Consider the following 55491-nt stretch of genomic DNA (forward strand, 5'->3'; position numbering starts at 1 on the left):
CGGCACCCGAAGCATTCCGGATGCATTATCTCGGTCAAACGAAAGCAGCGCTGAAGCTCGCTGGGTAGGTTTTGCTCGGACAATGAGATTAATCGACCAATAGTTCGTCAATTGTCATCTGGATAATTGGATTTCGTATTGCCTTTAATCCCTGGCGTTTACGTTGGCTGATGTAGCCCAACAATGCTCCGTACCTAAATTTACTTCGAATAGGCCAACAATCGAAAGTGCCGCACTTCCACGAAGAGCCTCCGACCATCTGGGCCGGTCAAATTAGGCAAGCGAAACTTTGAACGGCAACTTTGCAAAGTCAGCTTTCTGCGTAAAGCCGCCGTTAGCAACGACAGTTGCTGCAATCGCGGCGAATGTCAGCTCAGTGGCCACCTGCTCAATGCCCGCTTCGGTTTGCATGAAGATCGCGGCTGGGAATATTTCTACAAATAGCCGCGTCGCGCCATGTTTTGGGCTCAGAAGCCTCTCTGATTTTTTCCGGGAAATCGCGCCAAATTGTCCGAAAACCGCCGCGCCGCTAAATCAGTTCTTTGTATTCGTACTTTTTACCAAGCGGTTGTCTCGGCACGCAGCTTCGGGCAATACAAAACACACTGGTGGATGTAATGGTAGATACACAAAGCAGATATCAGATCAAAGCCTTGATATTGAATAATTTATCTTAGCTAAATGGTGCCCGGGGGCGGTGTTCTATTCCCGTTACAGGCACTTCTTCAGCCGGTCTCTCCAGCAAAACAAGGGGTATGCGACGGGCTGTGTCGCTGTCAACAGGCACCATATGGTCTACGGAATGGTCTACGGCTGCTGTGAGGGTCCCTCAGCGACTCTCGGAGGATCAATGCGGTTCCCGGGGGCGGAATCGAACCACCGACACGAGGATTTTCAACTCATACCAAGAGTATTGTTTTTATTGAATAAATTCTCAGACTCTGGGGGTAACGAGGATAAATTGTTCTCGTCTCTACCCCCAAAAGTGCCCCCAATTTCAAATGCTTCAGTTATCAACAGGTTACGTGTGTGAAAGTGAGACAACCGCGAGACAAAGTGGTACTCTGGTACCTATATGAAAGAGTATAAGTTTCGTGCCTGGGACAAAGACAACCAGGAAATGTCATCGGTATTCAGAATTGGTGACGACCAAAGAGAGATATACAGCGACCTTCATGTCGTGATGCAGTTTGCGGACATCAAAGACAGCGACGGCACCGAAATCTTTGAAGGCGACATATTGGAGTTCGCCGATAAGTGGGAGTGGTACCGATGCCAGTACGGTATCAAAATGATGTTCGCGCGGGCAAACGACCAAGAGCGATATGAGCAGTTGAAGGCTCAATATGAAGCCGAACCAATGGAGCGTCGCGCCATAGAGCTACCCAATGACTACGAATGGCTCCTGTCGAGCGAGATTCAAACTTATTGGAAGGTCATCGGGAACATCTACGAAAACCCCGAATTGCTCCAAAATCCCGAGACAAAATAGAGACAACGACCAAATGGCCGTTTTGTCTTGTTTGGAAAACTGTTTATTTTCTGAGGTTTAAGTGGTGCCCGGGGGCGGAATCGAACCACCGACACGAGGATTTTCAATCCACTGCTCTACCCCTGAGCTACCCGGGCACGGATACGGCTTTTGCCGTTGGGTGGAGGCGTTCTATGACTTGCTACTGGCAGTGTCCAGAGGCTTTTTTACATTTTTTCAATGTGGGCGCGGCATCTCAGTTTCAGGTGAAGAAACATCCTGTTCAACGTCTTCTTCACGCTGCGAAGGAACCGCGTAAGACCCGTTCAGCCACTTGGCCAAATCAATGTCTGCACAGCGTTTCGAACAAAAAGGACGGAATTGAGACACCGTTGGTTCGTGACAGATCGGACAGCTCATTTCAGCACTTCCGCAAGGGAAATCCGGCCGCGTTTGCGTTGCAACTCATAGTGACCCAACGGGGTCCATCCTGCCAGAATCGTCTCGATCGGATCAGACTTGAATGCAGATCGCAAAGCGGCTTCGAAACCGCGCCGGTCTTTCTTGGGCATTGGAGCGAGGTCGAGCGTGATCTGCCCCCCCAACCCACGGACACGCAATGCACGTGGCAGTGCTTTTGCGCAGGCGAAATTGGCCTTGGTTCCGGCGGCCATCGAGGTGTCTGAACCCGTGTTTACATCTACGGCCACCAGGGCGCGGGTGGGCTGGATATAGATGTGTCCGCCCCCGGCCAATGGTTCTGATATTCCGCCCGCCTGATCCAATGCATCCAAGACACCATGCGCCTCAAAGGCGCCAGGCTCGGTGACGACCTCGGCCGGGTCGGTCCAGTCGCGCCAGGCCAAAACATGCGGCCCATCACCTGCGAGCAGAACCTCAGGCTCGGTACCGGGATCGTTCATCACAGCATCGGCATGAGCCAGCATGACGCCGATATCCTCGGCAATCTCTTGGGCATTCTCGCCCTGACAGCAGGACCGCAGGATCAACCCGTGTTCGCTGCCTGCCATGGCCTCATGTGCGATTTCCAGCAAGCGGTCGCGTTCATCCTCATCCCGGATACTGCGCGATATATTCAGGCCCGGTGCATCCGGAGTGACAATCGCAAAGCGGCTTTTGAACAGCACGCGATCCGTCACCGGCAGCGCCTTTCCGGGTTCGACAAAACCGGTCACCTGGACCAGCTTAAGCTCTCCGGGGGCCAATCCTTTGACCTGTCGCAAAAAGGCCTGGCCGTCCGGCGTGGCCAGAAACATCCCGCCCTGCCCCTTGACCGGGCGATCCGCCCGCGCCCGGTAGATAGTACCGGGTGCCGGGGCTTCGGAAGCAATCAGGAAATCGTCAAGCTTTCCGTCCACCATCAACGCCGCGGCCTCGCGGTTGTTGATGTGGTCTAAAACGATGGTACGCCCCTTCATAGTGCCTCGCGATACAAAGGATAGCCGATGCCCTGCAGCAATCCGGCGGTCTCGGATAATGGTAGGCCCACGATGCCCGTAAACGATCCGGAAATCCATGGGATGAAGGCTCCTGCAGGCCCTTGGATCGCATATGCACCGGCTTTACCCTGCCAGTCACCCGTCGCCAGATAGGCATTGATCTCAACATCCGACAGGCGCTTGACCTTGACCTGAGAAACGACGTCGCGTTGCAATACACGCTCTCCGCGGCGAACAGCGACCGAAGTGATCACCCGGTGCCGCCGCCCGGACAGAGCGTGCAGAAACTCGGCCGCCTGACCTGCATCTTCGGGTTTTCCCAGGATGCGCCGGCCCAGCGCAACCGTGGTGTCCGCACACAGCGTGACATCATCGCTTTCGGCGGGAACTGCTTGCACTTTGGCGCGCGTGATCCGGTGGCAATAAGGCACCGGCAACTCACCCTTCAAAGGCGTTTCGTCAATGTCAGGGGCACGGATGGCGTCGGGCTGTACGCCAAGCTGCGCCAGCAGGTCCAGCCGCCTTGGGCTGCCCGATCCAAGAATAAACGCCATGTGTCGGGCGTTACTTAAAGCGATAGTTGATCCGACCTTTGGTCAGATCGTAGGGGGTCATCTCGACTTGAACTTTGTCGCCAGCCAGAACACGGATGCGGTTCTTGCGCATCTTGCCTGCCGTATGTGCGATGATCTCATGGCCGTTTTCCAGCTCGACCCGAAACGTCGCATTAGGCAGGAGTTCCTTCACGACACCGGGAAATTCGAGCGTATCTTCCTTGGCCATGTTGTCTCCATAATTACGTTGCACCCGCAGAATCTACGGGGATGTGCGCCTAAATGAGCCTATTTGGGGCTTATTTCAAGGGCGTATTCACCTAAAGAGAGGATATTGTGACTGTTTCGACTCGACCGCACTGCTCGTCCCAATGGGCGCGGTTCAACACATGGCCATCCCGGCGCACATTGGCGATCGTAGTCAAGTCGACGTCGGCATAGGTCCAGCCAGGTTGGTTCAGCGCTCCCTCTGCTAACACTCCGGTCGCGGGAAAACCCTTGTCAGGTGGACCAAAAACACCGCCCGCTCCTGTATTCATATCCACCGCATCGGACCATTCGTTTTTTCCCACGAGAGACGCCATGACCGTAACACATTGGTTTTCCAGCGCACGCGACATAGCCCCGATGCGGACACGCCAGTATCCTGCCAACGCCTCGGTGCATGAGGGAACCAGGATTATATCCGCCTCACTTAGGGCTCTGCCCAGCAGGGGGAATTCACTGTCATAGCAGATCAGGATTCCGATTTTTCCAAGTGGGGTATCAAACAATTTCAGTGGTCCGCCCGGCGCGATATCCCAGTCTTCGCGTTCAAAGCGGGTCATGATCTGTTTGTCCTGATGGTCAAACGTCCCGTTCGGAGCGTAGAGCTCAGCCCGGTTTACCGGACAGCCTGACCCGTCAATCACCGGAGCGGATGCACCCAGGATGTAGGTCTCATGCTCTTGAGCCAGACGCGAATGCAGGGCCTGCACGTCCCCCATCCGATCTGAAACAGCACGGATCGAGCGTTCCAGATCACCCGCTACTTCGGCCCCGTCCAAAGTCGACAATTCCATCGCGCCATACTCGGGGAAAACGAGAAGATCTGCCCCCTGCCCTGCGGCATCCGAGACCCAGCGGGCCAGCTTATCTTCATACTGCGCCCAGTTTTCGAGCCAGTCGAGGTTATAGGCGGCGGAGGCAAGTCTCATGGGGCATTCCTTGCAGTCTTAACTCGGCTGAAATCTAAGTGTGCGTTCGTGGACTGTATAGCCCAACTGTGACACATTGAATTTAGGACAGCTAGTTCATTTGTAAGCCCATGGCATACGAACTTCAGCACTGGTAAATGAGAGCAAGAAAATTGAGGATTTTCCAGTGATGCATTTTAGAATCCTTTGCTTGGTTTTAGGAACAACGTGCTTATCTGTGCCCGCGCTTGCGGACTGTTTTGATACGCCAACATGGCACGACGAACCGCTTACTCAGTTGTTTTTGGATGGTTTGGGTGATGGCAAAGAGCAAGACGTTAGACGAGCCAGTTTGACCATGTTGCTTATGTCCAAAGAACCCGCCCGCGAACAGCGGGATGAGTTAAAGTTCTATTTGATGCGGACGGCATTAATGCAATTCGATGGCGACAAAGGGGCGCTCAGGAAGAAACTGCAAGATGGTTCGCTTTATGATGTCATTCAACTGACTGACTTCTCCCGTTCGAACCCGAGGGATCAAAGCAGGATCATCTCCGCTTACTGGTTAAACGGGTGCGTCGAGGAAGCGCTTGAATTACTTGCCTCGACGAACAACTCGCTGACAAGCCAATACTATATGCCAATAGCCACCGGAGATGCCGAGTTACTTCGCAGCCTAGCGCAACGCCTGGAGCCGGGCGGATACCATCAAAAAAGACTAATTACTTTTGCAAAGCTGCTTGAGAGCCCGGACACCAAAGAAGAAACTCTTCAAGAGTTTTTGGATTATCTGGAGTCGGAAAGAACAGGTGCCGAGTCAGAGGATTGGATTGACAGCACTGGAGTAAAGGTTGCTCTGAACGTAATCCGAGGCGAGCAACTGGACCTGGAGCTGTTACCGACTGAACCTGTCTATGACCCGGTCGAACTAGAGCTCAGCGGTATGCGATTCTCAGCCTTTGTCGCATGGATGGGCGCCGCTGGATTTTGCGAAGCGACTTGGAAAACATCTTTTGTCCTTCTAGGCACGCCAGCCAAAAGCATGCCCTTCAATCGCGAGCTTCTTGAAGCGTCTGTGATCAGGTGCGTAGAAAATCATGATGGATGAGGGCCGGTAGACGTTGATTTCGGCTTTCTCCGCACAGCGGGCAAAACCACCTACAAATCCCTGATCCAGAATTGCAAAGGCTTCAATGTCTCGCCTTCTTCACCGATATCCCTCCACGAAAACTGCGCAATAGCGCCGGGCAACGGCTCATACTTCCGCGCGCTCCAAAAAGCATCCAGCGGGCGGTAGGTATCAGGCCGCATCGGGTGATCGGTCGTGCGTTGCACACCGCAAAAGGCGCATTTCGTGAAGCCAAAGCTGCGCGCATGGGCTTCGCGCAAGTCAAAGAACCTATGCCCCACGCCCTGCCCGCGATAGTTGGGCAGCAAGACGGATTCCGCGCAGTAGAAGATCTGGGACAAGTCCAGCCCAGAGCCATCGAAGGCCGCCGCGAAATCGGCGGCATGGTCGGCTAGCGGGGCGCCGGTCGATGCGCCGATCAGACGATCCCCGTCAAAGGCACCAACAACGATGGATCTGTCGCTGTCACGGTAGGATTGCAGGTATTTCCGCTCGTATTCCAGATCGCCGCCATAAAGATACGGCCATGCCCGAAACACCTCGATCCGCAAGCGAGCGACGTCATCCAGAGCCGCCTCAAGCGCCGCCCCGGTCAAGGCGCGAACACCTGTGACCTCAGCCATTCGAGACCTGCTTGGTCCAGTCGGCCAGGTTGTAAAAGGTGGTGACCCGCGTGATCTTGCCATCCTTCAGGTCAAAGAATGACCCGGCTGGTAGGCGGTAGGTCTGCCCGCGTGCTTTGGGCAGGCCTTCATCCGTCTCAAGATAGGTGCCGTTCACGATGAATTCAGCGGCGGCACGGGTACCGCCCTCGGCCGCGAACACAACGATATCGGTGAGGTTCTCGCGATAGCAGCGGTTCATGTGGTCACAAAAAGCTGCGAATTTCTCTTTGCCCACTCGTATCTGCCCTTCGTTCACATGATGGGCTACGTCGTCGGACAAACAGGCCAGCATGCCGGTTACGTCCCCAGCGTTGAAGGCTTTGAAATAGGTTTTGACGGTTTCGTTCATGGTCACTCCGTTGGTTCACCCCAGCGGTCCTTCAGATGCTGAATGATCTGATCGCGGGTCTGTCGGTAGTGATGTAACTTTTCCTCGCGGCTTTCGCCCAGCCCGGTAGGGTCCATTATTGGCCAATAATCGACATCCAGATGAAAAACCCGCGTCAAATCCAGCGCACGGCGCTGGCTGGCCGGCGACAGCGCTACAATCAGATCGAACGAGCTGAGGTCGTCGCCCCATTCCTGCATTTCATCAAACGACCGGGACCGGTGACGTGAAAGCTCGACGTCGATTTCATGACAGACCGAAATGCAAAAGCCATCGATCTCAAGATCGTTGTGCACCCCGGCGGATTGCACATAGGTGCCGGTGCCATAAAACTTCTTCATGATGCCTTCGGCCATCGGAGATCGGACCGAATTGTGGTCGCAACAGAACAAGATGGACTGCGGCAGAGACGTCACCCGTCACCCCCCGAAATGCAATACGCAGATCAACGTGAACAGGCGACGGGCTGTGTCTGAATCAACTTCGGCCTTGCCTTCCAGACGTTCCTGCAACACCCGACTGCCTTCGTTGTGGATACCGCGCCGGGCCATGTCGATGGTTTCGATCTGGCTGGGCGGCAAAGTCTTTACGGCGTCGAAATAGCTTTCACAGATCTGGAAGTAGTCCTTGACCACCTGCCTGAATGGTCCAAGGGACAGATGGAACTCGGCCGCTTTTTCTTCGGCTTCGGTGGCAATGTCGAAGACCAAACGCTTGTCACGGATCGAGAGCTGCACATGATACGGCCCTTCCGGAACCACACGATCATCGCGTTTGGGCAGCGCGAAAGCGTTATCCTCAAGCAGATCATAGATTGCCACCTTGCGCTCCTGCTCGATCTCGGGAGTCGGCGGGGGCAAGTTTCTATCATCCAGTTCGATGTGCGAAATTCGGGTCATGGTCGTTTGGTCCGTTCAGGTCGGGACAGACTTATCCCAATGGAAATAAATGGGCAACGCAGTGACCGCCCGTCCGACGAAAATCGTCAAAGCGGGTGTTCGGACGGATCTATTCCGTGTTTGCGCAACAGCGTATCGACCAGTGAACCAGAGTTGATTTGGCGGCCAAGAAAGATCTTTCGGAACCAGGATCCAAAAAAATGGACAGACATCTGTTGGTCCCACTTCAGAAAATCCAGTTTGGAAAGGTCGGGGTCATTCCAAAGGCCGCGATATCGCAATGGGATAGGATAGAGGACCGACCTGTGCACAGCCATCTCATGCTCTGGTGTGCCATACAGAAAATGAAACAGCATGGGCGGACCAAAGCTGAAAATTGGCAGGCTCCAATAGGTCGACCCGTTGAACATCTGGCGGTAGGTTTCCCTATGTTCTTGTGTCCACCATGGCGGCACCAGATCGCTGTCAAAAGCATATTTGCACATGGCCTGCAGCCCCGGACTGTCGCCGGGCAACGCAAGTACACCGTTCATGATCCGTTGTTTCTTGAGGTTCGCATTCGGAAAAAGATACCCGTTCTTTGTCTCGAATGGCCGGACCGCATAAGCATCCGCATCGGCCCAGATATAGTTGGTTTTTTGCATCAACTGCAGACGGAAAAGATCTGCATGAACGGCCACGGATCGGGTTATCGGATCGCGGTAGATCTCGGGAGTATCATAAATTTCGCGGGCATCGCGCGGCTCGATATAATCCGGAATGTCTTCAAGATCGCCATAGTGATAGACGATTGGCTTCTGGTCGACATCGGCGAAGGACTTCAGGCACAGATGTTCCAAAAAGCTAAAGCGCTTACCGATCCAGAGGGTCGCCACACGTTCCAAATCAACCTCCTTTAGATCCGGTCGCACATAAAGAGCGCCGCAATTTGCCCCTTGATTTCAAGCCCTATCGGGGAAAATCGGATGAGGTAATTGCAGGTGTGACCCTCTGACCATAGGTGATCAACCGTTCAATCGTTTCAACCGTGCGGTCACGGACAGCCCGTGCGCCTCGAGGCTTTCCGACTGCGCAAGTTGCTCTGCCGCTGGCCCGATTGCCCGCAGGGCTTCGGGTGTCATCTGGCTGAGCGTCGTGCGTTTCAGGAAATCCATCACACTCAGACCGGAAGAAAAACGCGCCGACCGGGCGGTGGGTAGGACGTGATTAGGCCCACCAACATAATCCCCGATTGCCTCGGGCGTGTACTGACCAAGAAAGATTGCACCTGCGTGAATTGTCTTTTCGCTCAGAGCGACGGGATCTGCGACGCATAGCTCAAGGTGTTCCGGGGCAATTCGGTTCGACAGAGAGGCTGCCTCATCCAGACTGCCCACAGTGATCACCGCACCAAAATCGCGCCAACTGGCCCCGGCTATGGCCCGGCGTTGCAGGGTTTCAAGACGTTTTTCCACGGCTTGCGCCACGGCCCGTCCAAAATCGGCGCTATCCGTGATCAGGATCGACTGAGCACTTTCGTCATGTTCTGCCTGGCTGAGTAGATCCAGTGCAATCCAGTCGGGGTCGTTGTCTTTGTCAGCAATAACCAGAATCTCGGACGGTCCCGCAATCATGTCTATACCGACCTTACCAAAGACTCTGCGTTTGGCGGCAGCAACAAAAGCGTTTCCGGGGCCTGTGATCTTGTCCACCGCTGCGATGGTATCTGTTCCATAGGCCAGTGCCGCAATCGCCTGCGCCCCGCCGATGCGATAGACCGTAGTCACGCCTGACAGGTGCGCGGCCAAAAGGACCAGAGGGTTCGCCTGACCGTCTGGTGTGGGCACGGCGATGGCCAGACGCTCGACCCCTGCGACATTGGCCGGGATCGCGTTCATCAGAACCGACGACGGATACGAGGCCAGCCCTCCCGGCACATACAGCCCCGCCGCAGACACTGCGGACCAGCGCCAGCCAAGGGTCGCCCCGGCCTCATCCGTCCATTGGTGATCGGCGGGCATCTGTTTCTCGTGATAGGCCCGGATGCGTTCGGCTGCCAGTTCGAGCGCCTGACGATCCGCGTCCGAGACCTGCGCAATGGCGACGTCGATTTCCTCTGCCGAAAAGGCCAGCGTATCCGGTGTCAGCTCTAACCGGTCGAATTTGGCCGTCAGTTCGATTACCGCCTCATCCCCACGGACCCGCACATCGTCAATGATCTGCGCGACGATGGCATCCACATCCGGGCTGTCTTCGCGCTTGGCCGACAGCAGGGTCTGAAAAGCCGCGTCAAACTCGGGCGACGTGGTGTCTAGAAAAACGGGCATGATCTGGCACTCCGTGGTGTTTCACCGGGTCATATCGCCGGGATGGGCTGTCCTCAACCCTCAGTCCACCGGGTGCAGCGATTTGCGCATCTCAAAACAGGATATGCTTTTGCGCGCCGCGCAGCCGCCAGTCGGTTTCCAGCCATGCCGGATATAAAACGCCTGGGCCGTCCGTGTCCCCTCAAGCTGTGCCTCGGTGCAACCGGCAGCGGCCAGTTCCTGTTCCAGCCGGGCCAACAACGCGCTTCCCACCCCAAGACCGGTATGAGCCGGGTCGATATAGAGCAGCGTGATCTCGCCGCCCTCACGCAATCCGCCGACAGCCGCAACCTGACCTGCGCGCTCGGCCAGCCAAATCTGCGCTCCGGCCTTGATCCAACCCCGAATGGTCTCCGGGTCTTTATTGGCGGTCCATTCCGCAACGGCCTGTGGATCATCGCCATGATCCGCCCGGCACAGCTGCGTGATCGAACGGATTAGTACGCGGCTTAAATCAAAGACATCAAACACGGTCGCGCGGCGCAACATCAGACCAGCGGGTGGTCCTGAGAAGGCCTGCGCGATACCGCGCTTATTCTGCATGATGCGGTGCTTGCCCCGACGGCGCCTGATACGGGCGGGTCACATCTTTGAGCGTGACGTCTATTGCCTCGACCGACAGGCGGATCGCGCCATCACCGGCCAATGTCAGCAAAATCTGACCCGCGCCGTCTTCGCCGGGTTCAAAATCGACCGAAAGCAAGGACATCACCAAATCCTTCTCGCTACGGTCGATACCCTGGCTGGCCACGGTTAGAACGGAAGCGAACACCAGCACAGACTGCACCCTTTCGAATGGACGGCCCCGGCGCGTGGCCGCATCCTTGTCCTCCCAGCGAAAACGGTTCAGCAACAGGCCAAAGCGGCGCTGCGACGGGTGCCAGGTCATTTCGGATACTGGGAACACCGCATCCTGTGTCAAAGTCGAGATCACCTGAAGGTCATCCCCATCCTCTGCACCCAGATTCAGTGGAGCCTCACGCCCATCGTGGAAACTTGCGTCTGTCATTGGTCTTTGATCCGTTCAATTTTGGCGCCCACGCCTTCCAGCTTGCGCACAACATGCTCATACCCACGATCCAGATGATAGACCCTGCTGACAGTTGTTTCACCTTCAGCAGCCAGCCCCGCCAGTATCAGCGAAACCGAAGCGCGCAGATCTGTCGCCATAACCGGTGCGCCCTTCAGACGTTCGACACCAGTCACGGTTGCCGTGCCACCGTGAACTTCGATATTCGCGCCCATCCGCACCAATTCGGGGGCGTGCATGAAACGGTTCTCGAAAATGCGTTCTTCGAGCACCGAGGTACCTTCGGCCGTGCACATCAGCGCCATCATCTGGGCCTGCAGGTCGGTCGGAAAACCCGGGAACGGCTCGGTCACGACATCCACGGCTTTGACACGCCCGTTCTTGCGGGCGACCAAAAGACCGTTTGCTGTTTCCGAGACATTCACGCCCGCCGCATCCAGTTTCCCGGCAAATGATTCCACCAGAGACATCCGCCCGCCCAACAGTTCGACTTCTCCACCACAAATCGCCGGCGCCAGCATATAGGTGCCCAGCTCGATCCGGTCAGTGACTACTTGATGGGTGGCGCCATGCAACCGGTCTACGCCTTGAATTTCGATGGTCGGCGTGCCTTCACCGGAAATCTGGGCACCCATCTTCCTCAGACACTCGACCAAATCGACGATTTCAGGTTCGCGCGCCGCGTTCTTCAGAACCGTTGTGCCTTTGGCCAGCGTGGCCGCCATGACAATGTTCTCGGTCGCGCCCACGGATGCAAATCGCATCTCATGCACGGCACCTTTCAACCCGCCCACAGCTTTGGCATGCAGATACCCGTCCTTAAGCTCAATCTCAGCGCCCAGCGCCTCGAGCCCTTCGACGTGCAGATCCATCGGACGCGCGCCGATTGCACAGCCTCCGGGCAGCGAGACGACTGCCTGCCCGAACCGCGCCAGCAAAGGACCCAGCACAAGGTTTGACGCGCGCATCTTTCGCACGATGTCATAGTCCGCCGTCTGACTGGTCAGGTCGTGGCTGGACATTGCGATCACCTGACCATCCTGCAATGACGACACCTCGGCCCCCAAGGACTGCAGCAAAGCCGTCATCGTCTTGATGTCGCTCAGCCGAGGCGCATTGGTCAGCGTCAGCGGTTCTTCGCTGAGCAAGGTCGCCGGCATCAGCGTCAGACACGCGTTTTTTGCCCCTGCAATCGGTATCTGACCTTTGAGCGGCCCGTTGCCTGTCACCAGAATCGAATCCATCTGCTCTTATCCCTCGTCTTTGTCGGCTTTGCCGTTCTGGGTTGCCCGCGCCTTAGCCTGCGCCTTACGCCGCGCCATATTCGCCTTGAGCGCCGCTTTCAGCCGCTCTTCGCGCACATCGCCGGATCTGCCGTGTTTTTTAGGTGTATTTTTTTCTGCCATAACCTTTCTCTACAGGAGGCGAAAAAAACCGTCCAGACACCCTTGCGCCGCGTTTCGTTTGAGTCTAATCACCCGCCCACAGCGCTGCTGTAGCTCAGAGGTAGAGCACTCCCTTGGTAATGGGCGGGTCCATTCCAAGTTTGTTTGTTCGAACAATGAGTTAGTGGAGCGTGGTGGAAATTAGTAGGGTATTAGTAGGGCGTTTTTCCCGGTGCCCTGAAGTGGATAGGCTGCTGTAGCTCAGAGGTAGAGCACTCCCTTGGTAAGGGAGAGGTCGAGAGTTCAATTCTCTCCAGCAGCACCATCTCGCTTTTGCGACCTGAAATTCCATCCAACACCTTGAAAGGAAAGGAAATTTCGGGAGTTCGATAACCCTTATTTCGGCTATACTGAAGAGGCTCCACGAAGGCCAAACGGAGCACCGTTTGACGGGTGGCATAGTCACCATTTTTGTAAATATTCCAAGGACTTGCTAGGAATTTAAGCGATAGTTCGATAAATTCCTCCAGCCGTCCCTTGGGCGGCAGCGCAGAGGTCTCTTTTTCGGCCAGCACGAATTTCTCACGCTCAAGCTTCGTCAGACGCGTTTCGTAAGCGCTGATCACGCTGGGGCTAGTCGCCTCCACAATGCGATCCAGGAGGCTTTCAATCTGCTTCTCAACCGTTTTGAGCTGGCGCTTGATTTCACCTTGGGATGCCGCAACGGACTGGAGGCGAGCATTCCACGCATCCTCAAACATCACGCGAGCAAGCGTGAAGAGCTGCTTCGTCGGCTGCATGGATTTGAGGATATCGGCAAAGCCATCTTCGACCTTGGCGCGCGGGATCGACTTCCGTTTGGACGGACAGCCGCGCGTGTCGCACAAATAATAAGGGTAGTGCTTACGGCAGCCCTTGGACCAACAAGCAGTCATCGGCTTGCCGCAGTCATCACAGTGCACGAAGCCTCGTAGCGGGAAGTCTTCGTTGAAATCCTTCCGCGCAGCAGGTCGCGCGCGGCCAGCGAGTGCCTCTTGGACACGTTCGAACGTTTCGAAGCTGATCAATCCCTCATGCTCTCCCTTGCGGACAGAGACACCCCACTTGGGAGCTTCAACATATCCAGCGTAGACAACTTTCTTCAGTAGTCGCGAGACCGTCATCGGACGGAGCCGCCCGTCAGGAAAGTCTTTCGGGAAGTGCGGGCATCGCTCGAAGAAGCGCTGTACTTCGGCTTGCGAGGCGAAACGACCAGTCGCAAAGCCCTCCAGGGCCTCTCGGACAGTCGAGGCAAGCGGTTCATCGGGGACGAGAACCTTGCCGCCACCGCCTTTGGCCGAGACATATTTATAGCCGACTGGAGCGCGGAAAACCCAAAACCCGTTTTCAACTCGCGCCTTCATCTTCTGCATGACTTGTCGGCGGTTTTGTTCTCGCTCAAGTTCACCTTGAGCAGCAATAATGGTCTCAATGAATTTCCCTTCGGGTGTATCTTCGAATTTGAAATTCAGACATTCCACCAGTGCGCCGCGCGCCTTGAAGGCTTGGCGCAGCTTAATGTGCATTTCGGTCTCACGCGCAAAGCGCTTGAGATCATCAAAGATCACCACGTAATTTTTGTCAGGCTGGGCATCGAGGTAGCTTAGAAGTGCTACCATTCCTGGACGTTTCATGAAGTCGCCGCCCCCCGATGCGTCATCGGGGAAGACGGCTTCGACTTCATATCCACGCTCGACAGCGTAGGCACGGCAACGTTGTTCCTGGCTCTCCAGACCGCCGCCATCCAGCTTTTGCTTGGTCGAGGACACCCGGCAATAAATTACCGCTTTGAGTTGGGTGCCCTCCATTTTCTGTTCATGTTTCATTGGAACTCCTTTTTCTGGCGGGCCGCGATCACGTATCATCGCTGGCACGCTCGAATTTCTTGCTCAAAGTGTCTACAGGCTTGGATTCATTAGAATCCTTGTTGCCTTGCGCATCAAGCACTTGCTGGGGTTTTCCACAGACTTCTTGCGCCGGATGGACGCCAAAGCCGAGGTCCACGAAGGCGACGATGATGCTCCAGAGCGCCTGCATGATCTCTTCTTTCTGCGCGTCAGTCAGAGAAGGATCATCAAGATAGGCCTGATACTTCGCGGTATCGATCTCCAGACTTGGCTTTGCTGCCGCATCTAGCGTGATGCGAACGTCCTGGCCTCCATCGTGTTCATCCATGGCCGCACCCTCCTTTCCAGTATCAGGCGTGCGTGAGCTCTCACCCGCTGCTCGCGGATGTGCATCATTTCCGTCATGCCCTTGAGGTGCCCCATGCTGAACAGCGGAGGCGGAAAGCAGAGCGCCATTCGAGACGCTTTCTCCTACTTTCATTTTATCATCAATCGGGCGTGCTCCGCAAATTTCTGCGCTTTCGCGGTTGGTGATCGTTTCAAGTTTCATGTCATTCTCCTTTTTGCTGGTTTCGGTTTTCAGACGTTCGGGCGGTGGCCTTCGATGAAGCTCCACATCCCGTTTTGGTATTGAGGCAGATCAGCGAGCGCCGATGGCACGGCTTCGGTGATCACCTTGAGGGATCGCTTTTTGCAGAAGCGACCAGGCACTTTGACCACGCCAAGATCGCGGTCGAAGTACGGGTTTGGCCCATAGAGGCCGGAGTAACGCGGCATGGCGAAGTACGGGCTTTTGTCCGCCAGGAAGGGCGGGATGCCGTAGCCCGAGGCCATGACAAGCGATTGCTTGTGACTCATCCCGAGGATTTCTTCGGGCGTCATGAGTGCGCGCGCCTGCTTGCGCTTGTGCCCACGCTCATAATCCAGCGCCTTCATCGCAAGTCCCGTACGAATGGCACCGCCCTTGTTCCCAAAGAGCGCATCGTGCATCGCCACGCGCATCTCGCGTTGCGCACGGTGCTGGGTGAGATGATCGTCCAGCTCCAGCGTCTGGTTGCCGAGCTTGGCGCTCAAATGTCGCGCGGTTTCCAAATCCGAGATACCGCCCCCGAGATAGACTTCGATGTCGGCACTGGCCGAGAGCGTCATTGCACCCGTAGGCCCGAGGTTGTTTCGGATTTGCCCGATGTCTTGGTAGACGCAGACAGGGCAAAGTCCGAAGCCGCGCCCAATCGAGTAGAACTCGGCAATCTCGGGGAAGCGCCCGAGCTGGGCCGCTTCATCAATCACCAGATTGAGCGTCGGCGCATCGGGTCGCATTTGCTTGAGCGTGCGCAGCGTCGAGAAGAACTGGCGAATGACGGCCGCATTCTGCTCCGTCATCTCCGGCGGCATGACGAAGAAGACAAAGACGGGATCGCTGCTGTTCTCGCAGAGAACATCCAGCGTGAAGTCGGCCTCGCTGCTTCGAACGAGCGCGGCTTGAAGACGCGGATCGTTCATGAAGGCCAAAGCGTTGCTGATCCCGCCCATGACAGAGTCGAAGGTGCGGCGGCTCTCTGCTGCCATATCCAGCATCTCGTCGTAGGTGATGCGAAGATCGCCTTCTCCGAGGGCGCTCATGACCGAAGCCGTCTCTTCCCAGGCTTCGGGGTATGAGCGCACCATGCCGATCAACTCATAGAGCGAGGTCGGAGAGACTCCGCCGTCCAGATGCACTAGGCCGCGCATAAGAGCATCGAGCCAGTTTTGGCCCTTCTGATCGAAGAACTGTGAATCTCCGCCGCCGCTTTCGGGCAGGAAGGTTCGCGCCGCACGGCGGCAGTCCGCAACGAGGCGCGGGCTGTCGGGGCTCAAGTGGCTCAGAAGAGAGAGCCGATTTCCCTGCACGCCATGGGTGAAGTACGGGTTGATCTCGTACACACGCGCTTTGATTGATGCGAAGTACGGCTCCATCACCGCACGCAGCTCGCGCTTGGGATCGAAGATCGCGTAACGCGCAGGCTCGTCGCCACGACCAGGCGCATCCATTAGGTGCGCAAGGACACTCGTGAACTTGCCCGAGCCAGCGCCGCCGATCAGCAGCATTCCCGTGTTCTTCGCGTGGAAGAGCTTGCGCCCATTGTAGAAACCAAAGGGCACGCCGCCTTTCGCTTTGAAGGCGCTGTGGATTTCGAGGCTTTGCGCAAACCGCGCCGAGCCAAAGGGGTATTGTTCCTCAAATCGCATGAGGGTCTCCTTTCATTTTGAGTTTCAGGTTTGGGGTGGGATGGCGGCTTTTAAAGAGCCGCCATCCCGTTGGTCGGATCAGCCACCGATGAAGATACCGATGATCACCATGATGACGATGAATCCGGCGAGCCCTTCGAGGAACTCTTTCACTTTGTCCCCGAAGGTTTTGACCTTCTGGCGGTGAACGATTTTTCCGACTTCGCGTTCAATGATCTTAGGCATTTGATTTCCTTTCATGTTTCGTTTCAGTTTTGATGTCTGGCCACTTCAGTGCAGCCAGCCAGATTGCTTTCAAATCAGTCGATAGGCGATGTAGACACCTGCGACTGTCAGCCCTGCGATGATCGCAGCACGTGCTGCGAAGAACGTCAGGGGCCAGGTCAAAATCATCCAGACAACCATGATGAAATCGACCATCTCAGGCCCGTAGCTTCGTCGAGACAGTTCCCAGACGTATGGAGCCGTGAACTCGTGGAATGGAGGGCTGACAACGATGGAAACCATCGCGGCGGCGCATGTTGCAAAGCCGCCCTTAAGGTCTTCACCGGGGCCTCGGCCTCCTTGGCCTGGGTGGTAAGGTGGTTGGTACATTTTCGCGTATTCCTTTCTGACTGTTGCGCGGTCGAGGCCGCAGTTTTCCGTTCGCTGAAAGCGGTGCTTTCAGCGTGGCTTGGTTGTTTCTGTGGGCTTGCTGTTCGGGTGCGATCTTCAGGTGAGCCTTGTGAAGCGCACCACTTGTTCTAGGATCGTAGCCAGATCATTACATCGGGCTCAGCTGCCATGGTTCATCCGTTCGTTCATCGTCTTCTCCTTTCTCCGTTCGAGGCCGCTTGTTGCGCGCCGCTGTTTCAACTGAACCCAATCTAAGCCAATGAGCAAAATTGAAGAGGGGAAGGTTGTTCCCCTGAGTTTAGTCCATAAAAATAAGGGTGATGAGCGCACCAGTACTGATGGCATTTCGCTGCCAGTAAGCCCGCCAGGCCTTGTCCAAGCGGACAGGATGCTTGGCTACTTCCCAACCAGCCTCAAAGAGTACTATCGGCGGGCGCTGATGGAGTACAAAGAAGCAAACGGCATCGGTAACCAGAAGCTGCGCGATTTGATCATGGAGCCCGAGGATACAGAGCTCCGGCAGCGGGAGAAGTCCGACAGGACTAGGGAGATAATCTCGTACGCACGAGATACCCGTCTCACGCTCGATGATCTCAAGAAATGGTTTGGTGCTAGATCATCCCACCATATCGGTGATGCCAAATTCGCCTTTATCAACCGCTTTGCACAGCAAGTATTGATCGAAGGAGGCTTTGACGGGTTCGAAGTGCGCTACAATAAGGAACGTACAAACTTCCACCGACAGGCGCTCAGAGATATCTTTGCCTCAGGCTATCTGAGCGAGCCCGTTGCTCAAATCCTCGATGGAACCGCGCCACACATGCTGATCCATTCTTTGACAGCGGAATTCGGCGTCCCGTTTCCAACTTGTCTGATCATGTGCGGCGGCTTTTACGGAGGCATTGCACCGCTAACAATTGTATTTTCGGACGTTGCAGCCATACGCAAAGCGCCCAACGCTTTCCATGAAGAATTTTTTATGTCTCTTGAGAAGAGCCGATTCCCAATAGTCTTGCGCGGTTATTCTATCGTCACTGCAAATGAATATTCAGGAGCGCTTCAAGGGCGTGATTTGGTCAATGCGCGTTTTGTTCTCACTAATGAAGATGTGCATGACTATGGTGACGAGCGCTTTCCTTACTCAAGGATAATTGCCGATGGACGAATAGATGTAACCAAGGACGAGAATGGAATTGTCACGGCTTACAGCATGACCATCGATACGACTGAATTTCCGCCAGAGGTATCCAACAAGGTAGAGCTGAAGAAGGTGCAGCGCTTCGACGGGTCATCTTTCGACGGAGCGTCACGCCGACTCACCGCTGATCTTGTGAGGAGCAATCCGCATCTTGAGGCCATCGCGAAAAAGTTCAGTGCGGGGTATCACTGAAAATGAGGACCGCGCCCGCCAAGAACGATAGTACGCGCAAGCAAGAGCCCCCTGACATCTTTAGAGCAGCGAGGGATGATGACCTATACGAACTGCGTATGGCATTAGAGGATGGACAGTCTCTTCGAACCAGTCAGCCAAGCACCGCTCTGACGCCGATTCACGTTGCGGCAATGCGTGGCAGCGTTTCGTTTCTCAAGGTGGCTATGGAGCAAGATGCAGGATCATCCTGGCTTCAAGATGCACAGCTACGCACGCCGTTTGACCATGCAGCTTCGAGAAGAGATCGTCAGTCAATGGCATACCTGCACAACGCGATGTACCCGTCAGCAACTTTGCCCATTCCCGATGAGCAGTGAGCCAACATGTCAGACGGTGAGTCCTTGATCCACTATGCGGTACTACCACGCTGCCCCTCTTGTAGGCGGATAGAATAGCGCCGAACGCAAGCTGTGCGTGGTACTACCACGCTGCTTGGCAAGGGGTCCCGCTGCGCGCCCCCGTTGCATCCCCCCGGCCTGTGGCTCGGATCAGGGCATGAACCCTTCTCAGAGCCAGTAGAACGTGTGGCCGTTCAATCACCACCATGTTCATGGAGACCAACCCTTCGCGGCTTGGATGCACGCCATTTCATGGAGACGATTTCATCGAGACCAGGAAGGGATCATTTCATAGCTGCCCTTACCTTGGAACCTTCCCATCGAGCCATGGGGCTATCGCGCCCCCTGACAACCCACTCGTTGGACTTGGAGACGTGCCTCTCCACCAACACCGAACCATGCACAAACGACTGCCCGTTTGACCACCAATCAGGGGAGCGTTCCTGCTCCCACCGATACCCCCATGATCATTTCATGGAGACGACTTCATCGAGACCAGGAAGGAAGCATTTCATAGGTACCCTTTCCTTGGAACCATCCCATCGACCACGGAGCCTTCGAGCCCCATTGGCACCCTGACCAACCCTGCGCGGATTGGATGCCGCCAGCGCATCGGCGCTGAACCCAATCATGGGGCCTGTCGCCGCCCCCTGAACCCAGCTCGCAGGGCTTGGAGAACGCTACTTCTCCACCTGCACCGAACGAAACACGACCAGCCGACCGCTACACACTAGGGTTGTGGTTTTCCGTTTCTTCCTGTATTTTCTCAGACGGGCAGAGAAATTCCGAGGCGCTCGATGGACACTGACATAATGACCATCAAGGAAGTCGCCTCTTATTTGAAGATCACCGAAAAAACCGCCTACCGTCTGACTGCCGATGGAGAAATCCCCGGCTTTAAAGTCGGCGGGGCGTGGCGCTTTAGGAAGCAGGAGATCGACGCCTGGATTGACGAACGACTTAAGAGTGGCGGGAAGAGCGATTAAATGCTTCTTGATAACAAGAAAAACGGAAAAGTTGGCGACGAACTGAGGAAGCACCTTTCGACTGGAACCAAGCTTTCCGTCATGTCGGGATTGTTCTCTATCTACGGCTTTGAGGCCCTCAAGAAAGAACTTAAATCCGTTGACGGCGCACGCTTTCTGCTTTTTCCAACATCATCCAACGATAACGGGGATGATTTTGTCACCTTCCCGATGCTCGAAGGTGACGACTTTGAGCTACGCTTCAAGAACCAGCTCAACCAAATGCAGATTGCGAAAGAATGCTCCAAGTGGCTTGCCGAGAAAGCCGAGGTCCGAACAGCGCGCTCACCTCAATCATTTGGTCAGAACCTCATGCTGGCAAACAGCGCTGATGCAAACGCTGTCGCAATTCAGGGAAGTTCCACGTTCACGAGCACGGGGCTTGGCTACTCAGAGTCCAATCGCTTCCACATGAACATGTGCACAAAGGATGCGCCCAGCACGTCAGCAATGTTGGACTGGTTCGAGGGAATCTGGCACGACCCTCAAGCCACGGAAGATGCCAAGGGTTTGTTGCTCAAGCAGCTTGAACGTCTCAGCGCGGATCAGTCGCCCGAATTTGTTTACTTCCTGACGCTCTACAACCTGTTCCAGGACTTCCTTGAAGACATTGACGAAGAGAACATCATCAAATCTAAAACAGGCTTCAAGGACACAATAGTCTGGAACAAGCTCTACAAATTCCAGCGCGACGGCGTTCTGGGAGCTATCGACAAGCTCGAAAAATACAACGGTTGCATCATCGCTGATAGTGTGGGTCTCGGCAAAACCTTCGAAGCCTTGGCCGTTATCAAATACTATGAGCTTCGCAATGATCGCGTGCTGGTTCTTTGCCCGAAGAAATTGCGGGACAACTGGACAGTCTACACTGTCAACGACAAGCGCAACCTACTGGCCGCTGATCGCTTCAACTACGATGTCTTGAACCATACGGACCTTACGCGGTTGCAGGGGCGCTCGGGCGAGATCAACTTGGAGACACTGAATTGGGGCAACTACGACCTCGTGGTAATCGATGAGTCCCACAACTTCCGCAACTCCAGCTCTGCCAAGGAAGGCCTCACTCGCTACTCCCGTCTTATGGATGAGATCATCCGTTCGGGCGTGAAAACTAAAGTTCTCATGCTATCCGCCACGCCTGTGAACAACAGGATGAACGACCTGAAGAACCAGGTCGCGTTCATCACCGAAGGTATTGATAGCGCCTATGGCGACCTCGGCATTGGAAGCATCGAAGAAACCCTTCGAAAGGCTCAGACTCGCTTCAACAACTGGCTGCGGCTGGAAGATCATGAGCGCAAGGTTGAGGCCTTGCTGGAAACCATGAACTTCGACTACTTCAAACTTCTCGATCTGCTGACCATCGCGCGTTCGCGCAAGCACATCGAGAAGTACTACGACATCAGCGAGATCGGATCATTCCCCGAGAGATTGCAGCCCATCAACATCAAGGCCGATATCGACACACAGGATCAGTTTCCACCGCTCCGAGAGATCAACAGGACCATTCGCAAGCTGAACCTGAGCGCTTACTCGCCGCTCAAATACGTCCGTGCTGACAAGCGTGAAGAGTACAGTCGCAAGTACGATGTGAAGGTGAAGGACGGGGCCTCCGTATTCCGCCAGGTGGACCGCGAGCAAAGCCTGATCCACCTAATGCGTGTCAACCTGCTCAAGCGCATGGAAAGCTCTATCCATTCGTTTGGCCTAACTCTTGGCAAGCTTCTGGCCGAGGTCGAGATGCTTCTCGAAAAGCTTGAGAGCCATAGCGCCTCAGACATCGAAGAGCTCGGCATCGAGGATATCGAAACGGACTCGCCGGAATTCGAAGACTTCCTCATTGGACGCAAGGTCAAGGTGCTCATTAAAGACATGGACGAGCATCGCTGGCGACAGGACTTGGAAGATGACCGTGCCAAGCTGGCAGCGCTTCTGGACGAGGCGCAGAAGATCGAAGCCAGCAGAGATGCAAAGCTTCGCGCGTTGCGGGAACTGATCGCTCACAAATGCAAGAACCCGATCAATGACGGGAACCGAAAGATCATCGTCTTCACGGCATTCTCAGACACCGCTGGCTATCTCTACGAACATATAGCCGAATGGGCGCGCACGGAGCTCGGCGTCTATTCAGCTCAGATCACTGGCAGCGGTACAAACAAGACGAACCTTCCCGGTCAAAGCAGCAACTTCGACAGCCTGCTAGCCTCCTTCTCGCCAATCTCGAAAGAGCGCGCCAAAATCGATGAAGCCGCAACTGAAGAGATCGACCTTCTTATTGCGACCGACTGCATTTCAGAAGGGCAGAACCTTCAGGATTGCGACTATCTGGTGAACTACGACATACACTGGAACCCTGTTCGCATCATCCAGCGCTTTGGCCGCATTGACCGTTTGGGATCAAAGAACAAGGCGATCCAACTGGCGAACTTCTGGCCGAACATGGAGTTGGACGAGTACATCAATCTTGAAGCGCGCGTCAGCGGCAGAATGGTCCTTCTCGACATCTCGGCGACTGGCGAAGAAAACGTCATCGAACAGGACGCTGCTGGCGGCATGAATGATCTGGAGTATCGCCGCAAGCAGCTCCACCAACTCCAGAACACGGTGGTCGATTTGGAAGAGATGTCAGGTGGGGTCTCGATCACGGACCTGACGCTGAACGACTTCCGAATGGACTTGTCCGAATTCATGAAAGAGCATCTCAGCGAACTTGAACAAGCGCCGACCGGGCTCTTCGCCGCTGCATCGCTCGACGCTGGCTTGACGCTCGACGGCTTGCCGCCCGGAGTTATCTTCTGCCTGAAAAATGTCGGCAAGCCCGTGAACCGCGAAGACGGCTATGCCCTCGCTCCGTATTACCTGACCTATGTTACCGATGACGGCCAGGTGAACCTGAACTTTGTGCAGTCCAAGAAGATGCTAGACGCACTCAAGAAGCACGGGCACGGCAAACGGCAACCAGACACCGCCGCCATTGCGCGAATGAACGCCATCACCAAGAATGGCAAGGATATGAGCCACTACCGCAGCCTCTTGGAGGCTGCAGTCAGCAGCATCATCGGCAAGTCCGAAGAGAAAGGCGTCGAGAGCCTCTTCTCGCGCGGCGGCACGAACCTGACCAAGGAGAGCTTTCAGGGAATGGAGGACTTCGAGGTCATTAGCTACATGGTGGTGAACGCGCCATGAGCAACGTCCGCAGCATCGAGGACTTCTATGCGAACTTGGGATTGCCCGAGGCCTGTTCCCTCGGCAAGCGGTTGTTCAAGAAGCAGTTCTATGAGCATGGGCAGCTTGTCGCGGCTGACAAGAAGGCCTTTGTAGAGGACATCGAGGGGATTGACTGGAGCTACACGCTCAAACCGTCCACCATCAACATACCAAAGCTGGAGGACGATACGCATGAGTATCTAGAGATCGCCGTTCTCCGGGTGGCGCTTACTGCTATTGAGCGGCATGCCCGCATTGCATCGGTCATCCAGAAAGCCATCCCGTACCCGCTCTTGATCGTCTTTGTGCAAAGACAACACATGGCCATCCACGCCGCGGACAAACGGATCAACCGCGCCGATGCACACAAGATTGTGGTCGAGGCAATCTACGACACGGGCTGGATCGACACATCCGCGCCAAGCGCCGCGCAGGATGCCTTCCTGTCAGATTTCCGTGCGACCAACTTCAGCTACCGCAATCTCTACGACTTCTATCAGGACGCGGTAGGCAGGATCATCGCGCTTAATTGCGCTGCGCACTCAGGGCAGTATGCACCGCCGAGTGAGACAACAAAACCGAAGGCCGACCGTTTGGAGGCGCTACGGCAGATGGAAAAGCTTTATCAGGAGCGGGTCGAAACCCGCAACAAACTGAAGAAAGAGAAAAACTTGGGGACACAGATCAATCTGAACACCCGGATCAAGCAACTCAGTGATAGCATCGAAGCTATTCGAAAAGAAATTTGAGGAAAGAGTAATGGACGCATTGAAAAAAGAGGACGGCGAAAGCCTAAATGTCGTGGGCGAGAACATCGAAGCGCTGAAGGCGATCTTACCGGACGCGTTCACTGAGGGTGGGATCGATTTCGATGTATTGCGTCAGTTGCTTGGAGATGACGTCGCAGACAGCGAAGAGAAGTACGGACTGACTTGGCACGGGAAGAAAAAGGCACGTCAGATCGCGCTGACCCCTTCAACGGGTACGCTACGCCCATGCCCCGAAGAAAGTGTTGACTGGGATACAACACAAAACCTCTTCATTGAGGGGGATAATCTTGAAGTTCTCAAGCTTACGCAAAAGAGCTATGCGGGTAGGGTCAAACTTATCTATATCGACCCACCCTACAATACTGGGGGTGAATTCATCTATCCAGATAGGTTCCAAGACAACCTTGACACCTACTTGCGGTATACGGGACAGAAAGACGCAGAGGGATTCAAGGTTTCGACGAATACAGAATCTTCAGGCCGATACCATACCAATTGGCTTAACATGATGTATCCGCGTCTGAAGCTGGCGCGAACATACCTTGCCAACGACGGTGCGATCTTCGTTTCCATTGATGACAACGAATTGCATAATCTAAGAAGAATAATGGATGAGATATTCGGAGAAGAAAATTTCGTAAATTGCGTGTCGGTTAAAATGAGTGAAGCTTCTGGGGTAAAGATGTCGCACGTGAAAGCGAGACTCCCGAAGCTTAAGGAATACCTTCTGATTTATCGAAAGTCGCCAGATTATCAAATGAATCCCGTCACAATTCGAAGTGACAAGTGGAACGAAGAGTACAAGGAGTATCTAGATGGGGTTAGTCGAGCCGAGCTCGACGAGCTCAAGAGTTTATTTGAGGAAGAAGAGCTTGACCAAGCAAGTGTGCAGAGAGCCAACAGCCTGCTCTCTAGTGCAAAAGTGCTCACCGCACGGGACGCATACTCAAAGTATGGAGGTGAAAAGGAATTTGAGGATTGGCGTTGGGACAATGCTTGGCGAATAGTCCAAGCCGTTGGCTCAAGTTCTGTTAAAAAGCTAGCTCTTGATAACAAAGTCAAGGCCGAGCAAGACATACTTAGCGTTTTGAGTCCACGAGGTAAGCTATATTTATATAAGAGAGAGTTTAATAAAGAAACGAAGTCACCAAGAATCCAGATTCTTTTTGCTGACATCAATATTGAGCAAAAGGTTGGTGACTTTTGGCCTGATATTCGGACCACTGGTGGGATTGGTGGTGAAGGCGGTATCATCTTTCCAAATGGAAAGAAGCCACTTAAGCTCCTCAGACGAATACTTGCTTTAACGACTTCTGGCTCCAGCGAAGAAATTATCATGGACTTCTTTGCTGGAAGCGCTTCACTTGGTCATGCCGTCCTTGACGCCAATGCAGAGGATCAAGGCAATAGGCGTTTTGTGCTCGTTCAAATCCCAGAAAAGATAGAAGCGGATAACGAACTCTATGGCTTGGGTTTCAGGACTGTCTCGGAGGTTAGCATCCAGAGACTCAAAAACGTGGTGGAGGCGAAGACGGGTGTTGGGTTCAAGGTCTTCAAGCTGGATGATAGCAACATACGCGTATGGAATCCCGATGCGTCTGACCTAGAGCAAACTTTGCTCGATCATGCAGACCACTTGGTTGAGGGACGTAGTGAGCAGGACGTGCTTTATGAGCTTCTCCTGAAGCGCGGCGTCGATTTGACGGTCCCAATTGAAGAGAGGGAGATCGCTGGCAAGACTGTTTACTCCATAGGCTATGGCGTGCTCTTCGCCTGTCTGGACGAGAACATCGACAAGGCCGAGATCGAGGCTCTCGCCAAGGGAATTACCGTTTGGCACAAGGAGCTGGAGCCAGCGGCGGACACGCAAGTTGTCTTCCGTGACAGCGCCTTTGCCGACGACATCGCCAAGACGAACATGACCGCTATTCTGGAACAGAACGGCATCGCTCATGTGCGCAGCCTGTAAGATCGGAGGCTGAGCAATGAAACTGCACTTCGAAGACAATCTTGATTATCAGCATGCGGCCATCGAGTCCGTTGCGGCGCTGTTCAAAGGCCAGGAGATCAACCGCACAGAATTCACAGTCACCTACCGCTCTGGCGACGAGGCACAGGGCTCGTTCGGCGTTACCGAGAGCGAGCTTGGCATCGGTAACAAGCTTGAGCTTCTGGATGATGAAATCCTGGAGAACATGCGGGATATCCAGCTCAAGAACGGCCTTCGACCTTCGGAATCCCTGACCAGCGGTGACTTCACCGTCGAGATGGAGACAGGAACAGGCAAGACCTACGTGTATCTGCGCACTATCTTCGAGCTCAACAAGCGCTACGGCTTCACCAAGTTCGTGATCGTTGTGCCCTCCGTCGCGATCAAGGAAGGGACTTACAAGACCCTCCAGATCACCCGCGAGCACTTTGAAAACCTCTACCCTATGGCCAAGGGCTACGAATACTTCCAATACGATTCAGGCAAGCCAGGTACGGTGCGCAACTTCGCCACCAGCCCGAACATCCAGATCATGGTCGTCACGGTTGGCGCAATCAACAAGAAAGACGTGAACAACCTTTATAAGGAGAGCGAGAAGACGGGAGGCGAGAAGCCCATCGACCTCGTGCGTGCGACTAACCCCATCATCATCGTGGACGAGCCGCAAAGTGTTGATGGCGGGATGACTGGACGCGGCAAGGAAGCGCTCGAAGCGATGAACCCTCTTTGCACGCTGCGTTATTCGGCCACCCATGTGGACAAGCACCACATGGTCTACCGGCTGGACGCAGTGGATGCCTATGAGCGCGAGCTGGTGAAGCAGATCGAAGTGGCATCACTTGAGGTCGAGGGCGGTCATAACAAGCCATACGTGAAGCTCATCTCTACCGAGAACAAGCGCGGCTCCATCACAGCCAAAGTCGAGGCCGATGCCGTGAGCGGCGGGAAGGTCAAACGCCAGATTTTCACGGTCGAAGACGGTGATGATCTGGAACAGGAAACAGGCCGCGAGCTTTACGCCAATTTCCGTATCGGTACGATCACGGTCGGCAAAGACAATCAGACCATGGAACTCAGTATGCCGGGCGGTGAGGAAACGCTACGCCCTGGCGATGAAGTTGGCGGCGTGAATGCCGATGACCTCAAGCGGCTCATGATCCGCCGCACCATCAAAGAACATCTGGATAAGGAAATGCGCTTTGCCGCGCAGAAGCGCGAAGTCAAAGTGCTGAGCCTATTCTTCATCGATAGCGTTGATTTCTACCGTCAGTACGATGCGGACGGAAACATCGTAAAGGGCAAGTACGCCCTGATGTTCGAAGAAGAATATCGGAAGCTGGCTAAGCATCCCGATTATCAAACCCTATTCGAGAAGGTCGATCTCGATATCGAAGCCGATGAAGTCCACAATGGCTACTTCTCCATCGATAAGAAGGGCGGCTGGACTGAGACGGCGGACAACAATCAGACAAACCGGGACAACGCAGAGCGCGCTTACAACCTCATCATGAAAGACAAGGAAAAGCTGCTTAGCTTTGACTCCAAGCTGAAATTCATCTTCTCCCACTCGGCCCTCAAGGAAGGCTGGGACAATCCGAACGTCTTCCAAATTTGCGCCTTGCGCGACATCGGGACGGAGCGCGAGCGTCGTCAGACCTTGGGACGCGGACTTCGCCTATGTGTCAATCAGGAAGGTCAGCGACTTCGAGGTTTCGACGTAAACACCCTCACTGTCATCGCCACGGAAAGCTACGAGCAGTTCGCCGACAATCTCCAGAAAGAAATCGAGGCCGATACGGGCATTCGTTTTGGCGTGGTGGAGAAGCACCAATTCGCCAACCTGGCCGTCACTGCCGAAGACGGCACCACCAGACCTCTCGGTGTTGATCGGTCAGAAGAGGTCTGGACCTATCTCAAGGACAACGGCTTCGTTGATGCCAAGGGCAAGGTTCAGGACACGCTCCGCACGGCGCTCAAAGACAACACCCTGACTCTGCCCGAGGACTTTTCGGAGCAGGAAGACGGCATCAAAGACATTCTGCGCAAGCTGGCTGGCAAGCTCGACATCAAGAACGCGGACGAGCGGATCACGATCCGCACCCGAGAGGCCGTACTTGAGTGCGAGGGCTTCAAGGCGCTTTGGGACCGCATCAAGCATAAGACGACCTACCGCGTCGAGTTTGACAATACCAAGCTCATCGAAGATTGCGCGCGTGCCATCACGGACGGCCCCAGTATCACCAAGACCCGCGCACAGTTCCGCGTTGCGGACATCGCCATCGGGAAAAGCGGTGTTCAAGCCAGCGAGACTTCGGCGTCGGGATTTACCTCCATCAGTGAGAGTGACATCGAGCTTCCCGATTTGCTGACGGATCTTCAGGATAAAACCCAGCTCACGCGAAAAAGCTTGGTCAAGATTCTGACGGACAGCCGTCGCCTACCGGACTTTAAGAAGAACCCGCAGGAATTCATCGATCTGGCGTCCGAGGCCATCAACCGTACAAAGCGTCTCGCTCTGGTCGATGGCATCAAGTACCAACGTGTCGGCGACGATCACTACTATGCTCAAGAACTCTTCAAACAGGAAGAGCTGACGGGCTATCTCAAGAACACGCTAGAGACGCAGAAATCCGTCTACGAGCATGTCGTCTATGACTCGGCTGGCGTTGAACGGCGTTTCGCTGAAGAGCTGGAAGCCAACGAAGCAGTGAAGGTCTACGCCAAGCTTCCAGGCTGGTTCAAAGTCCCGACACCTCTCGGCACCTACAACCCCGATTGGGCTGTTCTGATTGAAGATGACAGTCAAGAGAAACTCTACTTTGTGGTCGAGACTAAAGGCAGCGGTTGGTGGGATGACCTTCGTCACAAGGAGGGTGCGAAAATTGCCTGTGGCAAAGAGCACTTCGCGGTTCTGGCTCAAGGCGAAAACCCTGCCAAATACATCCACGCGACTTCCGTCGATGACGTTTTGAAGCAAGCATCGTAGAGAAATAGATGACAAGCGTGCAGAATGAGTATGAGGAACTTTCCAGATTTACGAAAGATAGCTTGACGAGAGCTCTATCGGCTGTGGAGTCTTCAATCGTCGGCCTCGATAAACATTCCTGCGCTCAATTTTTGGCGGATGCCCATGCTACGCCAGACGCTCTCTCCGCTGCCTATGAGATAAAAAAGTTGGCCGGGCAAATAAACGTAACTATTCACGCCCTTGGTATACTTTCTTGCCTCCCCCACATTCTACGTCAGGATGAGCGCGTAGAGTATGTATCACTAGGGGCGGGAAATACAGGAAGGCAGTTCGATCTCGAAACCAACCAGAGAATTGCAGAGTTCAAGTTCATTCATTGGCGTGGGGGGGCCGAATCGATTCGCCAAAACTCGATATTTAAGGATTTCTTTGAGCTGCAGCAGGAGGAAACCGATAAACAAAAATTCCTTTATCTGCTTGGAACAGAATATGCACTTAAATTCTTTAATGGAGGCAGGGCGATATCTAGCGTATTGAGCAAGAACGAGAAGACCAAGCTCCGTTTTTCCGAACTACATGGCGAGAAATATTCAACCGTTCGCCAGTACTACCAAGAACACGAACATGAGGTTGCAGTAGAGGATGTTAGTCGCTGGATACCTCAACTCCTAAAATAGCGCCCTAGCTATTCAACCAGGTCTAAAATCCCTTTTCCGCTCAATTTATTCTCTCGACCTTGCCAGCCAAGCAGATATCCACCACCATTTGAATACGACGACCAAGCCCTCAGCTCACTTCTGCCGAGCGCGTTAATGTCTTCGTTCGCGTCGGCACTCGCAACGATTATCACAGAGTTTTTCTGGGGTGGCATCCTACGCCAGAAGCGGCTGTTGCAATCAAACGACAGAGCGGCAGAGCCTATGTTAGCGCCGTTAACAAGGTAATTATTGCGTGCACCTTCAATAAGTTTTGCACCAGACCTTGGTTGTTCCTGAATTGCATCGGCTGAATAATCGATCAGCGGTACGGATGTATTAATTTGCGTGACGAATACGATCCCGTTGGTTGAGCGTAGCGCTAGGCTCGGCTGCTCTTTAATCGTAAAGACAGTTCCTTGGGTCCGAAGTTTCTCCGAATACTGTTTCGCAGAGGCCAACGATCCATGCATACACCCATTTGTATATTGCTGCACCCAAGTAGAATGCCACGCATTTCGTCCAGTCGATACGTAGTAGATGATGCAGGAATCAATGGAGCTGATCTTGCTACTTGCAAGCTCTGATAAGTTCTTCTGATCGAATGTTGATAGTTGGTTCATCTGCTCTTCTTTCATGGAAAGTTTAGCATAGCCTATGTTTTAACCTAGTGAGTTGATGTCCAAAGTGTCGGCTTTTCCACGTTATTCCACCGAGCGCACCCTTCGGGTCGGGCTGTCGTGTACCGAGCCTGAAGTCTCGGCCATGCGGCGTCCATCCCTTGCGCAACCAAAGCCAGCCGTGAACGGCTGACACTTTTCCGTCTTGTTTGGGGCCTTGCAGGCCCGTCCTCCGTCAAGACCACGCCCTTCGCTTGAGCTGCGGGCGAAAGCCATGGCCGTGGCTCGCCTTCGGCTGCGCCCGCTCCCCTCCATGGCTTTCGGTCTGGACGGCCGTCCCCCCGCTCATTGGCGCGGGCCTAGTCCGGTTGCATGCGCAACCGAGCTTTGAAGGAAGGAAAAAGCCAATGAGACAAGACATTTATCAGAAAGTAACCGACAAGATTATTGCTGATCTGGAGAAAGGCGAGCTGTCATGGCTCAAGCCATGGAGCAGCGGAAACCTTGAAGGCAAGATCGTCAAGCCCTTGCGGCACAATGGCGTGCCCTACAACGGCATCAACATCCTGATGCTTTGGGGTGCCGCCGTGGAAGCAGGATATCTCTCCCCGTTCTGGATGACGTTCAAGCAGGCCAAAGAACTTGGCGCACACGTCAAGAAAGGCGAGCGCGGAAATCCGGTGGTGTATGCCAACACGATCACCAAAACCGAAGAACAGGACGACGGGTCAGAGGAAGAGCGGAAAATCCCCTTTATGAAAGGATACAGCGTCTTCAACGTCGAGCAGATCGAAGGCTTGCCCGAGCATTACTATTCCAAGCCAGAAGCCATCATCGACCCCGCCTTGCGGATCAGCCACGCGGAAGAATTCTTCGCAAACACGCGCGCAGATATCCGTCATGGCGGGAACAGCGCCCACTATGCTGGCGGCAGCGATCATGTGCAGATGCCGCACTTCGAAACCTTCAAGAGCCCTGAAAGCTACTACGCCACGCTTGCCCACGAGCTGACCCATTGGACGAAGCACAAGAGCCGACTTGACCGCGAATTCGGACGCAAGCGTTGGGGCGATGAAGGCTATGCCCGCGAAGAGCTTGTGGCCGAAATTGGTGCAGCATTTCTATGCGCCGATCTGGAACTGACTCCCGAGCCTTGCACCGACCATGCCGCTTACATCCAAAGTTGGCTCAAGGTATTAAAGGAAGATAAGCGCGCAATTTTCAGCGCCGCCGCCCACGCGCAGCGCGCCGCCGACTTTCTGCATGGCCTGCAACCGCTGATCGAGGAAGAACAGAAAGAAGGAGCCGCCGCCTAGGGCGGCGGCTCCCACTAACAGACACTAACTCTGAACTCAGTTCGAGTTAGAAAAAATCACACGGCCATGATATGATAAATATATGAATCTATTTAATATTTCTAAGGTCTCTTTCCTCGCTGAGTCACTTATTGCTTTTGCGCTTACAAACGTCAAAGCAACATTTTTCTCGATCACCGCTGTTTATTGGGCGCTTGGCGCTCACGGATACCTTCGGGACGATACGTTTGAGAGCTTTATCGATTTCAGCCTTTTCATGCTTGGTTCACCCATAATGCTGGCTTCATGGATGGCGCTCTTGAGCATTGTCTTTACCTTTCCAGCCATCATGATTTCGGCACCGATATATTGGTGGCTGACGACGCGTCGCTCGATTCAACTTTGTTCGAGCGTATTGATATCGACAGTAGCTTTCGCGATAGTCAGCTACTTTTATTTAGATCAAGACTTCTACGGAACTTTTCCAATCTTCTGGGGCGTTGTTGTCGCAGGCTCTCTATACGGTTTTTTTCTCTACAGTTGGCTTGGGAGCATCGAGAATGAACTTGATCAACCAACTGAGACATCAAAAAAATGCAGCTAGCTCGTCGGCCAGCTGCACTGGTTAGAAAGCTGGGCCGCGACAGGCCAGCTCATCTTCGATATTTCGCATGCTCTGAAGAGCATTGCAGCGCTCTTGGCTTCCGCGCGGAGCGACGGCAACGGCGTTGAAGGCTTCTTTCAGAAGTCCATGCAATTCTGCCGTGCTGCGGGATGCCGCTTCAAATCGTGAGACGAGTTTCATCGTATCCTCCTTTGTTTCAAGGAGGCCCCGAACCGCTCAGGGCCTTTCGGCCCGCGCACACACAATCATCGGCCAGTGAAGGCGCTGATGGGTCGGGAGACTGTCTTGGAGCTATGGAGAGATGCGCGTGAAGCGCGGCTTCGTCGGTTTGGAGAGGATCACCGTGCAGGCGGTATTGATACGGCTTGATGGCAGCAGGCTTCGGAGACATTTGCCCGCCTGCGTATGAAAGCCAGCGGCGCATTGCTCCAGATGCGGATTTCAGAAGGTGAGCGTAGATCGGGACGCTTTGACGAGCGCGATTTGGTCAGGTTTGGCCGCTAATATCTCGGCTGGTCTAGCCCTTCGCGTCGAAGTGGCTTGCACTGATTGCCCTTAAATCCCTGGCCGAATGCGGCTCAGCATTCAATGTCCTGCCCGCACCACCTGGCTTCGCCAGCCGTGTTGAACATGAACCCTGATCCTTTGCCTTCGCCCGCACGGGAGGGCGTTAGCAAGCCAACTTAGAAAGCAAAGGAGAAAACCATGGCACGCGAAAAAACGAACCAAAACCTGCCCTTGAACGCGCCCGACTATCTGGCGTGGCACGTCACCCAGAAGGGCGAGAAATCCTACTGGAACAAAGTCGGAGCCGCTTGGCAGCACAAAGACGAACGAGGCTTTACGCTCCAACTCGAAACCTGCCCGATCAATGGCCGCATCGTCCTGCGCCTCCCGCTGGAAGATGCTCCCGAGAACACAAACGACGCGGGGCGCTCATGAGCGCCCCCATCGAACCCCAAGAGTACCGCGTCGATCCTTCGCGCCTGGCTTCTGGAACATGGTGCCATACGCGAAACCGACAGATTGGCGAAGGCGATATCGCGGCGTCCTACAGCGCCGACAAGATCGCGCAAGGAAAGGTCAGAAAGCCATTCTCTTGGAAGAACGGCTTATGGGTTTGCACTGGCACAAACAGCAAATCCGCTGAAGCATATCGCCTCGTACCTGAGCGCTTCTTTGACGGCGAGCCCACGACCTACAACGAAGTCGCGATGCTGCCCTACGAACAGCGTATTAAGCCCGAAGGCTTCTATCACGGCATGCGGGTCCGTCATGGCAAGCAGGACTGCGTTCTTGTCGGACCGAAAGCACTCTTCTTGCCAGAAGAAGAGAGCGAAGCGCTCAGACAGGCTGATCTGTTCGATCTCCTTTAACAAGGGCGCCGCCTGAAAAATGCGGCGCTTCCTTTTGTTCACTATTTGTTCTTAACTCTGGCAAGCAATATTTGCTTTATTCATTCGATGTGGAATGCGACTGAAAACAGAATTGCGAAGCGATACATTGATGATGAGCACATGCGCATCCTCACCGAAGCCGTAGCCGATTGCGAACAAGACTTCGATGTCCGCTCGAATAGTGTCTATGAAGCGCTCGATTACTTCCAGGAACAATCGAGCCGCAGTTGGGGCTTCACCTTGTTTCGACAAGGTTTGGAGGACTGGAATCCAGCCGCGCTGCACGAGGGACTCCGTTTGATCAAGCAGCATATTGGCTACAGGACTTAGGGAGTCGATCAACAAGGCCCGCAGTCGTCATCATCGCTCCACCAATCCTTGAGCGCGCGCGGCTTGAATTCCGGCGCAAGAACATCGGGCTTCGTTCGCCTTGCATGAGTCAGGCGAATAGCCAGCCGCACGGTATCTTCGGCGGCCAGTTTGAAATGGTCTCGTAGTTCATCGAGAAGACGAGCATGGGTCTCGTCCAGGTTCAGCATCAATGTGTGTCGCATGAGCGACCTCCTTTCTACTGGTTAGAACTCTCGCCCCCGATAAGGCCCACGATCTCGCGGACGCTGACGTTGGCGTTCGCGCTGACGATCATCGGCGCGGCGGCGTTCCGTTCGTTTGGTCTCTTGGGATCGCACATCCGCACGGGTAGTCGGGTACTTAGGCTCGATCTTAGGCACTTTGCCTTGCTTCATGAGCATATAGTTCGCGATCTCCTGGCGTAGCGCCATGAGTTCCTTGATCCGTTCTTCGCGCATGGCACGAATGGCCTGTTGCACACGCTGGCGTTCATCAAGTTGCCGTGAAATCATCTTGTCGCGTTCGGCCTGATCACGCTTAAGCGCGTGCCATGCATCATGTTCGTTCTGGGCTTTCAGCTTTGAATATCGGCCAGTGAACTGACTCCACCACTTGCCCACGCCCTTATTTGGCAGACGCGAGGCACGCGCAGCAGCTTCACGGGTTTCTCGCTGCTTTTGGAGTTCTGCCATCCCCGTACGTTCGGTGCGATGGCGTTCCACCATTTGCGTGCGGCGAAACTCAATAGACGGACGTGCGCGCTTGTATCCTTCTTCAATCTCGGCGCGTTGACGGCGTAAACCGTCCGCCATGAGCGCGGCAACATGTTGGCGTTGCTCATCAACCTTTGGAAGTTCTGTGGCGTTCGCGAAGCGGGCATTGACGTCTTTTGCCTTCACGCCCGCCCAGCGAGACAAGGAGAACGCTTCACCGCGATAGTCCACGGCAACCAAGCCCCGACGATCCCCTTTCGCCAGATAGTAGCCGCGCTGTTCCAGGGCGGATTTGAGGCTTTCCGCAGAATCCGAACGCTCCCAAGTGTCCTTGAACATGGCCTTGACCATGCGGGGGTCTAGCTTGGCGCGTGCCGCTTGTTGCCACTCCGCGCGAGAGAACGTGAGCGGATTGCGGTTCTCACGATCCACCATTCCTTTAGGCATCTCCCAGCCGTGGCGAAGGTAAAGCTCACGAGAAACGTCCATGAGCTTCACTTTCGTGAAAGACATCTGCTTGGCCGTCATGGTGTCGGTATCAATGCGAGACCAGACAGCATGGGCGTGACGACGCCCTTCCTTTTCATGGAAAACGACAGCACGCGGCTGACCATCAAGGCCGAGCTTTTGTTCGGCCATTTCGATGGCTGTCTCGAAAGTCTGGGTATCGACGTGGACACCCTCGGGAGGGTTCAGGCTGAGAGAGAATAGATGTTGCTTGCAGCGCGTGCCCTTCGAGATCGCTTCGGCTTCGGCGAGAGCCTCATGCAGATCATCTTCGCTCATGAAGCCGCGAAGATCGTGCAGCTCCACATGCTCATTATCGCGGACATTCATCAGATGCTTGGAAAGCTCGCGGGCATTGCCGCGCTGGGAACCTTTGAGGATCATGGCTGACCTCCATTCCCGAGCGCGCGGAGCAGTTCAGCACGCATCTCGGCGACTTCATCGCATGCCTTGCGCAGTTCTTCTTCAAGTTCCGGCGAAACAGGCATCGCGCCTGTATTGGCCGCGCGTGCAAGCTGGTTCAGGTTCTGGGACAGGCGCGAACCGCCCAGCGTGCCGAGCACTCGGCCAAGAGCCTCGTGATCCTTCACGGGATTGGTGTTTCGGCGGCGCACCTTCTCCAAAGGTTCATCAAAGAGCTTGGCCTTGATGTAGGCACCAAGCGGCACGCCGTTCGCAGCCTCTAGCAGCGCGGCTTTCTCGTCAAAGCTCAGTCGGAGCGAGAATGGCGCTTCTCGCTTCTTGACTGGCTTTCCAGCTACTTTGTTAAAATCACGTTCCGAAATGCTCATCACCGCACCCCGGATCGTTGTCCTGATTTACGGTGTTGATAAGTGAATCACAGGTCTTGAGAACGGCTTCCCATTCTTGCAGGATGTCAAAGAGGGAGTTCGAACTTTCTCCCTCTAGCTGCACCATATCCCCAAAAAATTCATCTAATTATCAATGCGTTGTGTTTTTGATTCTATTTACAGCCCACCCCTTGGCCCACCTTCTGAAAATACCATTCTCAACTTCCTTGTTTGCTATCCGAAAAATCGGCGCGAGTGCCAACTGTGGTATACGAAATTGGTTTTCTCGAAGCCTTGCGACACTTCCACCTCAGAATTGGCAGGCCTTAACTGACAGAAAAGTAAGCTGATTCTCGGGGCTCGATACCTCAAGCTAAAGGACTTTTCTTTAATTCTCACTTTCGTCCGAAACCTAAGCATTCTGAAAAAATGTAGGTGGTGCTATATTGAGCATCCAAAATCAGAGCTTCACTTTAACCGCTACAATTTCTCCCACACCGATTAAACACTTGAGTCGCTACAGTGATCGAGTTGCACAACAAAGGGGTCGGGTTGCGGGCATAAGGAGCGTTGGCTGCAGCAAAAAAGTAGGCAGCTGGCACATTACAGCTAAAGGTCACAATAAGGAGATGAGGTTTTTCGGTGAATACCCAATTCCCAGAGAAATCGCTGGTCGCTACAACCCGATCCATGCAATGCTATTCAGGTGAAAAACCCAGCTAATACAAACGTTCAGGTGCTAAAATGTTGAAGCGGATGTGGGCGATGATCACCTGGAAACCATCGCGTAAGCATCCGCAAGATTTCTATTGCCTGACACCCTATCTGAACAGCCTAGACCCGATTGAAAATCCCCGCACCCGGATCCGCGACGGACAAAAGGAACGCGAAGCTGGGCGAGACAGAAGGACCGGCAAAACAATCTGGTTGCCGCTTTCTGATTAAGCGTCCTTCGTGCGTCAGCGATAGATCTGCCCCGACCATCGTCAGGTTCGCTAACCCGCGCCTTCGTTTTTCGGCATTGTGCAGCAAACACAGCGACCGTGATTTGCGTAACACAAGCGGATGGGGTGCTCTTTATCAATTTCTTTTTCTTGTTCTTTGTCTATGTCTTGATGGAAGTACGTTCGCGTCGCGTTCGTAGAAACCGCACATTGATTTCATTACAAAAACTCAAATCATTTCGGTTTTAACGATCACCGATTGCTACTGAAACCGGTGCGTTTTTTCCAACCTTGTATTCATCCGGAAGTTCCAATGGCCCTAACCGGCCATTGACCGTCGGCAACTGGTGCTGTGACGCGGCCCGCCGAACCTGCCATTCGCTGCAAGCGCAAATTCATCGGCTGGCTGAACTCACACAATGCGGACAAAACGGATGTACAGCATCACCGAAAGGTGGATGATCTCGAGATTGGTTTTAAGAATTTGAAAGAGGCAGGTCTAGGCATAGGCAAAAGCAAGCAAAACTCCTGCCCCGCCCAAGTAAAGTTCTTCTGACAAGACGCTTGAAAGATCTGCGTTTTGTAGCGCCGGATCGCTATTCAGCTCCCCGTCCGCCCAGAACTGATCTCTTCAGATGATCGCCAGCAGAATCTTAGTAAAGACCCGCGACCTTTGCCCTCAGTTTTATCAGTGATGCAACAGTGTCGATTGTGGGTGTTGCGATCCCGGTCAGTTGCCCCAATTCCTGTACTGAAGTGACCAAGGCATCAATTTCCATAGGTCGGTTCAGCTCCAAATCCTGCCACATCGAGGTCTTGTGTGCTCCGACAGCCGCTCCTCCGTCAATGCGCTTTTCGACATCAATCGGGAACCTAACCCCCAGTTTTTCACCGATTTCCTGAGCCTCTAGCATCATTCCACGTGCCACGGAGCGTGAACCTTCATCAGTACACAAGACATCAAGTGTTGAGTGGGTAAGTGCGGAAATCGGGTTGAACGACAAGTTGCCCCATAGCTTCAGCCAAATTTCGTCCCGTATTCTTGGTCTTACGGGCGCGCGTAACCCGGCGGTGGACAATGCAGCCGAAAGATTGGAGGCACGGTCTGATTTAGTGCCATCGGGCTCACCCAAAGAAAAACGATTGCCTTCGACATGCTTGATCAATCCCGGAGCAATGACTTCCGCGGCCGGATAAACAACACAGCCAAGCACACGATCCGGTCCGAAACCGTTCCATTGCGCGTCTCCCGGGTCTACAGATGACAATCTCGTCCCCTCGAAGGGACCGCCCAGCTTGTGGAAATACCACCAGGGTACCCCGTTCACTCCGCTCACTATTGTCGTTTCATCCCCAATCAGTGGCTGGATCGAGTCCACAACTGCTGGAACGGAATGCGCTTTCAGTGTCACAAAGACATAGTCTTGGGGGCCGAGATCGGCGGCATTGTCCGAGGCGCGTATTGGCACGTTGATCGGGTCCTGCCCATCCTCATGGAGAGTCAGCCCTTTTTCTTGCATTGCAGCCAGATGTGGGCCACGTGCAACGACACTGACGTCCACGTCAGTCTGCGCGAGCTTCGCAGCAACGTAACCTCCGATAGCTCCGGCACCAAAGATGCAAACTTTCATGTGTCTAAGCCTTTGCCAGTCCCAATTTAGCGGCCAGCCCAATCCTTTGTATCTTACCAGTCGCACCTTTTGGTATCTCTTCGAGAATAACCACTGAAGTCGGCACCTTGAATTTTGCGAGCCGTGCGCCAACAAAATCCCGGACGTCCTGACCTGCAATCGTCGCTCCTTCTGAGAGCACCACCGCCGCCGCTATGTCTTCGCCCAGTTTCTCGTGGGGAACGGCAAAACAAACTGCCTGAGCAACGTCCGGATGGCTTAGAAGCACGGCGTCAACTTCAAGTGGACTGATTTTTTCTCCACCGCGATTGATAAGCTCCTTAAGGCGTCCAGTCAGTAGCAGATAATCCTCTTCGTCGAACGACCCTTGATCACCGGTGCGAAACCAGAGTTTTCCATCCGCTTCAAAGAAATTGTCTGCATTTGCCTGCGGGTTGCTCTCATACCCAGGGGTCACGTTCGGACCGCTGATAACGATTTCTCCGACATCCCGCGAAGCGATCAATACATTTTCCGTTTCGTCTGCAATTCTGACTTCAGGGCCCGCTGCTACTCCGACGTATCCGGGCTTTTGCTTTTGTGGAGGAAGCGGGTTGCAACACATTTGATGCGTGGCCTCAGTCATACCGTAGGCCTCGATGACAGGCGCATTGAATGTCGCCACCAACTCTTCCATGACCGGCGCGGGCAACGACGCAGAAGACGACCGCAAGAAACGCAAGCGCGATTGCTCAATGACTGATTGGTTTCGGGCGGCTCGGGCGAGAATAGCTTGGTGCATTGTCGGAACCGCCGTGTACCATGTCGGATCAACCTCAGCGACCTGTGAAAAAAAGCTAAGAGCGTTGAACCCAGGGGCGCAGCTAATTTGCGATCCGGCGCCTAAAGAAGCCGCGACTGCTGCGATCAACCCATGGATATGGAACAGCGGCATGATGCTTAGACAACGATCATCGATTGTCAGCTTCAAAGACGAAGCCACGTTCCGTGCCGACGAGTAGATATTGGCCTGCGTCAAAGGAACGATCTTGGGGCGCGACGTTGTTCCTGATGTATGGAGTATCAGGGCGACGTCATCTTCACCCGGCGCTGATGTATCAGCCACTCCAATTGGGTCACAGGCCAAAACGGAAAACTGTCCAGCTGGACGAGAACTATCGCTAGAAATCCGCAAGACGGCCACACCCAGTTCAGTCGCCGCTTGCACGGCTGGGCCACTTTCGTTTTCGCTTACTACAAGAGCCTTGGCTTTCAAGTCTTTGAGATAGAATACATATTCTTCGATAGTATAAGAAGGGTTTAAAGGCGCCGTCGTCGCCACTTGGGCGACGGATATGAATGCCGTCGCCATCTCTGGTCCGTTAGGCAACACAATTGCCACCCTGTCGCCGCGCCCTATTCCGATCTGATGCAGATCCTCTTCGACCTTCGCGCAATGCTCGCGCAAACCAAGGTAGCTTAACCAAGGCTGGCCAGGGGCGCCAATGGCATTTGCCGTGTCTGCATGGTGTGCAATCAATTCAGCGACTAAATGGGGCATCTGTTATCCGTTTACACAAGCATCGGTTTCTTTCGCAATGTTAGGTCGTCGCAGCAGGTTCTAAGTCACGCGTACGTTCAGGCTGCCCAGCTTGTCGACGGCCAAGACCATAACATCCCCTCGGTTGACGGGACCAACACCAGAAGGTGTCCCTGAAAGGATAACGTCCCCGGCCGCAAGCTCGAAGTAGTCGCTCAGATACGAGATCATCTCGGGGACTTTCCAAATCATCTGGTTCAAGTCGCCTTCTTGCCGAACTTCACCATTCACCGTCAGAGTAATCGGACCTCTGTCGAGATGCCCGACCTCTGATGCCTTGTGAATTGGTCCGCATGGCGCCGAGCGCTCAAACGCTTTCCCAATTTCCCACGGGCGGCCCATCTTTTTCATCTGCCCTTGCAGGTCGCGACGGGTCATATCAAGCGAAAGGCCGTACCCAAAGACATGATCCAATGCATCGTCCACCGAGATATTCGTGCCGCCGGACTTGAGCGCAACAAGCATTTCTGCTTCGTGGTGCACGTCGGAACTGTGCGGAGGGTACGGGAATTCCCCTGAAGGGTCCAAATTGTTTGGGTTCTTTTGAAAGAAAAATGGAGGTTCCCGGTTCGGGTCATGGCCCATTTCAATTGCATGCGCCGCGTAGTTTCGCCCAATGCAGTAGACACGCCGGACAGGGAACGTGCCGCCCCCCGATACGGGTATGACATGCACCTGCGGCGCGGGAATTACATGATCGGACATCGCTTTCCTCCTGAACGCTTGACTGCCAAAGATCGGATTTCCGAACGGTCAGATACCTTCCGATCGATGCCACGCCACATTCAAACGGGCGCGGCGGCTTACCAAGTCATCGCCAAAATTCAGGCTGTTTTGCAAGACCAACGGCTACAATCTGCCCCGACCATTTCCCGAATTGGTTGGGCGCCAGCGCTACTTCAGCTGTCGGACTGGATGCTCGTAGGCAGCACCCGCGAATAAACCGATTTCAGGTGATCCACCATGGCACTGGCCGCAAGCTCACAGTCGCCCTTTGCTATGGCAGACACGATCACATCATGTTCGCTAAAGCTGGAATAGTTTTCTGCGGGCTTTAAAGTTTCGCGTGGCTGCCCCCAAACAATCGATCTTCGAACCGAATTCAAAGTCTCAAAGAAGTATAAAAAGAGCTGGTTACGAGTGGAGCGGGCTATAGCGTAATGCAAATTATTGTCCCAAGCTTCGTACGTGCGCCAATCCTCTGCGGTACGACATTTGTCCGCGCATAGCCTCATTTGCTCACGATCGGAACGTGTGGAATGGAGCGCTGCGAGGCGGCTAAGCTGCGGCTCGATAGTAAATCTAACAGATACAACCTGCTCAGGTTTAATTTGGTTGCCCAAATAAGTTACATCGGTGAGGTTGAGAACCGGCCTGGAACCAACAAATGTTCCCCGCCCCACATGACGCCAGATCAGCCCCTGGGCCTCAAGCTCTGCCAACGCTCTTCGCAACTGATTGCGAGTGGTCCCAAGTTTTGAACACAGCTCACGTTCAGGTGGGAGCCTGTCGTTATGCCTGTATCCGGCATTGTTAATCAGGTCGCGTACACGGTGCGCGAGTTCGGTTGGTGCACTCATATCTCCACCCAATTTGGCGATTGGTTGATTGATTGAAACGCCAAGTCGGAAAAAACTCAAGGGCAAGAGGAAAGCAAGAAACGAGTCGCCGGACAGGATCCGTGACCACGTCTTGACACAAGCACGAGGGAGGAGTGCCGAGTGCGGTTAGCAACTGTTTCCGTAGAGGGCCACGCCGTTTGCGTGGCAATACTAAACGATGGCGGCAAGTTGGACGTTTTGCGCGCAGCGCAAGTGCTTGGCGAAGCGCTGGACGCAGGTTCAATGCAGCATCTGATCGCAGGCGGAAAAGAAACGCTCGGCGTTTTGAAAACCCTCGTTTCATCGGCCGAAACGGGTAATCTAAACGACGCACTGGTCCCGGATGACGCGCCGTTTCTGGCACCAATTCCTTCCCCGCGTAAGAACGTTTTCTGTGTCGGGCGCAATTATGCTGAACACATCGCCGAGGGCGAACGTGCCCAAAACCAAAAAATTGGCGTAACAGAGCATCCGGTCTTCTTCACAAAACCGCCGACATCGATTGTGGCGCCAGAGGCAGACATTCTGATATTCCCCTCGGTCTCACATGCCATTGACTATGAAGTTGAACTGGCAGTTGTGATTGGAAAACCGGGGCGAAACATAGCCAAGGCTGACGCATACGACCATGTATACGGCTATACGATCCTCAATGACATCACCGCACGCGACATTCAACGCCGACATGGTGGGCAGTATTTCAAAGGCAAAGGTTTAGATGGGTCTTGCCCATTGGGCCCCTTCATAGTGACCGCTGATACAATCAGTGATCCGCACGCTCTATCAATCGGATTAACAGTCAACGGCGAACAGCGCCAAAACGGATCGACGTCGGACATGATTTTCGACATTCCAACGCTGATCGCATCCCTTTCAGAAGGTATGACCCTGGAACCTGGCGACATAATCGCGACCGGCACACCGTCTGGTGTCGGATACGCCATGGACCCACCACAGTTCCTGAAAGACGGGGACACTGTGGTTTGTGAAATTTCAGAAATCGGCACGCTCAGGAATACCGTGCGCGTCGTTTAAGTGGCTCCTGCATAGCTGAATCTGCGGGTTGCCAACCATGCAAGGGAGGAAGACTAAAATGATGAACAGAAGGACTTTCACAGCGTCCTTGCTTTCGGCGGTTCCGGTAGCAGGAGCACTAGGAACACAGGGCTTTGCGCAGGACTTGCGTAAAATTACCTTCGTGCAGCCAAGCCCTTCGGCAATCAATTCATTTCCGGTTTTTGTCGCCATCGGCGAAGGTTATTTCGCTGATGAAGGGTTGGATGTGACCGTCGAGGCGATCAACGGCTCAGGAGCCGTGCTTCAAGCATTGTCCGCCGGACAGGCTCACTTCGGTCGCCCCGGTCCTGGCCCCTTAATTGCCGCACGGTCGCGGGATGTAGATGCCGTACACATCTACAACGTTGCGGCACGCAGCAACTTTGGCATAGCCGTGCCAGAAGACTCTGACATCCAAAGTGTTGAAGAGCTTCGAGGTAAAGTTATCGGAACAGGTACGGCCGATGGCGCAGAAGTCGGCTTTGCACGTAACGTGATGACCGGAGCAGGCATGAAAGAGGGTGAAGACTTTACCTTCCTTACCGTCGGCGACGGTGGCCCGGCGACCGCGGCTTTCCTAAACGGCGAAATCGACGCTTACTCTGCTTCGACGGCTGATACGGCAATTCTGAACCAGCGCGGAATGGCGGTGCGTGACATCACGCCTGCGGAGTTCGGGCGTTTCTTCGGTAACGGCATCGCCACAATGGCTGACACAATCGCCAACGACCGTGAATTGGTCGAAGCTTGGAGCCGCGCGTTCGCACGTGGTCATGCATTTGCACTGGATGATGCCAACCGTGAAGCTGTTTTGAAGCATTTGGCGGATGGCAACCCGCAGGAAGGCGAGGACAAGGAGTTCCAGTCAGCACTGTTCGATGCCGTACGCTCGAAAACTATCGCGGCGGATCCGAGCAATGGCCTGGGGTGGTATCCCGCCGAAGTCTGGCAAGAATGGCAAGACGCACTGGTCGCAGGGGGCGAAATTCCGGGGCCACTTGATGACCTGAGCGCTGCCTGGACCAATGAATTTGCTGCAATCGGCAACGAGGCTGCCAGCAAATGAACGCTGCAGCCGCAAAAGAGTTTTCCGGCGCGCCCTTGGGCACGCCGGTCTACGAATTGACCCATTTAAGCAAGACCTATGCACGCAACCTTGTTGTTGCGCTTGAGGACATTAATCTGACGCTACGGAAAGGAAGCTTCACTTCTGTCATTGGGTCCAGCGGGTGCGGGAAATCCACTCTGCTCAAGATCATGGCGGGTCTGATCCCTCCCACCAAAGGGCGTGTGATCCTACAGGGCCTGCCAGTGACCGGTCCCCGTCGAGACATTGGTATGATGTTTCAACAGGCGACACTATTTCCCTGGAAAACAGCGGTGGAAAACATCGTGTTGCCAATCGAGATCCGCGACGGAAAGGCAGCCGCCAAGCAAGCAATGGGCAAGGCTCACGAACTATTGGACATCGTGGGCTTGAAGGGATTCGAAAACGTATACCCGAACGAATTGTCGGGCGGCATGGCTCAGCGCGCCTCAATCTGCCGTATGCTGATCACAGAACCAGCTGTACTTTTGTTAGACGAACCATTCAGCGCTCTGGACGAGCTGTCACGCGACATGATGAATATGGAACTGCAGCGGATTTGCCATGAACAGGATGCGACTGCTTTTCTTGTAACGCACTCTATTCAGGAAGCCGTGATTTTGTCCGACGAAATCGTCGTGTTGAAACCACGCCCGGGCAGGATTGCCGAAATTGTGAAGGTCGACCTGCCACGCCCACGCACGTTGGATATGATGACCACACCCAAGTTTGGCGCTATTGTAGACTACATTCGCGGCCTCCTGGATAAGGGAGAAGAAATGTGAGCGACGTTCATAACTACTCACCTGCCCTAAAAGACCCCGACACCGCAGAAGACACGGTATGGGAACAAAAAGTTCACTTTATCGACTCGGTCCCACGCTGGCTGGCGATGACCTTTGTCTTCGTGGTTTTCGTCGGCACTTGGCAAATTGTTACGAGCCTTAAGCTGGTTTCCCCAATCATTCTGCCTACACCGTTGGAAACCCTGAAAGATATGATCTTCGTGGGACAAAATCTATTGACTGGCGGCTACATGCTTGGGGCGCTGTGGATCACAATCAAAGAAGTTATCTATGGTTTTGCACTGGCAATCGCGATCGGATTTTCGCTGGGCGTGTTGGTGGGGGAAACGGCATTTGGTGAAAAGGCAGTGATGCCTTACCTGGTGGCGATAGATACCATGCCAAAAGTGGCATTTGCCCCACTCTTTGTAGCGTGGTTGGGCTTTGGTATTGAATCAAAGGTCGCACTTGCTGCCTTTATCGCGACATTTCCAATCGTGGTCGGTACTGCGGCTGGGCTTCACGCCGCCGATGAAAACGCGCGTATGCTTTTCAAGACGATGGGCGCAAGTCGGATGCAGACATTGTTCAAGATGAAACTGCCGACTGGCCTGCCGCAGATTTTTACCGGCCTCAAGATCGGAGCAGTCGGCGTTATGGCCGGTGCGATCACAGGAGAGTTCCTGGGGGGCGGTAAGGGATTTGGTGAGTTGATCCGTGTTGCGGCATCGCAGCTCAATACTCCGCGCGTGTTCTCCTTGATCCTGTACCTAAGTCTCGTTGGTCTCGCTGTATTTGCGACGGTGGTTTGGACACAGCGAAAACTGGTGTTCTGGCACAAAGAGCAGGTTGGCAGAGATGACTTCTGAGCCAGTGAAAATAAACTGCCAGACCTTGCGTGAATTTGTGGCGAGCGCGCTCGAAACTCGAGGTGTTCCAAAAGCGGATGCAGATCAGGTGGCCTCGACGATGGTTGAGGCCGACATATTCGGATATGGCACCCATGGAGTCTTTCGCTTGCGCCAGTATCTTGCCCGATTGGCCGGAGGCGGGTGCAACGCCAAACCAAACGTTACCGTCATACATCAGTCTGTCGCGACCGCGTTGATTGACGGCGATGACGGCCTTGGGCATTTGGCTATGTCGGCGGCGCGAGATCTTGCGATAGAAAAGGCGAAAGAGGCAGGTATCGGATGGGTCGGTGTTCGGCGCGGCAATCATGCTGGACCTTTGGCACTTTATGTGCGCCCACAAGCCGAAGCTGGAATGCTTGGCATGGCCGCAGCGGTGGGCAGTGCTAACCACGTTCCGCCCTATGGCGGAAGCGACTTGCTTCTTGGCACCAATCCTATCGCCTTCTCTGCACCTGCCGATGGCCCCGACCCGTTTGTGTTTGATATGGCGACGACAGTTGCCGCGATGGGTAAGATCAAGACCCTGTTGCAGCAAGGCGAACCTATGCCCGAAGGTTGGATGGTTGGGCGTGATGGCAATCCGTTAACGGACCCTGCTCGCAAATCAGAAGGGTTTCTTTTGCCGATCGGAGGTCCGAAGGGTTTCGGCCTTTCCGTGGCCATAGGGTTGATGGCCGGAGTCTTGAACGGCGCTGCCTTCGGCTCTGACGTAGTCAACTTCACATCAGACACAACCTCACCCACAAACACAGGGCAATTCGTAATGGCGCTTGATCCGGCGGCCTTTGGAATGGAAAAAGACTTTGCTTCGAATGCAGCCCGCGTCTACTCTGAAATGCGCGCATCCGCCCCCCTGCCCGGTCATGACCCGGTACGCCTGCCCGGAGACGGAAAAACGGCTGCAGCTGAGGCCCGTCGCAAAGACGGTGTAAGCCTCAACCCCGCTCTTTGCCGAGAACTTAACAATCTCGCCCTGGACTGTGGACTGCCTCCCCCGTTTCCTGATGTTAACACTGACTAGCGGCATATCTGAGGGAAGCCGGACTGCACTTTTGACCAGGGTTTAGCGAGGCGTCACTTCTGGCTTCAGCGCTTTTACAAGCGCCGAAAGTTTGTTCATCATGTGAAGTTTCATTGCCTTACCAAGCCCATCTGCATCTCGGGCCTTGAGCAACTCCATCATGGTTTCATGTTCGTCTATTGCCTGTGCCCAACGCTCGTCCGACAAGTTGGCCAAAAAACGTGCACGGCGGACCCGCGCGGCCAAAAGCTTGTGGTGGTTTTCCAGTATGTCGTTTCGCGCGCCCTTTATAAGTGCCTGATGGATGTCTTGATTGGCTTTAAAGTACGCCTGTCGATCACGCGCTTCGTACGCGCTCAGCATATCCTTGTGGCTACTTTCAATCCGTTGAATTTCCGCAACGTCCATTTGCTGACACGCTAGTTCCCCCGCCAGTTGCTCAAGCGCTGCGAGCACTGGAAACGTGTTTTCCAATTCTTCCCTCGTAACACTCGCGACACGGGCACCCCGGTTGGCTTGAAGCACCACAAAGCCTTCGGATGCAAGAACCTTTAGGGCCTCTCGCAATGGTGTCCGGGAAACACCCAATGAGTCGCAAAGCTGTTTCTCGGGCACTTTCTCACCCGGCTTCAAAACGTCTTCGACGACAAGATTGCGCAAGCGTTCGACCAACTCTTCATGTAGGGTCGGGCGATTAATGCTGTCCGTCAGGTTCATATCCACATCCTAATATTCAAGGACCATATCCAGCAGGCGCGCGACGTGCATCGCTTGGCGCTGCGTACCTTCGGCGATTTGGTGGCGGCATGATGTTCCATCCGCCACAACAATTGCATCCGCAGGCGCCGCGTCTAAAGCTGGAAACAGGTCGAGCTCTGCCATCTTGATCGAGACATCAATAGTACCGGGCGCGTATCCAAACGCCCCGGCCATACCACAACAACTGCTTTCGATCATGTGAACCTGTGATGCGGGAATACGCTTAAGTAAGTTGAGCATCGGTGTAACGGCATCGTGTGCTTTCTGGTGGCAATGACCATGCACATAAATGGGGCGATCTACCGATTTGAGAGGCAGATCCGGCTGTTTGGCCAGAAACTCCTCAAAGGTATGAGAGGCTTTGGATAGCAACTCCGCATCCCGCCCCGGACAAAGAGCCAAATATTCGTCCCGGAATGTGAGGATAGAAGAAGGTTCGAGACCGACTACCGGTATGCGCTGTGCAGCTGCTTCTCGCGTCGCGTCAATCACACGCTGTGCCTCGTGACGCGCCTCTTCCACGCAACCCTCAGCCAAAAGAGTGCGCCCGCAATCCAGCGGCCTTCCTGTTTGGTCATCTCTTGCTATGGCAACCCGAAGCCCTAGCGCACGCAGAACCCGGACAGCGGCGCGCAGATTGTCTGGCTCGAAATATCGGTTGAACACATCGGCAAACAGAAGCACCTGCGGATCTATGTCTTGGGCCTCGACATCCCGGAACGGGTCGGAGGACCACACTGGCAGGTCACGTCGCGCCGAAATTCCAGTTGGTTTCTCCAACAGCGTACGCAAGGGCCCAATTTTGTTCCGAGCATTCAATAACCACGCGACTTTTGCAGCTTTTGGCGCATATCTCGGCAGATAAGCTATTAATTTATCAGCCAATGTCAGCCCGTCTTTTTTGCGCTTCGCTGAAAGTACTTCGATCTTCATGCGGGCCATATCGACGCCAGTCGGGCATTCACGCGCACAAGCCTTGCAAGACACGCAGTATTCCATCGTGTCCTGCATTGCGTCTGAAGTTAAACCACCCGGCAACTGCCCGCTGATGGCAAAACGCAACGTGTTTGCCCGCCCACGTGTGGCATCACGCTCGTTTCTCGTCGCACGAAAGGAAGGACACATTACTCCGCCCTTGAGCTTGCGACACGCACCGTTGTTGTTGCACATCTCGACGGCACCCTGAAATCCTCCTCCGGCACCCGGCCAAGCGGACCAGTCCAGCGCCGTTTCGAATTCAGGAACTGAGTAGTCCGGGCTGTAGCGGAATAGGCGGCGATCATCCATGGCAGGCGCGTGCACGATTTTGCCGGGGTTCATTAGCCCGGCAGGGTCAAACCGGGCCTTAACCTGTTCAAACGCGGAAACGATACGAGGGCCGAACATCTTTTCATGAAACTCTGATCGCACGATCCCATCACCGTGTTCGCCTGAATGAGACCCTTTGTATCTCTTGACTAGATCAAAGGTCTCTTCGGCAATCGCCCTCATTGTCCGGACGTCTTTGTCCTGCCGCATGTTCAGGACAGGACGAACATGGAGACACCCGACTGAGGCATGCGCGTACCATGTCCCTTTTGTGCCGTGCCGGGTAAAAATTTCGGTCAGGCCAGCGGTATAATCGGCGAGATCAGGCAACGGGACGGCGCAATCTTCCACAAAAGAGATCGGCTTGCCGGCCTCCTTCATCGACATCATAACGTTCAACCCGGATTTTCGGTATTCGGCGATCGAGTTTTGCAGTTTGGTATCAGTAACTGATACAACCCCGCCCCAACGGTTTTCAGTCCCACTGAAATCAAACCCGAGATCTCCCATCAGTTGCGATAGCTCGACAAGCTTTGCAGCATTGGCGTCAGCGCTACCCTCAGCAAATTCCACTAACAACAACGCTTCAGGGCTGCCTTCTACAAACGCCTCAATCGTACTGCGGAATAATGGGATATCTCTCCCCAACGCAATCATGGTGTCGTCGATCAATTCTACCGCCTGCGGCTTGAGCGTCACGAGGTGCTGTGTTGCTTCCATCGCAGCACGGAACGTCGGGAAATGACACACGCCGACAACTTTCTCGCCCGGCAAGTGAGCAAGGTTCAGTTCCAATTCAGCGAAATAGGCCAGAGTGCCTTCTGACCCCACCAGCAAATGAGACATGTTGACGTCGTTGCCGACAAGCGCATCGATGTTATACCCGCCCACACGACGCTGGAGATTGGGAAACCGGGCGTCAATTTCCGCAGCCTCGCGACGCCCCAGAGCACGCATGTCCCCAACAAGATCGGCATAATCGCCAGATGGCGTCGTATCGGCGCTGAACCGTGCTTCCATACCATCGCTGAGGATTGCACTTATTGCACGGACGTTATCGCGCATGATCCCGTAGCGCAGGGATTTTCCACCAGAAGAGTTGTTGGCAGCCATTCCTCCAAGCGTGCAACGCGACGCGGTCGAGGGGTCTACGGGAAACCATAAGCCATATTGCTTTAGTGACTGGTTCAACTGATCCAGAACAACGCCGGGCTGAACACGCGCGACACGGTTCTCAACGTCCACGTCAAGAATACGATTCAAGTGCTTGGTGTTGTCTAAGATAACGCTTTGATTGACCGTTTGCCCACATTGCGATGTGCCGCCGCCGCGCGGAAGAACGGAGCATCCTTCGTCGCGCGCTACAGACATCACGGCCTGCACGTCCTCTTTGTTTCGGGGAATGACCACGGCGTCCGGCATCCTCTGATAGATCGAAGCGTCAGTCGAGTATCGTGCGCGTGATGCCGAGTCAGCCATCACCTCGCCTTGGACGTCAGACATCAGTCGGCGATGCAACGATCCATTCTCAAGCATCGGGTTCGCCTTTCCTTCCCAACTAGCCAATTAGAAGCTTCACTTCACCGTTGACTGAATAATGAATTCATAATTAACTTTTGCCAATAGGTAATTGCGCCACTGTTTCGGCGCCAGCGGAAGGATCAGTTCAAATGCGCCAGGCGGGCAGACATTTTTTGCAAATCCCAGGGCCAAGTGCCGTGCCGGAACGCATCCTGAAGGCCATAAGCATGCAGACCATCGATCACCGGGGGCCAGATTTTGCAGAAGTAGGCCACAAAGCCCTCTCTGGGATGAAAACAATTTTCAAGACAGAACAAAACGTCTTTATCTATCCTTCATCCGGTACAGGCGCGTGGGAAGCTGCGCTTGTGAATACAGTGTCGCCGGGCGGAAATGTTCTCATGTACGAAACAGGACATTTCGCATTCATGTGGTGCAACTTGGCTGAAAAAATTGGGTTACAGCCAGAGTTGATTGAAGGGGATTGGCGTGGCGGTGCGGACCCCAATCAGATAGAAGACCGCTTGCGCGCGGACAGTCAGCACGAGATCAAGGCGGTATGCGTCGTCCACAATGAAACTTCTACCGGGTCAGTCTCGCCTATTGAGGAAGTGCGCAGGGCAATAGACACGGCGAAACACCCTGCCCTTCTTTTGGTTGATTCAATCTCTGGCCTTGCATCGATCGATCTTAGGTTCGACGAATGGGGCGTAGATGTCTGTGTCTCCGGTTCGCAAAAAGGGATGATGCTACCGCCGGGTCTCAGCTTCAACGCTGTGAGCGATCGTGCTCTGGAACATTCAAAATCCGTGACCATGCCACGCAGCTATTGGAATTGGCAGGATATGGTCGAGCCGAACCAGAAAGGGTTCTTCCCTTATACCCCTGGCACCAATCTTATCTATGGATTGAATGAGGCCATCGATATGTTGCACGAGGAGGGGCTGGAGAACGTATTCGCTCGTCATGCCCGCCACGGAGCCGCGACTCGAGCTGCCGTGCAAGCATGGGGGCTTGAGGTATTGTGTGCCCGCCAAGGTCAGGAGTCAGGCGTACTGACCGCTGTCAAAGTGCCTGAGGGACATTCTGCTGATGCCTTTCGTGCGACGGCGCTGGAGCACTATGATATCTCACTCGGAAATGGTCTATCCAAAGTAGCCGACAAGGTATTCCGAATAGGTCACTTAGGCGATTTCAACGACCTGATGTTGATCGGCACACTCTCAGGCGTAGAAATGGGACTCGCCAAAAGCGGCGTGCCGCACACTACAGGCGGTACTCAGGCTGCATTGGAGTATCTCAAGGCCGCGTAACGCCGGACAGAGTCTCCAAAAACTCAACCAGGTCTGCAATCTCCTGCTCGGATAAATTCAGTTCAGAGAGTATGGCTTCGCCATCGGCGTGAAGCCTTTCTATATCAATTTCGTTATAGTGTCGGACCACGGCGTCCAGATCATCCAGGCTGCCGTCATGCATATAGGGGGCGGTTTCGGCTACACCTCGAAGGCTGGGCGTACGAAAGGTTCCAAAATCGGAATGGCTCCTTCGTACATTTCGGACCGCCCACGCGCCTTGCTTTTCCGGATCGTCAGTCCAGTCTCCGTCCAATGTGTAAGGGCTGGAGAGCAAGAAGTTCAGCCCTCCGAACCGGCCATCGTCGACTTCGGTTTCACTCAGAAAATATGGCACGCCCGCGTCGTGGAATTCGTTGTTGGAAAATCTCGGGCCATTATGGCAGAACGCGCAATTCCCGCGCCCCAAGAAGAGCTGAAGCCCTCGCTGGGCAGCTTCGGGGTAGTTCGCAGCCTCTGCCAGATCGCTGCGCTCCAACGCGTCGCGAAAATCGTCAAATTGTGTCCGCTCGGTTACCCGCGTTTCCAGGTAAGCTGATAGGGCTTTGGCAATGTTTACCAAGACCTGCTCTGTGTCTTGGCTTTGAACATCGCCAAAAATGACCTCAAAATCTTCAATGTGCGTACTCTCGGAAATGGCTCTCATTAGGCTTTCTTTGCTGTGCGCCATCTCTTGTTCTTCAATGATCGGATGCAAGCTGGCAGCCCACAGATTATCGCTCTTTCCGCCCCACCCGTACCATCGCAGACCTGCCAGATTTCGCAGTGATGGCGTATTCCGATCCAAAATCACGCGACCGAATGTTCGTGCCTCGGAGTTGGTGAGTGCCTGCTCGGGGTCGTGACAACTTGCACAGGCAAATGCACCATCAATCGACAACACCGGATGGTCGAAAAGCGCTGCGCCCAGCGCAATCGCTCGGGGATCGTTTGAAACCCTGTTGCTTGGATCAGGTTGGAATGATGGTGGCCACGGCCCAAAGGACAGCGTTTGTTGGATTTCATCTTCTGACAATAGGACTTCTGCACGCACCGAACTCGTCAGTAAGACTAGCGCAGCTGTCACCCACAACTTCATTTCAGCGCAATGTCAAAGGTGTAGGATACCGATTGCCCTTTGTATTCGACGTCCACTTGAAGCTCCCACATACCCGGCATGTGAAACAGCATATCATCAACACGGAACACACCGTCGCCTTTTGCAGTGACGACTGGAAGGTAGTTCATCCCGTGTTGGTGAGCAGGCATGATTGCATCGACGCGCATATCAATCACGGTAATTTCGCTGCACACAGTGAGGAGTATTGAAAACGGTTGAGCCAACGGAATTTCGTTGACAGTCAAATGCACAGCAGGCGCGTTCTGAATTTCAGAACCCATCCGTTGCCCGGTCGCCTCACAAGCGACGGCAGCGCCGGAAGATACCAGAAACCAGACGAGCCAGCGGATCATTTTGTTGCCAGCAATCGTTCTGCGTTGGCATAGGCAATGTTGTCCGCTATCTGGTCTGGAAGCAAATCCAGCCATTCGCGTGAAAATTCTGCATGCGGGCCGACGTAATACCAGCGCTCCGGCGCAAATGTATCGGTACCGACCATAAACCGATCAGGATGCGCTTCGAACGCAGCTTGCCAATCCGGATCGACACGGCCCCGCGAGACCATGTCGGAACGGAACGCCAGATCGGCCCAAAGCCGGGGATACGCATTCAAAGCGTCGACAACCTTTCCTGGATCGTCAAAGCCAGAATGTGCCCACAGTACCCGAGCCTCCGGCCAGGTTTCGAAGATCAGGTCAACCGCGTCGCGATCACCGTGATGGTGCAGAATTAAGTTCCGTTCCTTCGCCAGTGCGATCATACGCTGGATAACCGGCGTTTTGATATCGTCCCCATAGGCGTGAAACTCGCCGATGGCTTCGTAGTCGTTCTTCGACAGATTTGCTTCCAGATAATCGATTACTGTTTCGTCGTGCATCCAGGTGTTGATCTCACCGCGACGACGATAGGGACGAAGTGCCGGAACAACGATGTCCGGCGCTGCAGCCAAAAGCAGTTGCGTTCCGCTATCGTCCGAGCTGGAAACCAGGGCTTTCCGCACGCCTGCATCCCGCAGGATTTTGGCCACTTGTTCGGGCGGAACCAGTTTCACGGCATCATGGCTGTAGTGAATATGTGCATCGAAAATCGGTCGCTCATCGGCGATGGCCACTCCGCTGACTAGCGCTGCATATACAATGAATATGTATTTTAGCACTTCAAGCATCCTCCATAGCGTTCAGTCCCGAGCAAGCGTGACGTCGAAATTCACGTGCAGGTAAGGTTCAGTGATCCTACCAGAAAGTGCCATGTCATCGGGAAATTCCGAAGCTGGTCGTTCAACATACGTCATCACCAGATCGTCTCGAACACCAAAGACCGTATCCTGATCCAGATAGGGATCGTCGTCCGGAAAAATCTCGGTCACGAGTGAGCGATGGCCGGGGGCTTTGACGATAAAGTGCAGGTGTGAGGGCCTCCACGGATGGCGACCGCAAGCACGCAGAATATCGCCAACTGGCCCGTCAGACGGCACAGTGTATTCAACTGGCTTTACTGTGGTGAACGCGTATCTGCCATCGTCACCAACTGTCATCAGCCCGTGGAAAGAGTAGGTGTCCTGTTCTTCATCCTGACTGGCGTAGAGGCCGTTGGGTGCCGTTTGCCAGATGTCGAGTTCTGCTCCTGCAATGGGATTGCCCGCTGTGTCCCGAATGATGCCTTCAGCAAGCAGAACCGACCCGCCGTAGTGTCGTTTCATATCCCCACCCATGGGCAGCGGAGGTGCGCCGGATACATGAAACGGGCCCAACACCGACGAACTTGTTGCGTCTGGACTTGAATGCAGCATGTCCACCAAAGAAGACAGGCCCAGCACGTCCGACGCCAGCACAAACTCGTGCCGGTCCTCGGTTTCCACAGCGGCACAGCCCTCGAGAAACGCAATCCCAGCGCGCCATTCGTCATGCGTCAGGTTGGTTTCGCGCGCGAAGTCATGAAGGTGTTTGACAAGTGACCCCATGATTTCGCGCATCCGCGGATCGGTGTCCTTGGACAGGTATCCCATGAACACGTCGGTGATATTATCTTTGGTGACAGAGCGCATCTGTGCCTCCTTAAATCAGGGCAAGGCTGAGGATCGGGAACTCGATCAGAATAAACAGAACGATCAGCATCACGAACGCAAAGGGAAGTGCGCCCATGAACACATCCTTGAGCGATATTCGGTCATCGTTGATCGTCGATTTGATGACGAAGCAAGATATGCCCAAAGGCGGGGTCAAAAGCCCGATTTCGGCGCCGACCACAGTGATAATGCCAAACCAAATAAACGACATGTCCAGGGCTTCGGCCATGGGCAGGAACAGCGGGACGACGATCAGAATGATGGACGCTGTATCGAGCAAAGTTCCCAGAAAAAGCATCAAGAGAACGTAGAGCAGCATGATCGACCAAAAGGACGCGGAATTTCCCGCGAGCAAATCCTGCAACTGATTGGGCAGCCCGGCCAGCCCCAGCATGCGACTATAGATCGAAGCCGCCGTAATCAGGAACAAGATCGCCGCTGTAATATGACCGGTTTCCAGCAACGCGTCCCAGAACGCTCTTGGTGTCATGGACTTGCGTACGACTGCGATCACGAGCGCAACCAGTGCCCCAGCGGCACCCGCCTCGACAGCGGTTAGCCATCCTGTGTAAATGCCACCGAGCACTACCGTGATAATGAACAATGTGGGCAGGGTCTTGGATGCGATCTCGCGCCAGGACATCCATTCGGTGTCTTCGACGACCCGGCCGCCCACAAATGCAGGTGTAAAGCGGCCCATCAACCAGATCGCGCCCACATAAGCTATTGCCAGCATGATACCGGGTATAACTCCCGCCAGAAACATGTCCCCTACGGACTGTTCGGCGACAAAGGAATAGATGATCAGCATCGC

The 55491-nt window shown here is 54.3% G+C and carries 56 protein-coding genes, 2 tRNA genes and 1 pseudogene (1 of these 59 only partly in view); 21 read left to right on the forward strand and 38 right to left on the reverse strand.

The genetic code is table 11. From position 1 onward, the window contains the following. Positions 1-273: 273 nt before the first annotated feature. On the reverse strand, positions 274-411 hold the full coding sequence (locus AC2FIZ_RS16600; RefSeq protein WP_281995681.1) for a hypothetical protein: 138 nt from the start codon (positions 409-411) through the stop codon (positions 274-276). 664 nt (positions 412-1075) lie between these two features. On the opposite strand from AC2FIZ_RS16600, the gene AC2FIZ_RS16605 reads away from it, so the two are divergent. Next, complete coding sequence (locus AC2FIZ_RS16605; protein WP_496791354.1) at positions 1076-1492, forward strand: YopX family protein; 417 nt, start codon at positions 1076-1078, stop codon at positions 1490-1492. 62 nt (positions 1493-1554) lie between these two features. Here AC2FIZ_RS16605 and AC2FIZ_RS16610 read toward each other — a convergent pair. From AC2FIZ_RS16610 to AC2FIZ_RS16635, 6 genes are all read right to left on the reverse strand, one after another. Continuing rightward, positions 1555-1629 (reverse strand) — tRNA-Phe (locus AC2FIZ_RS16610). A 79-nt stretch (positions 1630-1708) separates the two neighbouring features. Next, complete coding sequence (locus tag AC2FIZ_RS16615) at positions 1709-1891, reverse strand: DNA gyrase inhibitor YacG (RefSeq protein WP_281973621.1); 183 nt, start codon at positions 1889-1891, stop codon at positions 1709-1711. Then, positions 1888-2910: a ribonuclease E/G gene (locus AC2FIZ_RS16620; RefSeq protein WP_142639006.1), complete on the reverse strand. Its 1023-nt coding sequence runs from the start codon at positions 2908-2910 to the stop codon at positions 1888-1890. Before AC2FIZ_RS16620 ends, AC2FIZ_RS16615 begins: the two co-directional genes overlap by 4 nt. Then, positions 2907-3485: a Maf family protein gene (locus AC2FIZ_RS16625; protein WP_281995646.1), complete on the reverse strand. Its 579-nt coding sequence runs from the start codon at positions 3483-3485 to the stop codon at positions 2907-2909. The genes AC2FIZ_RS16620 and AC2FIZ_RS16625 overlap by 4 nt, the downstream gene beginning before the upstream one ends. Before the next feature lie 10 nt (positions 3486-3495). Then, positions 3496-3714 carry a translation initiation factor IF-1 gene (infA, locus tag AC2FIZ_RS16630; RefSeq protein WP_005978431.1) on the reverse strand — a complete coding sequence of 73 codons (219 nt, stop codon included), beginning with the start codon at positions 3712-3714 and terminating at the stop codon, positions 3496-3498. 91 nt (positions 3715-3805) lie between these two features. Then, entirely contained in the window at positions 3806-4681 is an 876-nt protein-coding gene (locus AC2FIZ_RS16635) for a carbon-nitrogen hydrolase family protein (protein WP_281995645.1), read from the reverse strand. A gap of 169 nt (positions 4682-4850) precedes the next feature. On the opposite strand from AC2FIZ_RS16635, the gene AC2FIZ_RS16640 reads away from it, so the two are divergent. After that, positions 4851-5768 (forward strand): hypothetical protein, encoded by a 918-nt coding sequence (locus AC2FIZ_RS16640; RefSeq protein ID WP_496791356.1) that lies wholly within the window; start codon positions 4851-4853, stop codon positions 5766-5768. Between the two features lie 50 nt (positions 5769-5818). Here the strand turns inward: AC2FIZ_RS16640 and AC2FIZ_RS16645 are convergent, their stop codons facing one another. The 10 genes from AC2FIZ_RS16645 to AC2FIZ_RS16690 all read right to left on the reverse strand — a co-directional run bounded on the left by AC2FIZ_RS16645 (position 5819) and on the right by AC2FIZ_RS16690 (position 12522). Beyond that, positions 5819-6412, reverse strand: a complete 594-nt coding sequence (locus tag AC2FIZ_RS16645) for a GNAT family N-acetyltransferase (protein ID WP_281995643.1) — start codon at positions 6410-6412, stop codon at positions 5819-5821. Continuing rightward, entirely contained in the window at positions 6405-6803 is a 399-nt protein-coding gene (locus tag AC2FIZ_RS16650) for a ketosteroid isomerase-related protein (protein ID WP_282027868.1), read from the reverse strand. The genes AC2FIZ_RS16645 and AC2FIZ_RS16650 overlap by 8 nt, the downstream gene beginning before the upstream one ends. A 2-nt stretch (positions 6804-6805) precedes the next feature. Further along, positions 6806-7258: an arsenate-mycothiol transferase ArsC gene (locus AC2FIZ_RS16655; protein WP_142639018.1), complete on the reverse strand. Its 453-nt coding sequence runs from the start codon at positions 7256-7258 to the stop codon at positions 6806-6808. Between the two features lie 3 nt (positions 7259-7261). Then, entirely contained in the window at positions 7262-7741 is a 480-nt protein-coding gene (locus AC2FIZ_RS16660; protein ID WP_142639020.1) for a UPF0262 family protein, read from the reverse strand. 86 nt (positions 7742-7827) lie between these two features. After that, complete coding sequence (locus AC2FIZ_RS16665) at positions 7828-8625, reverse strand: hypothetical protein (protein WP_282027869.1); 798 nt, start codon at positions 8623-8625, stop codon at positions 7828-7830. Between the two features lie 120 nt (positions 8626-8745). After that, positions 8746-10047 carry a histidinol dehydrogenase gene (gene hisD / locus AC2FIZ_RS16670; RefSeq protein WP_281973615.1) on the reverse strand — a complete coding sequence of 434 codons (1302 nt, stop codon included), beginning with the start codon at positions 10045-10047 and terminating at the stop codon, positions 8746-8748. Positions 10048-10107: 60 nt separating this feature from the next. After that, positions 10108-10629 carry a GNAT family N-acetyltransferase gene (locus tag AC2FIZ_RS16675; protein ID WP_281973614.1) on the reverse strand — a complete coding sequence of 174 codons (522 nt, stop codon included), beginning with the start codon at positions 10627-10629 and terminating at the stop codon, positions 10108-10110. After that, a complete protein-coding gene (locus tag AC2FIZ_RS16680) occupies positions 10619-11095 on the reverse strand; it encodes a DUF2948 family protein (protein WP_281973613.1) in 477 nt (158 codons plus the stop codon). Before AC2FIZ_RS16680 ends, AC2FIZ_RS16675 begins: the two co-directional genes overlap by 11 nt. Beyond that, positions 11092-12360, reverse strand: a complete 1269-nt coding sequence (gene murA / locus AC2FIZ_RS16685) for a UDP-N-acetylglucosamine 1-carboxyvinyltransferase (protein ID WP_281973612.1) — start codon at positions 12358-12360, stop codon at positions 11092-11094. Before murA ends, AC2FIZ_RS16680 begins: the two co-directional genes overlap by 4 nt. A 6-nt stretch (positions 12361-12366) precedes the next feature. Continuing rightward, positions 12367-12522, reverse strand: a complete 156-nt coding sequence (locus AC2FIZ_RS16690; protein WP_185956727.1) for a hypothetical protein — start codon at positions 12520-12522, stop codon at positions 12367-12369. Positions 12523-12751: 229 nt separating this feature from the next. Here AC2FIZ_RS16690 and AC2FIZ_RS16695 point away from each other — a divergent pair. Next, a tRNA-Thr gene (locus AC2FIZ_RS16695) sits at positions 12752-12826 on the forward strand. Between the two features lie 550 nt (positions 12827-13376). On the opposite strand, the pseudogene AC2FIZ_RS16700 reads toward AC2FIZ_RS16695, so the two are convergent. The 5 genes and pseudogenes from AC2FIZ_RS16700 to AC2FIZ_RS16720 all read right to left on the reverse strand — a co-directional run. Next, positions 13377-14405: pseudogene (locus tag AC2FIZ_RS16700) on the reverse strand (recombinase family protein); the annotation flags it as partial. Continuing rightward, positions 14395-14937, reverse strand: coding sequence for a hypothetical protein (locus tag AC2FIZ_RS16705; RefSeq protein WP_496791357.1), 543 nt, complete (start codon positions 14935-14937; stop codon positions 14395-14397). The gene AC2FIZ_RS16705 and the pseudogene AC2FIZ_RS16700, both read right to left, overlap by 11 nt. Before the next feature lie 29 nt (positions 14938-14966). After that, positions 14967-16616, reverse strand: a complete 1650-nt coding sequence (locus AC2FIZ_RS16710; RefSeq protein ID WP_496791359.1) for a type IV secretory system conjugative DNA transfer family protein — start codon at positions 16614-16616, stop codon at positions 14967-14969. Between the two features lie 78 nt (positions 16617-16694). Beyond that, positions 16695-16841, reverse strand: a complete 147-nt coding sequence (locus AC2FIZ_RS16715) for a hypothetical protein (protein WP_496791360.1) — start codon at positions 16839-16841, stop codon at positions 16695-16697. A gap of 69 nt (positions 16842-16910) precedes the next feature. Further along, a complete protein-coding gene (locus tag AC2FIZ_RS16720; RefSeq protein WP_496791361.1) occupies positions 16911-17210 on the reverse strand; it encodes a hypothetical protein in 300 nt (99 codons plus the stop codon). Positions 17211-17490: 280 nt separating this feature from the next. Here AC2FIZ_RS16720 and AC2FIZ_RS16725 point away from each other — a divergent pair, with 280 nt between their 5' ends. From AC2FIZ_RS16725 to AC2FIZ_RS16755, 7 genes are all read left to right on the forward strand, one after another. Then, the gene (locus AC2FIZ_RS16725; protein ID WP_496791362.1) at positions 17491-18621 is read left to right on the forward strand and encodes a hypothetical protein; all 1131 of its coding nucleotides are present in this window, start codon (positions 17491-17493) and stop codon (positions 18619-18621) included. Between the two features lie 1192 nt (positions 18622-19813). Further along, a complete protein-coding gene (locus tag AC2FIZ_RS16730) occupies positions 19814-19987 on the forward strand; it encodes a helix-turn-helix domain-containing protein (protein ID WP_496791364.1) in 174 nt (57 codons plus the stop codon). Beyond that, complete coding sequence (locus tag AC2FIZ_RS16735) at positions 19988-23212, forward strand: SNF2-related protein (protein ID WP_496791365.1); 3225 nt, start codon at positions 19988-19990, stop codon at positions 23210-23212. It begins immediately after the preceding gene. Then, positions 23209-23982 carry a DUF4391 domain-containing protein gene (locus AC2FIZ_RS16740; RefSeq protein WP_496791366.1) on the forward strand — a complete coding sequence of 258 codons (774 nt, stop codon included), beginning with the start codon at positions 23209-23211 and terminating at the stop codon, positions 23980-23982. Before AC2FIZ_RS16735 ends, AC2FIZ_RS16740 begins: the two co-directional genes overlap by 4 nt. A 10-nt stretch (positions 23983-23992) precedes the next feature. Next, complete coding sequence (locus AC2FIZ_RS16745) at positions 23993-25972, forward strand: site-specific DNA-methyltransferase (RefSeq protein WP_496791368.1); 1980 nt, start codon at positions 23993-23995, stop codon at positions 25970-25972. 16 nt (positions 25973-25988) lie between these two features. Then, on the forward strand, positions 25989-28979 hold the full coding sequence (locus tag AC2FIZ_RS16750) for a type III restriction-modification system endonuclease (RefSeq protein ID WP_496791369.1): 2991 nt from the start codon (positions 25989-25991) through the stop codon (positions 28977-28979). Between the two features lie 8 nt (positions 28980-28987). Beyond that, complete coding sequence (locus tag AC2FIZ_RS16755; protein WP_496791371.1) at positions 28988-29638, forward strand: hypothetical protein; 651 nt, start codon at positions 28988-28990, stop codon at positions 29636-29638. Between the two features lie 8 nt (positions 29639-29646). Here the strand turns inward: AC2FIZ_RS16755 and AC2FIZ_RS16760 are convergent, their stop codons facing one another. Next, entirely contained in the window at positions 29647-30294 is a 648-nt protein-coding gene (locus AC2FIZ_RS16760) for a hypothetical protein (protein ID WP_496791372.1), read from the reverse strand. 389 nt (positions 30295-30683) lie between these two features. Between AC2FIZ_RS16760 and AC2FIZ_RS16765 the strand changes: the two genes are divergently transcribed. Continuing rightward, positions 30684-31592, forward strand: a complete 909-nt coding sequence (locus AC2FIZ_RS16765) for an ArdC family protein (protein ID WP_496791398.1) — start codon at positions 30684-30686, stop codon at positions 31590-31592. Positions 31593-31674: 82 nt separating this feature from the next. Beyond that, on the forward strand, positions 31675-32175 hold the full coding sequence (locus AC2FIZ_RS16770) for a hypothetical protein (protein WP_496791374.1): 501 nt from the start codon (positions 31675-31677) through the stop codon (positions 32173-32175). Positions 32176-32196: 21 nt separating this feature from the next. Here AC2FIZ_RS16770 and AC2FIZ_RS16775 read toward each other — a convergent pair whose 3' ends face one another. After that, positions 32197-32376, reverse strand: a complete 180-nt coding sequence (locus tag AC2FIZ_RS16775; RefSeq protein ID WP_496791375.1) for a hypothetical protein — start codon at positions 32374-32376, stop codon at positions 32197-32199. A 525-nt stretch (positions 32377-32901) separates the two neighbouring features. On the opposite strand from AC2FIZ_RS16775, the gene AC2FIZ_RS16780 reads away from it, so the two are divergent. From AC2FIZ_RS16780 to AC2FIZ_RS16790, 3 genes are all read left to right on the forward strand, one after another. Then, positions 32902-33138 carry a hypothetical protein gene (locus tag AC2FIZ_RS16780; protein ID WP_496791376.1) on the forward strand — a complete coding sequence of 79 codons (237 nt, stop codon included), beginning with the start codon at positions 32902-32904 and terminating at the stop codon, positions 33136-33138. Continuing rightward, the gene (locus AC2FIZ_RS16785) at positions 33135-33572 is read left to right on the forward strand and encodes a hypothetical protein (protein WP_496791378.1); all 438 of its coding nucleotides are present in this window, start codon (positions 33135-33137) and stop codon (positions 33570-33572) included. Before AC2FIZ_RS16780 ends, AC2FIZ_RS16785 begins: the two co-directional genes overlap by 4 nt. Positions 33573-33659: 87 nt before the next feature. Next, positions 33660-33923: a hypothetical protein gene (locus AC2FIZ_RS16790; RefSeq protein ID WP_496791379.1), complete on the forward strand. Its 264-nt coding sequence runs from the start codon at positions 33660-33662 to the stop codon at positions 33921-33923. An 8-nt stretch (positions 33924-33931) separates the two neighbouring features. On the opposite strand, the gene AC2FIZ_RS16795 is transcribed toward AC2FIZ_RS16790, so the two are convergent. From AC2FIZ_RS16795 to AC2FIZ_RS16825, 7 genes are all read right to left on the reverse strand, one after another. After that, positions 33932-34147, reverse strand: coding sequence for a DUF3313 domain-containing protein (locus tag AC2FIZ_RS16795; RefSeq protein WP_152612202.1), 216 nt, complete (start codon positions 34145-34147; stop codon positions 33932-33934). A 21-nt stretch (positions 34148-34168) separates the two neighbouring features. After that, on the reverse strand, positions 34169-35548 hold the full coding sequence (locus AC2FIZ_RS16800) for a relaxase/mobilization nuclease domain-containing protein (RefSeq protein ID WP_496791381.1): 1380 nt from the start codon (positions 35546-35548) through the stop codon (positions 34169-34171). Continuing rightward, on the reverse strand, positions 35545-35955 hold the full coding sequence (locus AC2FIZ_RS16805) for a hypothetical protein (RefSeq protein ID WP_480720432.1): 411 nt from the start codon (positions 35953-35955) through the stop codon (positions 35545-35547). The genes AC2FIZ_RS16800 and AC2FIZ_RS16805 overlap by 4 nt, the downstream gene beginning before the upstream one ends. Before the next feature lie 1597 nt (positions 35956-37552). Beyond that, the gene (locus tag AC2FIZ_RS16810) at positions 37553-38530 is read right to left on the reverse strand and encodes a 2-dehydropantoate 2-reductase (protein ID WP_496690122.1); all 978 of its coding nucleotides are present in this window, start codon (positions 38528-38530) and stop codon (positions 37553-37555) included. A 4-nt stretch (positions 38531-38534) separates the two neighbouring features. Further along, positions 38535-40070, reverse strand: a complete 1536-nt coding sequence (locus tag AC2FIZ_RS16815) for an acyl--CoA ligase (protein ID WP_496690121.1) — start codon at positions 40068-40070, stop codon at positions 38535-38537. A gap of 60 nt (positions 40071-40130) precedes the next feature. After that, a complete protein-coding gene (locus AC2FIZ_RS16820; protein ID WP_170383457.1) occupies positions 40131-40814 on the reverse strand; it encodes a fumarylacetoacetate hydrolase family protein in 684 nt (227 codons plus the stop codon). Positions 40815-41008: 194 nt separating this feature from the next. Then, complete coding sequence (locus AC2FIZ_RS16825; protein WP_171188346.1) at positions 41009-41689, reverse strand: FadR/GntR family transcriptional regulator; 681 nt, start codon at positions 41687-41689, stop codon at positions 41009-41011. A gap of 141 nt (positions 41690-41830) precedes the next feature. Between AC2FIZ_RS16825 and AC2FIZ_RS16830 the strand changes: the two genes are divergently transcribed. From AC2FIZ_RS16830 to AC2FIZ_RS16850, 5 genes are all read left to right on the forward strand, one after another. After that, positions 41831-42745, forward strand: coding sequence for a fumarylacetoacetate hydrolase family protein (locus AC2FIZ_RS16830; protein ID WP_496791382.1), 915 nt, complete (start codon positions 41831-41833; stop codon positions 42743-42745). 61 nt (positions 42746-42806) lie between these two features. Next, positions 42807-43832 carry an ABC transporter substrate-binding protein gene (locus AC2FIZ_RS16835; RefSeq protein WP_281995638.1) on the forward strand — a complete coding sequence of 342 codons (1026 nt, stop codon included), beginning with the start codon at positions 42807-42809 and terminating at the stop codon, positions 43830-43832. Beyond that, positions 43829-44638, forward strand: coding sequence for an ABC transporter ATP-binding protein (locus tag AC2FIZ_RS16840; protein ID WP_496791383.1), 810 nt, complete (start codon positions 43829-43831; stop codon positions 44636-44638). Before AC2FIZ_RS16835 ends, AC2FIZ_RS16840 begins: the two co-directional genes overlap by 4 nt. Continuing rightward, positions 44635-45507 (forward strand): ABC transporter permease, encoded by an 873-nt coding sequence (locus AC2FIZ_RS16845; protein ID WP_496791385.1) that lies wholly within the window; start codon positions 44635-44637, stop codon positions 45505-45507. The genes AC2FIZ_RS16840 and AC2FIZ_RS16845 overlap by 4 nt, the downstream gene beginning before the upstream one ends. After that, on the forward strand, positions 45497-46573 hold the full coding sequence (locus AC2FIZ_RS16850; protein WP_281995635.1) for an Ldh family oxidoreductase: 1077 nt from the start codon (positions 45497-45499) through the stop codon (positions 46571-46573). The genes AC2FIZ_RS16845 and AC2FIZ_RS16850 overlap by 11 nt, the downstream gene beginning before the upstream one ends. A 42-nt stretch (positions 46574-46615) precedes the next feature. On the opposite strand, the gene AC2FIZ_RS16855 is transcribed toward AC2FIZ_RS16850, so the two are convergent. Beyond that, entirely contained in the window at positions 46616-47290 is a 675-nt protein-coding gene (locus tag AC2FIZ_RS16855; protein ID WP_170711979.1) for a GntR family transcriptional regulator, read from the reverse strand. A 9-nt stretch (positions 47291-47299) separates the two neighbouring features. Then, a complete protein-coding gene (locus AC2FIZ_RS16860; protein ID WP_281995634.1) occupies positions 47300-50143 on the reverse strand; it encodes an FAD-binding and (Fe-S)-binding domain-containing protein in 2844 nt (947 codons plus the stop codon). A gap of 167 nt (positions 50144-50310) precedes the next feature. Between AC2FIZ_RS16860 and AC2FIZ_RS16865 the strand changes: the two genes are divergently transcribed. Further along, the gene (locus AC2FIZ_RS16865; RefSeq protein ID WP_281995633.1) at positions 50311-51474 is read left to right on the forward strand and encodes a pyridoxal-phosphate-dependent aminotransferase family protein; all 1164 of its coding nucleotides are present in this window, start codon (positions 50311-50313) and stop codon (positions 51472-51474) included. On the opposite strand, the gene AC2FIZ_RS16870 is transcribed toward AC2FIZ_RS16865, so the two are convergent. The 5 genes in view from AC2FIZ_RS16870 to AC2FIZ_RS16890 are tightly spaced (at most 41 nt apart) and all read right to left on the reverse strand, a layout consistent with a single transcriptional unit that may run on beyond the window. After that, the gene (locus AC2FIZ_RS16870) at positions 51461-52546 is read right to left on the reverse strand and encodes a cytochrome-c peroxidase (protein ID WP_496791387.1); all 1086 of its coding nucleotides are present in this window, start codon (positions 52544-52546) and stop codon (positions 51461-51463) included. The genes AC2FIZ_RS16865 and AC2FIZ_RS16870 overlap by 14 nt on opposite strands. A 41-nt stretch (positions 52547-52587) precedes the next feature. Beyond that, positions 52588-52965 (reverse strand): hypothetical protein, encoded by a 378-nt coding sequence (locus tag AC2FIZ_RS16875; protein WP_171211985.1) that lies wholly within the window; start codon positions 52963-52965, stop codon positions 52588-52590. Then, a complete protein-coding gene (locus AC2FIZ_RS16880; RefSeq protein ID WP_171211986.1) occupies positions 52962-53768 on the reverse strand; it encodes an amidohydrolase family protein in 807 nt (268 codons plus the stop codon). Before AC2FIZ_RS16880 ends, AC2FIZ_RS16875 begins: the two co-directional genes overlap by 4 nt. 21 nt (positions 53769-53789) lie before the next feature. Then, the gene (locus tag AC2FIZ_RS16885; RefSeq protein WP_496791388.1) at positions 53790-54656 is read right to left on the reverse strand and encodes a dioxygenase family protein; all 867 of its coding nucleotides are present in this window, start codon (positions 54654-54656) and stop codon (positions 53790-53792) included. A gap of 10 nt (positions 54657-54666) precedes the next feature. Then, on the reverse strand, positions 54667-55491 hold the 3' portion of the coding sequence (locus tag AC2FIZ_RS16890) for a TRAP transporter large permease (protein WP_281995631.1). Its footprint extends 480 nt past the window's final position; 825 of the gene's 1305 nt are visible here — the last part of the coding sequence; its start codon lies beyond the right edge, outside the window; it ends in the stop codon at positions 54667-54669.

The organism is Ruegeria sp. CDSB022 (assembly GCF_059611145.1).

What these genes read in the sequence shown, in the direction of transcription:
- AC2FIZ_RS16640 (WP_496791356.1), top strand. Translation starts at nt 4,851, where the DNA reads ATGCATTTTAGAATCCTTTGCTTGGTTTTAGGAACAACGTGCTTATCT.
- AC2FIZ_RS16770 (WP_496791374.1), top strand. Translation starts at nt 31,675, where the DNA reads ATGAATCTATTTAATATTTCTAAGGTCTCTTTCCTCGCTGAGTCACTT.
- AC2FIZ_RS16635 (WP_281995645.1), bottom strand. Translation starts at nt 4,681, where the DNA reads ATGAGACTTGCCTCCGCCGCCTATAACCTCGACTGGCTCGAAAACTGG.
- AC2FIZ_RS16725 (WP_496791362.1), top strand. Translation starts at nt 17,491, where the DNA reads ATGAGCAAAATTGAAGAGGGGAAGGTTGTTCCCCTGAGTTTAGTCCAT.
- AC2FIZ_RS16605 (WP_496791354.1), top strand. Translation starts at nt 1,076, where the DNA reads ATGAAAGAGTATAAGTTTCGTGCCTGGGACAAAGACAACCAGGAAATG.
- AC2FIZ_RS16820 (WP_170383457.1), bottom strand. Translation starts at nt 40,814, where the DNA reads ATGTCCGATCATGTAATTCCCGCGCCGCAGGTGCATGTCATACCCGTA.
- AC2FIZ_RS16795 (WP_152612202.1), bottom strand. Translation starts at nt 34,147, where the DNA reads ATGCGACACACATTGATGCTGAACCTGGACGAGACCCATGCTCGTCTT.
- AC2FIZ_RS16705 (WP_496791357.1), bottom strand. Translation starts at nt 14,937, where the DNA reads ATGAAACTTGAAACGATCACCAACCGCGAAAGCGCAGAAATTTGCGGA.
- AC2FIZ_RS16740 (WP_496791366.1), top strand. Translation starts at nt 23,209, where the DNA reads ATGAGCAACGTCCGCAGCATCGAGGACTTCTATGCGAACTTGGGATTG.
- AC2FIZ_RS16690 (WP_185956727.1), bottom strand. Translation starts at nt 12,522, where the DNA reads ATGGCAGAAAAAAATACACCTAAAAAACACGGCAGATCCGGCGATGTG.
- AC2FIZ_RS16625 (WP_281995646.1), bottom strand. Translation starts at nt 3,485, where the DNA reads ATGGCGTTTATTCTTGGATCGGGCAGCCCAAGGCGGCTGGACCTGCTG.
- AC2FIZ_RS16645 (WP_281995643.1), bottom strand. Translation starts at nt 6,412, where the DNA reads ATGGCTGAGGTCACAGGTGTTCGCGCCTTGACCGGGGCGGCGCTTGAG.
- AC2FIZ_RS16650 (WP_282027868.1), bottom strand. Translation starts at nt 6,803, where the DNA reads ATGAACGAAACCGTCAAAACCTATTTCAAAGCCTTCAACGCTGGGGAC.
- AC2FIZ_RS16620 (WP_142639006.1), bottom strand. Translation starts at nt 2,910, where the DNA reads ATGAAGGGGCGTACCATCGTTTTAGACCACATCAACAACCGCGAGGCC.
- AC2FIZ_RS16745 (WP_496791368.1), top strand. Translation starts at nt 23,993, where the DNA reads ATGGACGCATTGAAAAAAGAGGACGGCGAAAGCCTAAATGTCGTGGGC.
- AC2FIZ_RS16885 (WP_496791388.1), bottom strand. Translation starts at nt 54,656, where the DNA reads ATGCGCTCTGTCACCAAAGATAATATCACCGACGTGTTCATGGGATAC.
- AC2FIZ_RS16710 (WP_496791359.1), bottom strand. Translation starts at nt 16,616, where the DNA reads ATGCGATTTGAGGAACAATACCCCTTTGGCTCGGCGCGGTTTGCGCAA.
- AC2FIZ_RS16755 (WP_496791371.1), top strand. Translation starts at nt 28,988, where the DNA reads ATGACAAGCGTGCAGAATGAGTATGAGGAACTTTCCAGATTTACGAAA.
- AC2FIZ_RS16715 (WP_496791360.1), bottom strand. Translation starts at nt 16,841, where the DNA reads ATGCCTAAGATCATTGAACGCGAAGTCGGAAAAATCGTTCACCGCCAG.
- infA (WP_005978431.1), bottom strand. Translation starts at nt 3,714, where the DNA reads ATGGCCAAGGAAGATACGCTCGAATTTCCCGGTGTCGTGAAGGAACTC.
- AC2FIZ_RS16780 (WP_496791376.1), top strand. Translation starts at nt 32,902, where the DNA reads ATGGCACGCGAAAAAACGAACCAAAACCTGCCCTTGAACGCGCCCGAC.
- AC2FIZ_RS16615 (WP_281973621.1), bottom strand. Translation starts at nt 1,891, where the DNA reads ATGAGCTGTCCGATCTGTCACGAACCAACGGTGTCTCAATTCCGTCCT.
- AC2FIZ_RS16785 (WP_496791378.1), top strand. Translation starts at nt 33,135, where the DNA reads ATGAGCGCCCCCATCGAACCCCAAGAGTACCGCGTCGATCCTTCGCGC.
- hisD (WP_281973615.1), bottom strand. Translation starts at nt 10,047, where the DNA reads ATGCCCGTTTTTCTAGACACCACGTCGCCCGAGTTTGACGCGGCTTTT.
- AC2FIZ_RS16840 (WP_496791383.1), top strand. Translation starts at nt 43,829, where the DNA reads ATGAACGCTGCAGCCGCAAAAGAGTTTTCCGGCGCGCCCTTGGGCACG.
- murA (WP_281973612.1), bottom strand. Translation starts at nt 12,360, where the DNA reads ATGGATTCGATTCTGGTGACAGGCAACGGGCCGCTCAAAGGTCAGATA.
- AC2FIZ_RS16600 (WP_281995681.1), bottom strand. Translation starts at nt 411, where the DNA reads ATGCAAACCGAAGCGGGCATTGAGCAGGTGGCCACTGAGCTGACATTC.
- AC2FIZ_RS16810 (WP_496690122.1), bottom strand. Translation starts at nt 38,530, where the DNA reads ATGAAAGTTTGCATCTTTGGTGCCGGAGCTATCGGAGGTTACGTTGCT.
- AC2FIZ_RS16875 (WP_171211985.1), bottom strand. Translation starts at nt 52,965, where the DNA reads ATGATCCGCTGGCTCGTCTGGTTTCTGGTATCTTCCGGCGCTGCCGTC.
- AC2FIZ_RS16865 (WP_281995633.1), top strand. Translation starts at nt 50,311, where the DNA reads ATGCGCCAGGCGGGCAGACATTTTTTGCAAATCCCAGGGCCAAGTGCC.
- AC2FIZ_RS16850 (WP_281995635.1), top strand. Translation starts at nt 45,497, where the DNA reads ATGACTTCTGAGCCAGTGAAAATAAACTGCCAGACCTTGCGTGAATTT.
- AC2FIZ_RS16800 (WP_496791381.1), bottom strand. Translation starts at nt 35,548, where the DNA reads ATGATCCTCAAAGGTTCCCAGCGCGGCAATGCCCGCGAGCTTTCCAAG.
- AC2FIZ_RS16680 (WP_281973613.1), bottom strand. Translation starts at nt 11,095, where the DNA reads ATGACAGACGCAAGTTTCCACGATGGGCGTGAGGCTCCACTGAATCTG.
- AC2FIZ_RS16660 (WP_142639020.1), bottom strand. Translation starts at nt 7,741, where the DNA reads ATGACCCGAATTTCGCACATCGAACTGGATGATAGAAACTTGCCCCCG.
- AC2FIZ_RS16790 (WP_496791379.1), top strand. Translation starts at nt 33,660, where the DNA reads ATGTGGAATGCGACTGAAAACAGAATTGCGAAGCGATACATTGATGAT.
- AC2FIZ_RS16860 (WP_281995634.1), bottom strand. Translation starts at nt 50,143, where the DNA reads ATGTCTGACGTCCAAGGCGAGGTGATGGCTGACTCGGCATCACGCGCA.
- AC2FIZ_RS16720 (WP_496791361.1), bottom strand. Translation starts at nt 17,210, where the DNA reads ATGTACCAACCACCTTACCACCCAGGCCAAGGAGGCCGAGGCCCCGGT.
- AC2FIZ_RS16735 (WP_496791365.1), top strand. Translation starts at nt 19,988, where the DNA reads ATGCTTCTTGATAACAAGAAAAACGGAAAAGTTGGCGACGAACTGAGG.
- AC2FIZ_RS16825 (WP_171188346.1), bottom strand. Translation starts at nt 41,689, where the DNA reads ATGAGTGCACCAACCGAACTCGCGCACCGTGTACGCGACCTGATTAAC.
- AC2FIZ_RS16805 (WP_480720432.1), bottom strand. Translation starts at nt 35,955, where the DNA reads ATGAGCATTTCGGAACGTGATTTTAACAAAGTAGCTGGAAAGCCAGTC.
- AC2FIZ_RS16855 (WP_170711979.1), bottom strand. Translation starts at nt 47,290, where the DNA reads ATGAACCTGACGGACAGCATTAATCGCCCGACCCTACATGAAGAGTTG.
- AC2FIZ_RS16815 (WP_496690121.1), bottom strand. Translation starts at nt 40,070, where the DNA reads ATGCCCCATTTAGTCGCTGAATTGATTGCACACCATGCAGACACGGCA.
- AC2FIZ_RS16775 (WP_496791375.1), bottom strand. Translation starts at nt 32,376, where the DNA reads ATGAAACTCGTCTCACGATTTGAAGCGGCATCCCGCAGCACGGCAGAA.
- AC2FIZ_RS16765 (WP_496791398.1), top strand. Translation starts at nt 30,684, where the DNA reads ATGAGACAAGACATTTATCAGAAAGTAACCGACAAGATTATTGCTGAT.
- AC2FIZ_RS16835 (WP_281995638.1), top strand. Translation starts at nt 42,807, where the DNA reads ATGAACAGAAGGACTTTCACAGCGTCCTTGCTTTCGGCGGTTCCGGTA.
- AC2FIZ_RS16760 (WP_496791372.1), bottom strand. Translation starts at nt 30,294, where the DNA reads ATGAAAGAAGAGCAGATGAACCAACTATCAACATTCGATCAGAAGAAC.
- AC2FIZ_RS16730 (WP_496791364.1), top strand. Translation starts at nt 19,814, where the DNA reads ATGACCATCAAGGAAGTCGCCTCTTATTTGAAGATCACCGAAAAAACC.
- AC2FIZ_RS16750 (WP_496791369.1), top strand. Translation starts at nt 25,989, where the DNA reads ATGAAACTGCACTTCGAAGACAATCTTGATTATCAGCATGCGGCCATC.
- AC2FIZ_RS16675 (WP_281973614.1), bottom strand. Translation starts at nt 10,629, where the DNA reads ATGCAGAATAAGCGCGGTATCGCGCAGGCCTTCTCAGGACCACCCGCT.